The organism is Aquicoccus porphyridii, from assembly GCF_008369105.1.
Classification (GTDB): Bacteria; Pseudomonadota; Alphaproteobacteria; order Rhodobacterales; family Rhodobacteraceae; genus Aquicoccus; species Aquicoccus porphyridii.
Genome location: NZ_VINQ01000001.1, coordinates 560957 through 617188, shown reverse-complemented (window position 1 = coordinate 617188; position 56232 = coordinate 560957). Strand labels below are relative to the sequence as shown.

Annotated in this window: 53 protein-coding genes (2 of these 53 only partly in view); 34 read left to right on the top strand and 19 right to left on the bottom strand. The window is 64.8% G+C overall.

All coding sequences use genetic code 11. The annotated features are described in order from the left end of the window. The 4 genes from FLO80_RS03005 to FLO80_RS02985 form a co-directional block, all read left to right on the top strand. On the top strand, positions 1 to 970 hold the 3' portion of the coding sequence (locus tag FLO80_RS03005; RefSeq protein ID WP_111361829.1) for a TRAP transporter substrate-binding protein. The gene continues 32 nt to the left of window position 1, outside the view; only the last 970 of its 1002 coding nucleotides appear in the window; the start codon falls outside the window, past its left edge; its stop codon occupies positions 968 to 970. Between the two features lie 129 nt (positions 971 to 1099). Continuing rightward, entirely contained in the window at positions 1100 to 1834 is a 735-nt protein-coding gene (locus tag FLO80_RS03000; RefSeq protein WP_111361830.1) for a TRAP transporter small permease, read from the top strand. A 4-nt stretch (positions 1835 to 1838) separates the two neighbouring features. Continuing rightward, positions 1839 to 3233 carry a TRAP transporter large permease gene (locus FLO80_RS02995; protein ID WP_111361831.1) on the top strand — a complete coding sequence of 465 codons (1395 nt, stop codon included), beginning with the start codon at positions 1839 to 1841 and terminating at the stop codon, positions 3231 to 3233. A 344-nt stretch (positions 3234 to 3577) separates the two neighbouring features. After that, positions 3578 to 5461, top strand: a complete 1884-nt coding sequence (locus FLO80_RS02985) for an SLC13 family permease (RefSeq protein ID WP_111361832.1) — start codon at positions 3578 to 3580, stop codon at positions 5459 to 5461. Positions 5462 to 5469: 8 nt separating this feature from the next. Here the strand turns inward: FLO80_RS02985 and FLO80_RS02980 are convergent, their stop codons facing one another. From FLO80_RS02980 to FLO80_RS02970, 3 genes are read right to left on the bottom strand one after another with little or no spacing between them, the layout of a single operon-like run. After that, complete coding sequence (locus tag FLO80_RS02980) at positions 5470 to 5784, bottom strand: 2Fe-2S iron-sulfur cluster-binding protein (RefSeq protein WP_111361833.1); 315 nt, start codon at positions 5782 to 5784, stop codon at positions 5470 to 5472. A 15-nt stretch (positions 5785 to 5799) separates the two neighbouring features. After that, complete coding sequence (locus FLO80_RS02975; RefSeq protein ID WP_111361834.1) at positions 5800 to 7089, bottom strand: type I glutamate--ammonia ligase; 1290 nt, start codon at positions 7087 to 7089, stop codon at positions 5800 to 5802. 27 nt (positions 7090 to 7116) lie between these two features. Further along, positions 7117 to 8376 (bottom strand): cytochrome P450, encoded by a 1260-nt coding sequence (locus tag FLO80_RS02970; RefSeq protein ID WP_111361835.1) that lies wholly within the window; start codon positions 8374 to 8376, stop codon positions 7117 to 7119. 84 nt (positions 8377 to 8460) lie between these two features. On the opposite strand from FLO80_RS02970, the gene FLO80_RS02965 reads away from it, so the two are divergent. Beyond that, on the top strand, positions 8461 to 9156 hold the full coding sequence (locus FLO80_RS02965) for a type 1 glutamine amidotransferase (RefSeq protein WP_111361836.1): 696 nt from the start codon (positions 8461 to 8463) through the stop codon (positions 9154 to 9156). A 3-nt stretch (positions 9157 to 9159) separates the two neighbouring features. Here FLO80_RS02965 and FLO80_RS02960 read toward each other — a convergent pair whose 3' ends face one another. The 8 genes from FLO80_RS02960 to hmgA form a co-directional block, all read right to left on the bottom strand. Further along, a complete protein-coding gene (locus FLO80_RS02960) occupies positions 9160 to 9810 on the bottom strand; it encodes a GntR family transcriptional regulator (RefSeq protein WP_111361837.1) in 651 nt (216 codons plus the stop codon). Between the two features lie 203 nt (positions 9811 to 10013). Next, complete coding sequence (locus tag FLO80_RS02955) at positions 10014 to 10787, bottom strand: HpcH/HpaI aldolase family protein (protein ID WP_111361838.1); 774 nt, start codon at positions 10785 to 10787, stop codon at positions 10014 to 10016. Positions 10788 to 10790: 3 nt separating this feature from the next. Further along, on the bottom strand, positions 10791 to 12206 hold the full coding sequence (locus tag FLO80_RS02950) for a pyridoxal phosphate-dependent decarboxylase family protein (protein ID WP_111361839.1): 1416 nt from the start codon (positions 12204 to 12206) through the stop codon (positions 10791 to 10793). 142 nt (positions 12207 to 12348) lie between these two features. Continuing rightward, a complete protein-coding gene (locus FLO80_RS02945; protein ID WP_111361840.1) occupies positions 12349 to 12543 on the bottom strand; it encodes a DUF2783 domain-containing protein in 195 nt (64 codons plus the stop codon). Between the two features lie 6 nt (positions 12544 to 12549). Beyond that, a complete protein-coding gene (locus tag FLO80_RS02940) occupies positions 12550 to 14163 on the bottom strand; it encodes an FAD-dependent oxidoreductase (RefSeq protein ID WP_111361841.1) in 1614 nt (537 codons plus the stop codon). A gap of 106 nt (positions 14164 to 14269) precedes the next feature. Continuing rightward, a complete protein-coding gene (locus tag FLO80_RS02935; RefSeq protein WP_111361842.1) occupies positions 14270 to 15220 on the bottom strand; it encodes an MBL fold metallo-hydrolase in 951 nt (316 codons plus the stop codon). Positions 15221 to 15301: 81 nt separating this feature from the next. After that, positions 15302 to 16558, bottom strand: a complete 1257-nt coding sequence (fahA, locus tag FLO80_RS02930) for a fumarylacetoacetase (protein ID WP_111361843.1) — start codon at positions 16556 to 16558, stop codon at positions 15302 to 15304. Positions 16559 to 16637: 79 nt separating this feature from the next. Next, on the bottom strand, positions 16638 to 17993 hold the full coding sequence (gene hmgA / locus FLO80_RS02925; RefSeq protein ID WP_111361844.1) for a homogentisate 1,2-dioxygenase: 1356 nt from the start codon (positions 17991 to 17993) through the stop codon (positions 16638 to 16640). A gap of 70 nt (positions 17994 to 18063) precedes the next feature. On the opposite strand from hmgA, the gene FLO80_RS02920 reads away from it, so the two are divergent. Both FLO80_RS02920 and FLO80_RS02915 read left to right on the top strand, forming a co-directional pair. Further along, on the top strand, positions 18064 to 18504 hold the full coding sequence (locus FLO80_RS02920) for a MarR family winged helix-turn-helix transcriptional regulator (RefSeq protein WP_111361845.1): 441 nt from the start codon (positions 18064 to 18066) through the stop codon (positions 18502 to 18504). Beyond that, positions 18501 to 19361: a DMT family transporter gene (locus FLO80_RS02915; protein WP_111361846.1), complete on the top strand. Its 861-nt coding sequence runs from the start codon at positions 18501 to 18503 to the stop codon at positions 19359 to 19361. The genes FLO80_RS02920 and FLO80_RS02915 overlap by 4 nt, the downstream gene beginning before the upstream one ends. A gap of 75 nt (positions 19362 to 19436) precedes the next feature. On the opposite strand, the gene FLO80_RS02910 is transcribed toward FLO80_RS02915, so the two are convergent. Then, complete coding sequence (locus tag FLO80_RS02910; protein WP_111361847.1) at positions 19437 to 19925, bottom strand: DUF2938 domain-containing protein; 489 nt, start codon at positions 19923 to 19925, stop codon at positions 19437 to 19439. Positions 19926 to 20089: 164 nt separating this feature from the next. On the opposite strand from FLO80_RS02910, the gene FLO80_RS02905 reads away from it, so the two are divergent. After that, entirely contained in the window at positions 20090 to 20488 is a 399-nt protein-coding gene (locus FLO80_RS02905; RefSeq protein ID WP_111361848.1) for a helix-turn-helix domain-containing protein, read from the top strand. Positions 20489 to 20793: 305 nt separating this feature from the next. Here FLO80_RS02905 and FLO80_RS02900 read toward each other — a convergent pair whose 3' ends face one another. Continuing rightward, positions 20794 to 21603, bottom strand: a complete 810-nt coding sequence (locus tag FLO80_RS02900) for a division plane positioning ATPase MipZ (RefSeq protein WP_111361849.1) — start codon at positions 21601 to 21603, stop codon at positions 20794 to 20796. Between the two features lie 195 nt (positions 21604 to 21798). Between FLO80_RS02900 and FLO80_RS02895 the strand changes: the two genes are divergently transcribed. The 7 genes from FLO80_RS02895 (at position 21799) to FLO80_RS02865 (ending at position 28880) form a co-directional block, all read left to right on the top strand. Beyond that, positions 21799 to 22812 carry a C4-dicarboxylate TRAP transporter substrate-binding protein gene (locus FLO80_RS02895; protein ID WP_111362364.1) on the top strand — a complete coding sequence of 338 codons (1014 nt, stop codon included), beginning with the start codon at positions 21799 to 21801 and terminating at the stop codon, positions 22810 to 22812. Positions 22813 to 22889: 77 nt separating this feature from the next. Continuing rightward, positions 22890 to 23546, top strand: a complete 657-nt coding sequence (locus tag FLO80_RS02890; protein WP_111361850.1) for a TRAP transporter small permease subunit — start codon at positions 22890 to 22892, stop codon at positions 23544 to 23546. Continuing rightward, positions 23533 to 24933, top strand: coding sequence for a TRAP transporter large permease (locus FLO80_RS02885; protein ID WP_111361851.1), 1401 nt, complete (start codon positions 23533 to 23535; stop codon positions 24931 to 24933). The genes FLO80_RS02890 and FLO80_RS02885 overlap by 14 nt, the downstream gene beginning before the upstream one ends. Next, the gene (locus FLO80_RS02880) at positions 24930 to 26285 is read left to right on the top strand and encodes a flavin-containing monooxygenase (protein ID WP_246156532.1); all 1356 of its coding nucleotides are present in this window, start codon (positions 24930 to 24932) and stop codon (positions 26283 to 26285) included. Before FLO80_RS02885 ends, FLO80_RS02880 begins: the two co-directional genes overlap by 4 nt. Beyond that, the gene (locus FLO80_RS02875) at positions 26285 to 27196 is read left to right on the top strand and encodes a bile acid:sodium symporter family protein (RefSeq protein WP_111361852.1); all 912 of its coding nucleotides are present in this window, start codon (positions 26285 to 26287) and stop codon (positions 27194 to 27196) included. Before FLO80_RS02880 ends, FLO80_RS02875 begins: the two co-directional genes overlap by 1 nt. After that, positions 27193 to 28125: an SDR family oxidoreductase gene (locus tag FLO80_RS02870; RefSeq protein ID WP_111361853.1), complete on the top strand. Its 933-nt coding sequence runs from the start codon at positions 27193 to 27195 to the stop codon at positions 28123 to 28125. Before FLO80_RS02875 ends, FLO80_RS02870 begins: the two co-directional genes overlap by 4 nt. Then, positions 28122 to 28880 carry an SDR family NAD(P)-dependent oxidoreductase gene (locus FLO80_RS02865; protein ID WP_111361854.1) on the top strand — a complete coding sequence of 253 codons (759 nt, stop codon included), beginning with the start codon at positions 28122 to 28124 and terminating at the stop codon, positions 28878 to 28880. The genes FLO80_RS02870 and FLO80_RS02865 overlap by 4 nt, the downstream gene beginning before the upstream one ends. Positions 28881 to 29015: 135 nt before the next feature. Here the strand turns inward: FLO80_RS02865 and FLO80_RS02860 are convergent, their stop codons facing one another. Genes FLO80_RS02860 through FLO80_RS02840 form a run of 5 tightly spaced genes read right to left on the bottom strand, consistent with a single transcriptional unit; the run spans position 29016 to position 35160 of the window. Beyond that, positions 29016 to 29795: a FadR/GntR family transcriptional regulator gene (locus FLO80_RS02860; RefSeq protein ID WP_111361855.1), complete on the bottom strand. Its 780-nt coding sequence runs from the start codon at positions 29793 to 29795 to the stop codon at positions 29016 to 29018. Continuing rightward, the gene (locus tag FLO80_RS02855) at positions 29764 to 30714 is read right to left on the bottom strand and encodes an ABC transporter ATP-binding protein (protein WP_111361856.1); all 951 of its coding nucleotides are present in this window, start codon (positions 30712 to 30714) and stop codon (positions 29764 to 29766) included. The genes FLO80_RS02860 and FLO80_RS02855 overlap by 32 nt, the downstream gene beginning before the upstream one ends. Next, positions 30711 to 32582 carry a dipeptide/oligopeptide/nickel ABC transporter permease/ATP-binding protein gene (locus FLO80_RS02850; RefSeq protein ID WP_111361857.1) on the bottom strand — a complete coding sequence of 624 codons (1872 nt, stop codon included), beginning with the start codon at positions 32580 to 32582 and terminating at the stop codon, positions 30711 to 30713. Before FLO80_RS02850 ends, FLO80_RS02855 begins: the two co-directional genes overlap by 4 nt. Next, the gene (locus tag FLO80_RS02845; RefSeq protein ID WP_111361858.1) at positions 32579 to 33526 is read right to left on the bottom strand and encodes an ABC transporter permease; all 948 of its coding nucleotides are present in this window, start codon (positions 33524 to 33526) and stop codon (positions 32579 to 32581) included. The genes FLO80_RS02850 and FLO80_RS02845 overlap by 4 nt, the downstream gene beginning before the upstream one ends. A 56-nt stretch (positions 33527 to 33582) precedes the next feature. Continuing rightward, the gene (locus tag FLO80_RS02840) at positions 33583 to 35160 is read right to left on the bottom strand and encodes an ABC transporter substrate-binding protein (RefSeq protein WP_111361859.1); all 1578 of its coding nucleotides are present in this window, start codon (positions 35158 to 35160) and stop codon (positions 33583 to 33585) included. 109 nt (positions 35161 to 35269) lie between these two features. Between FLO80_RS02840 and FLO80_RS02835 the strand changes: the two genes are divergently transcribed. Both FLO80_RS02835 and FLO80_RS02830 read left to right on the top strand, forming a co-directional pair. Next, positions 35270 to 35932 carry a DUF1028 domain-containing protein gene (locus FLO80_RS02835; RefSeq protein ID WP_111361860.1) on the top strand — a complete coding sequence of 221 codons (663 nt, stop codon included), beginning with the start codon at positions 35270 to 35272 and terminating at the stop codon, positions 35930 to 35932. Positions 35933 to 36009: 77 nt separating this feature from the next. Beyond that, a complete protein-coding gene (locus FLO80_RS02830; RefSeq protein ID WP_149187062.1) occupies positions 36010 to 37626 on the top strand; it encodes a GMC family oxidoreductase in 1617 nt (538 codons plus the stop codon). Here FLO80_RS02830 and FLO80_RS02825 read toward each other — a convergent pair whose 3' ends face one another. Next, complete coding sequence (locus FLO80_RS02825) at positions 37627 to 38538, bottom strand: LysR substrate-binding domain-containing protein (protein WP_111361862.1); 912 nt, start codon at positions 38536 to 38538, stop codon at positions 37627 to 37629. A gap of 188 nt (positions 38539 to 38726) precedes the next feature. Between FLO80_RS02825 and ugpB the strand changes: the two genes are divergently transcribed. From ugpB to FLO80_RS02740, 17 genes are all read left to right on the top strand, one after another. Beyond that, complete coding sequence (gene ugpB, locus FLO80_RS02820) at positions 38727 to 40040, top strand: sn-glycerol-3-phosphate ABC transporter substrate-binding protein UgpB (protein WP_111361863.1); 1314 nt, start codon at positions 38727 to 38729, stop codon at positions 40038 to 40040. 77 nt (positions 40041 to 40117) lie between these two features. Further along, entirely contained in the window at positions 40118 to 40999 is an 882-nt protein-coding gene (gene ugpA, locus FLO80_RS02815; RefSeq protein ID WP_111361864.1) for a sn-glycerol-3-phosphate ABC transporter permease UgpA, read from the top strand. Positions 41000 to 41019: 20 nt separating this feature from the next. After that, a complete protein-coding gene (ugpE, locus tag FLO80_RS02810; RefSeq protein ID WP_111362366.1) occupies positions 41020 to 41856 on the top strand; it encodes a sn-glycerol-3-phosphate ABC transporter permease UgpE in 837 nt (278 codons plus the stop codon). Between the two features lie 4 nt (positions 41857 to 41860). After that, on the top strand, positions 41861 to 42910 hold the full coding sequence (locus tag FLO80_RS02805; RefSeq protein WP_111361865.1) for an ABC transporter ATP-binding protein: 1050 nt from the start codon (positions 41861 to 41863) through the stop codon (positions 42908 to 42910). A 121-nt stretch (positions 42911 to 43031) separates the two neighbouring features. Beyond that, positions 43032 to 43832 (top strand): crotonase/enoyl-CoA hydratase family protein, encoded by an 801-nt coding sequence (locus tag FLO80_RS02800; RefSeq protein WP_111361866.1) that lies wholly within the window; start codon positions 43032 to 43034, stop codon positions 43830 to 43832. A 157-nt stretch (positions 43833 to 43989) separates the two neighbouring features. Beyond that, a complete protein-coding gene (locus FLO80_RS02795; RefSeq protein WP_111361867.1) occupies positions 43990 to 45486 on the top strand; it encodes an ABC transporter substrate-binding protein in 1497 nt (498 codons plus the stop codon). A gap of 33 nt (positions 45487 to 45519) precedes the next feature. Then, positions 45520 to 46467, top strand: coding sequence for an ABC transporter permease (locus FLO80_RS02790; protein WP_111361868.1), 948 nt, complete (start codon positions 45520 to 45522; stop codon positions 46465 to 46467). Then, on the top strand, positions 46464 to 47294 hold the full coding sequence (locus FLO80_RS02785; protein ID WP_111361869.1) for an ABC transporter permease: 831 nt from the start codon (positions 46464 to 46466) through the stop codon (positions 47292 to 47294). Before FLO80_RS02790 ends, FLO80_RS02785 begins: the two co-directional genes overlap by 4 nt. Then, positions 47291 to 48256: an ABC transporter ATP-binding protein gene (locus FLO80_RS02780; protein ID WP_111361870.1), complete on the top strand. Its 966-nt coding sequence runs from the start codon at positions 47291 to 47293 to the stop codon at positions 48254 to 48256. Before FLO80_RS02785 ends, FLO80_RS02780 begins: the two co-directional genes overlap by 4 nt. Continuing rightward, complete coding sequence (locus FLO80_RS02775; protein ID WP_111361871.1) at positions 48253 to 49035, top strand: ATP-binding cassette domain-containing protein; 783 nt, start codon at positions 48253 to 48255, stop codon at positions 49033 to 49035. The genes FLO80_RS02780 and FLO80_RS02775 overlap by 4 nt, the downstream gene beginning before the upstream one ends. 2 nt (positions 49036 to 49037) lie before the next feature. Next, a complete protein-coding gene (locus tag FLO80_RS02770; protein ID WP_111361872.1) occupies positions 49038 to 49853 on the top strand; it encodes a metallophosphoesterase in 816 nt (271 codons plus the stop codon). Further along, positions 49854 to 50636, top strand: coding sequence for a tyrosine-protein phosphatase (locus FLO80_RS02765; RefSeq protein ID WP_111361873.1), 783 nt, complete (start codon positions 49854 to 49856; stop codon positions 50634 to 50636). A gap of 150 nt (positions 50637 to 50786) precedes the next feature. Next, the gene (locus tag FLO80_RS02760; RefSeq protein WP_111361874.1) at positions 50787 to 53654 is read left to right on the top strand and encodes a monovalent cation/H+ antiporter subunit A; all 2868 of its coding nucleotides are present in this window, start codon (positions 50787 to 50789) and stop codon (positions 53652 to 53654) included. Continuing rightward, positions 53655 to 54017 carry a Na+/H+ antiporter subunit C gene (locus tag FLO80_RS02755; protein ID WP_111361875.1) on the top strand — a complete coding sequence of 121 codons (363 nt, stop codon included), beginning with the start codon at positions 53655 to 53657 and terminating at the stop codon, positions 54015 to 54017. Continuing rightward, positions 54014 to 55555: a monovalent cation/H+ antiporter subunit D gene (locus FLO80_RS02750; RefSeq protein ID WP_111361876.1), complete on the top strand. Its 1542-nt coding sequence runs from the start codon at positions 54014 to 54016 to the stop codon at positions 55553 to 55555. The genes FLO80_RS02755 and FLO80_RS02750 overlap by 4 nt, the downstream gene beginning before the upstream one ends. A 3-nt stretch (positions 55556 to 55558) precedes the next feature. Next, positions 55559 to 56050 carry a Na+/H+ antiporter subunit E gene (locus FLO80_RS02745; protein ID WP_111361877.1) on the top strand — a complete coding sequence of 164 codons (492 nt, stop codon included), beginning with the start codon at positions 55559 to 55561 and terminating at the stop codon, positions 56048 to 56050. Next, on the top strand, positions 56047 to 56232 hold the 5' portion of the coding sequence (locus FLO80_RS02740; RefSeq protein WP_111361878.1) for a K+/H+ antiporter subunit F. The gene runs 84 nt beyond the window's last position; only the first 186 of its 270 coding nucleotides appear in the window; it begins with the start codon at positions 56047 to 56049; its stop codon lies off the right edge, out of view. Before FLO80_RS02745 ends, FLO80_RS02740 begins: the two co-directional genes overlap by 4 nt.

Sequence of the window (56232 nt, the reverse complement as noted above, 5' to 3'; positions counted from 1 at the left end):
GGCGCTGAGCGTGACCGGGGGGGCCGCGATGGCCGCCTGTGACGATGGCGAGATCGTCATCAAGTTCGCCCATGTGACCAACACCGACAAGCACCCCAAGGGCATCGCCGCGTCGCTCTTGCAAGAGCGCGTGAACGAGGAGATGGACGGCAAGGCCTGTATGGAGGTTTTCCCCAACTCGACGCTCTACAATGACGACCAGGTGCTCGAGGCGATACTTCAGGGCGATGTGCAGATGGCCGCGCCGTCGCTGTCGAAATTCGAGAAGTTCACCAAGAAATACCGCATCTTCGATTTGCCCTTCATGTTCAAGAACATCGACGCGGTGGATGCGTTCCAGACGTCGGAAACCGGCCAGGCGATGAAGGAATCGATGACCCGCCGCGGGCTTCTGGGGCTGGAGTTCTGGCACAACGGCATGAAGCAGATCTCGGCCAACAAGCCGCTGATGACGCCCGACGACGCCAAGGGGCTGAAATTCCGGGTGCAGACCTCGGACGTGCTGGTGGCGCAGATGCGTGCCTTGGGCGCGAGCCCGCAGCCGATGGCCTTTTCCGAGGTCTATGGCGCGCTTCAGACCGGCGTTGTCGACGGCCAGGAGAACACGTGGTCGAACATCTATGGCCAGAAATTCTTCGAGGTGCAGGATGGCATCACCGAAACCAACCATGGCATCATCGACTACATGGTGGTGACGGGTGTCGACTGGTGGGACAGCCTGCCCGACGATGTGCGCGATCAACTGTCCACGATCCTGCGCGAGGTGACCGAGACGCGCAACGCCGAATCCGCCAAGGTCAACCAGGAGGCCAAGCAGGCGATCATCGACGCAGGCGGCGAGGTGCGGCAACTGACCGACGAGCAACGCCAGGCCTGGGTTGACGTGATGAAGCCGGTCTGGGCCGAGTTCGAGGCCGATGTGGGCGCCGAGAACATCGCCGCGGCGCAAGAGTTCAACGAGATGAACTGAGCCTTCGGCTCGAAACGGGGCCGGGGCCCGGCGCGGAAACGTGACCGGACCCCGGCAAACCGCCAACGCGCGCGCGCGGAGCGCGGCGCATCGGTGCCGGGAAACCGGATTTCAGGGAGAGAGAAAGCCATGTCAGGATCGGTGCATCCGAACCCGCAGGGGCGGGTCGGCCAGGTGATCGACAGGATCGAGGAAAACCTGATCGCGTTTCTGCTGGGGGTCATGGCGCTTTTGACATTTGCCAATGTCGTCGTGCGCTATGTGTTCAACTCCTTCATCGGGGATTGGGTCGAGGCGGCCACGGGCATGCGCCTGCCGACCGAGATCCTGTGGGGGCTTGAGGTCACGCTGGTGCTGTTCGCGTGGCTGGTCCTGTTCGGGATTTCCTATGGTGTGAAGATCTCGTCCCATCTCGGGGTCGATGCGATCCTCAATATCGTGTCCACGGGCAAGCGGCGGGTCCTGGTGGTCATCGCGGCGCTGGTCTGCGTGGTCTATGCCGCGCTTCTGATGAAGGGGGCATGGGATTACTGGGCGCCCTTTGCCGGGTTCGACGGGACCACGGGGCGCTGGTTCCCGACCGGTTTCGCCGACAGCCGCGATCAGGCCTGGTACGAGACCGAGCAGATCCCGATACCGTCATGGCTCGGCTGGATGGACGATGTGTTCAACGAGGGCGAAGCCTATGAGAAGATGCCGCGCTTCATCCCCTATGCGATCCTGCCGATCGGCATCGCGCTGCTGTTGTTCCGCTTTGTGCAGGCAACGGTCGAGATCCTGCGCGGCACGCGCGCTTCGCTCATCGTGAGTCACGAGGCGGAAGAGGCGGTGGACGACGCCGCCACACAACACAAAGAAGGCTGAACCCATGGACGTGGTCATTCTTTTCGCAATGGTGATCGGCCTCTTGCTGATCGGGGTGCCGATCGCGGTATCGCTCGGACTCAGCTCGATCATCTTCCTGCTGGCCTTTTCCGAAACCTCGCTCGCCTCGGTGGCGCAATCGCTCTACCAGGCGATGGCGGGGCATTACACGCTTCTGGCGATCCCGTTCTTCATCCTGGCATCGAGCTTCATGTCGACGGGCGGTGTGGCACAGCGGATCATCCGGTTCTCGATTGCCTGTGTCGGGCATCTGCGCGGCGGTCTTGCCATTGCGGGGGTGTTCGCCTGCATGATGTTCGCCGCGCTGTCGGGGTCGTCGCCCGCGACGGTGGTGGCGATCGGGACGATCGTGATCGCCGCGATGCGGCAGGCGGGCTATACCCGCGATTTCGCCGCCGGTGTCATCTGTAACGCGGGCACGCTGGGCATCCTGATCCCGCCCTCGATCGTGATGGTGGTCTATGCCAGCGCCACCGATGTTTCGGTCGGGCGGATGTTCCTGGCCGGTGTCATCCCGGGGCTGATGGCGGGGTTGATGCTGATGATCGCGATCTATGTGATCGCGCGCATCCGCAACATGCCCAAGGGCGAATGGGCCGGTTGGCGCGAGATTTTCGCCTCTTTCGCCGATGCCTTTTGGGGACTCATGCTGATCGTGATCATCATGGTGGGGATCTATGGTATTCCCGGTCTCACATCGGCGATCTTCACGCCCACCGAGGCGGCGGCCGTGGCCTCGGTCTATGCCTTCCTGATCGCGGTCTTCGTCTATCGCGACATGGGGCCGCTGGCCGCGCGCGACGGGCAGCCGCGCAAGAGCCTTTGGCAAAGGCCGCAGGCGCTGGTCACCGTGTTCTGGCATGAAGACACGCGCCGCACGCTTCTCGATGCGGGCAAGCTCACCATCATGCTGATGTTCATCATCGCCAACGCGCTGATCCTCAAGCATGTGCTGACTGACGAGCAGATCCCGCAGAAGATCGCGAGCGTGATGCTGGAGGCGGGCTTTGGCAAGATCATGTTCCTGATCGCGGTCAACGTGATCCTGCTGATCGGCGGGCAGTTCATGGAGCCTTCGGGCCTCATTGTGATCGTGGCGCCGCTGGTCTTTCCGATCGCGATCGAGCTGGGGATCGACCCGATCCACCTCGGGATCATCATGGTGGTCAACATGGAAATCGGGATGATCACGCCGCCGGTCGGGCTCAACCTCTTTGTCACGTCGGGCGTGGCGGGGATGCCGATGATGGCGGTGGTTCGCGCGGCGCTGCCGTTTCTCGCGGTGCTTTTCGTCTTCCTGATCCTGGTGACATACATACCGTGGATATCGACCTTCCTGCCCAATTCGCTGATGGGGCCGGAGATTATCGTGGATTAGCGGGGGGCGGTGATCATCTTGCGCGTCTGAGCGAGCGTTTCGAAAATGAGCGCCTTTCAGGCGCGCAGTATCTCTCGCCGGCCGCCTCCGGCCGGAGTATTTGGGGCAAGATGAAGCGTGTGGGTCTCGGCTTTCATTTGGCCGCGAATATAGCGGGGGCCTTGCCTCTGGCTGTCCAATTTCTTGCCTGCGCGATACTGGGCGCACCATCATCTGTCGCAAGTGGCGCGTTCCGGACCTGCCTTTCCTTTTTGTGTCGCGGTTCCGACAAAACGGGAAGAAATTGTTTTGCGGTCAGGCCTCAAGACCATATTCTGATCCGTGAATGAGAGGGAGGGCGCCTGATGGATCCGATCGTGCTGACCGTTGAGATGATGGTCGTGCTCGGGGTTCTGGCGCTGACGGTGACGTTATTCGTGACCGAGGTTTTCCGCATCGACGTGACCGCGATCCTGATGATGGTGCTGCTGGGGGTGCTGAGCCAGTTTCCCGGGCTGGGCGGGCTGGCCGATGAGCGGCATCTTTTCGCGGGGTTTTCGTCGAACGCGGTGATCTCGATCATCGCGGTGATGATCATCGGGGCGGGGCTCGACCGGACCGGGCTGATGAGCAAGGTGGCGGCGGTCATCCTGCGCTATGGCGGGCGGACCGAGGCGCGGATCATCCCGATCATATCGGGCACGGTGGGGCTGATTTCCTCCTTCATGCAGAACGTGGGCGCGGCGGCGCTGTTCCTGCCGGTGGTCAGCCGGATTTCGGTGCGCACCGGGCTGCCGCTGTCGCGGTTGCTGATGCCGATGGGGTTTTGCGCGATTCTGGGCGGGACGATGACGCTTGTCGGCTCGTCGCCGCTGATCCTTCTGAACGACCTGATCCTCAGTGCCAACGAGACCCTGCCCGCATCCCAGCAGATGGAGCGGTTCGGCCTGTTTTCGGTGACGCCCGTGGGGCTTGCCCTCGTGGCGACCGGGGTTCTCTATTTCATGGTTTTCGGGCGCTGGGTGTTGCCCAGCCGCGGCACCAGCGATGATCGCACGTCGGGGCAGGCGATGGGCGAGTATCTCAAGTCGACCTATGGCCTCAAATCCGACATCATCGAGGTGGTCGTGCCGGCCGGAAACCTGCTTGAGGGGCAGGAGTTTCGCGACATCATGCTCGCGCATAACCTTTATATCATCGGCTCCTATCATGGCGGGCGGCGCTGGATGACGCCGCCGGTGGCGACAAAGATCCAGACGCCCTGTCGGCTGGCAATCCTGGGACGCCGCCGGGTGATCGAGGAGGTGGCGGGCTGGTATGGGCTTGAGGTTCTGACCGATCTCGACGTCTTTGCCGATGATTTCGCCCCTACCGTCACCGGGGTCGGCGAGGTCGTCGTGCCGCCGGGCAGCGCGGTGATCGGCAAGACGCCGCTGGAACTGGCGCTGCGGCGGACCTATGGCCTGTCGCTTCTGGCGGTGCATCGGCAGGGCGAGACGCTGTCGCTTGTTGAAACGCATGAGCACAAGGCCGACGATATCCTGAACGTGCGCCTGCAGGAGGGTGACACGCTGGCCGTGTTCACCGCCTGGGACGCTCTGGCACGGCTGGCCCGGGGGCGCGATTTCGTGGTGGTGACATCGGATTTCCCGCGCGAGGAGCTGCGCCCGCAAAAGGTCGGGTGGGCGCTGTTCTTTTTCCTCGTGGCGTTGTTCCTGGTGATTTTCACCGATGTGCGGCTGTCGCTTGCGCTTCTGGTGGGGGCGGCGGGGATGATCGCCTCGCGTGTGCTGCGCATCGACGAGGCCTATGAGGCGGTCAGTTGGCAGACAGTGTTCCTGTTGGCGAGCCTCATTCCGCTCGGCCACGCGGTGCAGGCCACCGGCACCGCCGACTGGATCGCGCATCAGGTGCTGCGGCTGCTGGATGGCTGGCCGGTCTGGGCGCTTCAGGTCGGCGTGGCCGTTCTGGCGACGGTGTTCACACTGGTGATGTCGAACGTGGGGGCCACGGTGCTGCTGGTGCCGCTTGCGGTGTCGATTGCCGTTGCCGCGGGCGGCGATCCGGCGATTTTCGCGCTCACCGTGGCGATTTCGACCTCGAATTCCTTCCTGATCCCCACGCATCAGGTCAATGCGCTGATCATGGGGCCTGCGGGCTACAAGGTGGCCGATTTCGTGCGCTCGGGCGGGGTGATGACGGCGCTGTTTCTCGTCGTGTCGATGTTGGTGCTGAACCTGCTTTACTGACCCGCGCCTCAGGGCTGTGGCACGATCAGGACCAGCCCGTCGAGGGCGTCGTCGGCCTCGATCTGGCAACTGAGGCGCGACGTGGCGCGGCGCTCGGCCTCGGCCACGTCGAGCATCGCATCCTCGAAATCATCCGCACCGCCCGTTTGGTCGGCCCACGCATCATCGACATAGACATGGCAGGTCGCACAGGAAAGCGTGCCGCCGCATTCGCCGATGATGCCGGGCACGTTGTTGTCGACGGCGGCCTGCATCATCGAGGTGCCGTTTTCCACTTGGGCGGTCTTCTCGCCGCCATCGGGGAGTTTCCAGGTGACTTTCATGAACCTTCCTTCTGGTCAGACGAAATAGACATAGAAATCGCGCAGCGCGTCGCCTTCGAGATCCTTGGTCTTCTTCACCTCTTTCTCCTTCATGTAGATGTGGTTGTCGCACAAAAGCGGCCCCACCGCCGCGCAGAGCGCGCCGTCGGCCTTGAGATCGGCAATGGCGCCGCGCAGGTCGATGGCGGTGCTTTCCTTGGCGTCGGTGTTGTCGAACCCGTCGCCGGTCTCGATCGGGGGCAGGTCATAGCCGTTCTCGACGCCGAGGCGCGCGGCCTGAAGCACGGCCGCCGTGGCCGTATAGGGGTTGGCGCTGGCATCGGCCATGCGATGTTCAAGCCGCGCCTTGGCCCCCCCTTCGGAGGAAATGCGCGTGGTGACGTTGCGGTGATCGCCGCCCCAGTTCTGCCAGAACCCCGAGAGCGATCCGGGCTGAAGCCGCTGATAGGAATTCGCGGTGGGCGCGATGAGGCCGGCAAGACCCTTGTGATGATGCAGAAGACCGGCAAGACAGCCGCGCGCCAGGTCGTTCATATGCTCGGGCCCGCCACGCGGACCGGACGAGAGCGCGTTGCCACCATCCTCTTCGGTGAAGGAAAAGTTGACATGCATGCCCGATCCGCCGGCCTCGGCAATGGGCTTTGGCATGAAGCTGAGGATTATCCCGTGTTCAAGCGCGATCTCGCGCGCCATCAGGCGGAAAAGCACGATATCATCCACCGCCTTCACCGCATCGTCAAAGGTCAGCACGTATTCGAATTGCGGGCTGTCGAACTCGGCGGTGATCATTTCGAGGTTGAAACCGAGCTGCTCGGCCATGTCCCAGATCGCATCGTTGAAGCGCAGCGGATCGGTCATCGGCCCGGTGCCATAGACCACGCCGCCGGGCGCGTCATAGGGGGCAAGGCGGCCCTCGTCATCGGCTTGCAGGGCAAAGCATTCCAGTTCGATCCCGACCTTGGGATTGAGACCGCGTTTGCGCCAGTCGCCCACCGCCCGCTTCAACGCCCCGCGCGGGCACAGGCCCAGCGGCGCGCCCGCGTCATCGTAAAGATCGCCGATCACGATCTGGGTGCGTTCGTCCCAGCTTGCGCGGATCTCGTCATGGCGCCAACGCAGCTCCATGTCGGGCAGGCCCTGCATCATCATCGCGCCCGGCGCGTCGAGCAGATCCTTGTCGTAATGCACGCCAAAGGTCGAGCGGCAGAACCGCGTGCCGGAGTCGGCGATCTTGGAATGGGGCAGGTATTTGCCCCGGACGATCGAAAGATGGTCGCAGAATATCGCGCGCAGGCGGTCTTGCATGGTGGTCTCCCCGTATGGTCTGCCCTTTTACGCGCGTGTGATCCGCACCGGCAGTTTCTTGATCCCGCCCACGAAATTCGAGCGCAGGAATTCGTGATCGCCGTCAGCCTGAACCGATTTGATGCGTTTGGCCAGTTCCTGGAACAGCACCCGCACTTCGAGCCGCGCCAGCCACATGCCAAGACAGACATGCGGGCCCCCCTGGCCGAAGCTCAGGTGCTTGTTGGGGCTGCGAAACAGATCGACGCGGAACGGGTCGTCGAACGTGGCCTCGTCGCGATTGGCCGAGGCCCACCAGAACAGCACCTTGTCGCCTTCGCGGATCGTCTTGCCGTGCAACTCGTAATCCTGCATCGCGGTGCGGCGGAAATATATCGCGGGCGTGGCCCAGCGGATGATCTCGTCGGGCGCGGTGTCCCAGATGTCGCCGCCCGCCTGCATCTGTTCGATGAGTTCGGGCTGATGGCACATGGCCTGGATGCCCGCGGCGATGGAATAGCGTGTGGTGTCGTTGCCCGCGGCAACGAGCAGGCAGAAGAAGTTGCGAAACTCCTCTTCGGTGATCACGCTGCCATCCCTGGCGGGCTGGCGGATCATGTGCAGCACACCCGAAGTGTCGCCCGAGGCGTCCTTGTCGGCCATGAGTTTCTTTGCATATTGAAAGAGTTCCGCCCCGGCGGGCGAGTTGAACGGCATCATGCGAAACTCGTCCGTCATCATCTGGTCGAGGACATGATCGGTGAAATCCGGGTCGGTGTTGGCGATCAGCGCGTCACCCTTTTCCACCAGCCATGGCAGGTCTTCGTCGGGCAGGCCGAGAATGCGGCCCAGCATCCGCATCGGCAGTTGTCGGGCGATCTCTTTCGTTGCGTCAAAGCTGTCCTGGGCGAGCGCTTCGTCAAGGATTTCGTCACAAAGTTTGCGGATATCCTCTTCGAATTGTGCGATCACGGGTTTGGAAAACGCCTTGGCCACCTTGATGCGGGTCATCATGTGTTCGGGCGGATCGGTCTCCTGGAACGTGCGCCGGGCGAGGTATTCCTCGTAGCTCTGATCCTCCATCCGGATGCCACGGGCCGAGGAAAACACGGCCGTGTTGCGGTTCATCTCGGTGATGTCGGCATTGCGGGTGATCGACCAGAAATCCTCGCCCTGGTCATAGGTGGTCCAGTGCGCGGGATCGTCGCGGCGTAGGCGGGCAAAGGTGTTGTGCGGCGCGCCCTTGGCAAAGCTGTCGTGGCTGGTGAGGTCGGCATGGCCGTCATCGGTCGGGGTCCAGATGGTCACGTTCGGCACCTCCCGCAATGGATTCGTGTTGTTGACCTGTTAAGTATATTGTAAAATGCAGTAAATATGCAAAGGAAATCCGCCATGCGCATCGCGATCCTGATGACCAACACCGACGAGAGCGATTTTGCCCATCGCTGGCCCATGGATGGCGAGAAATTTCCGGCGATGATGCGGCGTGTGCGGCCCGGATGGGAGTTTGTGGTCTACCCGGTCAAGGACGGGGTGTTCCCCGAAACCCTCGCCAGGGTCGACGGGGTGATGATCACCGGCTCGCCCGCCTCGGTCAATTCCGGCGCCGATTGGGTGGCGCGGCTCGAGGCATTGGTGCGCGAGATCATCGCGGCGGGCATCCCGCTTTTCGGGGCTTGTTTCGGGCACCAGGTGATCGCCACCGCACTTGGCGGCACGGTGGGGGCGAACCCGGGCGGCTGGGTCTTCGGACAGGTCGAGGTGACATTCACCGACGGGCGGACAATGCCGATCTATGCCAGCCATTCCGAACAGGTCTTGCAACTGCCCGAAGGGGCGGAGGTGATCGCCACCGGCCCGGGCTGTCCAATAGCGGGATTCGTGGTCGGCGATGGCGTGATGACGACACAGTACCACCCCGAGATGGAACCGGAATTCGTGGCCGCCCTGATCGAGGAGCTGGCCGACGAGCTTGGCCCCGAGATCACGGCCCGGGCGCATGCGTCACTGGGTACATCGCCCGACATGGCCGAAACGGCGGAGTGGATCGCGCGATTTCTAGAGCATAAGCAATCGGATATCGCGTAATCTTCATGCAAGCGCGGCAAGCAGGTCCATGGCTGTCACATGATCGAAACTGACATGGCGGGCCATGGCCGCTTCGGCCTCGGCGGCGCGGCGATCGGCGATCAGGGTGGCAATCTCGCGATGTTCGCGCGCCGACGTGCCGATCACCCCCGCGTAATGATAGCGCGCCCGGTAATAGGCCATCAGCTTGCGCGCGTTGGTCTTGATCATGTCGAGCAGGAACGGGTTTCCCGCCGCCTCTGCCACGCTGCGGTGAAAGTCGAGATTGAGTTGATAATAGAGATCGGGCTCTGCATCGCCATGGGTGGCGGCGTGGGCTTCGCAGGCGGCGGTGGCGGCTTCGAGCGCGCGTGCATGGGATTTCGACAGCCGCCGCGCCGCGAGCCCCGCGGCCTGTCCCTCGAGCTTGGCATGGACCTCGAGAATGGCGAGGAATTCCTCGAGCGTGGGGCGAAAGACGGTAGCGCCCTTGCGCGGGTGGCGGGTGATCAACCCCGCGGTTTCAAGCTGGATCATCGCCTCGCGGACGGGGGTGCGCGAGACGCCGTGGGCGTCGATCAGCATCTGTTCGTCGATCGAATCGCCGGGGTTGAGACGGCCTGCGTCGATATCCGCGAGAACGGCGGCGATGATGGTCTCGGTCTGGCCTGCCATGGAAAATCTGACCCTTTGCGCGCAAAATTTTCCCCAGTCTAGGGTTTTGCGTATATTTAGGGAAGGGGTGCGCACGGTGGGGTTAACGCGATTTTTCGGCGCAAGACCGGCGGGGTGATATGCGTACACCGCCCGGCTGCCACGCGGCTGCCGGGTAATGCTTGCCAAAAGGTTAACGCAAGTGGTTAACGCAGCGTGCGCCCTCAGTCCCTTTCGCGCCAGCGGGCGATGGTCTTGCGCGCGCGGCTCACCAGCATCAGCACGTCGATGCCCACGGCGAGGAACTGTGCCCCCCATTCGGCATATTGCTGCGCCACCGTGTCATCGACGGCCAGGATTCCCGCCGCCTTGTCAGAGGCGTTGATGCGGCCGAGGGCGTCGCGGATCGCTTCCTTCACTTCGGGGGCACCGGAATCGCCCGGGTGGCCCATGTCAGCCGAAAGATCGGCCGGGCCGATGAAAACGCCATCGACTCCCTCGACCTGGAGAATCGAGTCGAGGTTTTCGAGTCCCTTCACGGTTTCGACCTGCACCAGCAGGCAGACCTGATCGTTGGCGGTGGAAACGTAATCGCGGATTGCCCCGAAACGGGTGGCCCGGGCACCGGCGCCGCCCATGCCGCGATTGCCCTGCGGCGGGTAGCGCATGGCGCGGGCCAGCTCCGCGGCCTGTTCACCGGTTTCCACGAGCGGCACGAGGATCGTCTGGCATCCGGTGTCGAGCACCTGCTTGATGATCCAGTCGCGCCCGATGGGGATGCGCACGACCGCCTCGGAATGTTCGTGTTGCAGCACCTGGACCTGTTGCGAAATGGTTTGCAGATCGTTGGGTGCGTGTTCACCGTCGATCACCAGCCAGTCGAATTCGGCGCTGGCCAGCATTTCCGTGGCATAAGGGTCGGCGAAGCTGGCCCAGCAGCCATATTGCATCTTGCCCTCTTTCAGGGCGGCCTTGAAACGGTTGAGGGGGGCGGGCATGGCTTACTCCTTGAGGGTGGCGGCGATCTCGGTGATCACGTCAAAGGCGGTGGCGACATCCGCTTCGGTGGCGTCGAACTGTCCGGCCTGAAAGCGGATGACAAGCGCGCCGTTCACGCGGGTCTGGGTCAGGTAGATGCGGCCATCGTCGTTGATCGCATTGACCAGCGCAAGGTTGTGCGCGTCCGTATCGCGCGTGCCCTCGGGGGCGTGGCGAAAGGTGAAGAGCGACAGCACCGGCTCGGTCACGATCTCGAAGCCGGGCGTGGCGCGCAGCCGTTCACAGAGTGCCGCAGACCATGCGACATGGTTGCGGATACGCGTCCGCAGGCCGGTCAGGCCATAGGCGCGGATCAGGAACCAGAGTTTCAACGCACGAAAGCGGCGGCCCAGAGGCACCGACCATTCGGAATAGTTGATGACCCCGTCGGCGCCGTGGGTCTTGAGGTATTCCGGCTGGATCGCCAGCGTGCGGGTCAGGTCCTCGGGCGATTTCACGAAATGCGCCGACAGGTCGAACTGCGTACCAAGCCATTTATGCGGGTTCAGAACCACGCTGTCGGCGCGTTCCACCGCGGCCCAGAGGCTGCGGAACTCGGGCACGATCATCGCCGCCCCGGCCCAGGCCGCGTCGACATGGGTGAAAAGCCCGTGTTTCTCGGCCACGTCACAGGTCGCGGCGATGTCGTCGCAAGCGCCCGTGCCGGTGCCGCCGGTGCAGGCGATGATGCCCGCGGGGCGGTATCCGGCGGCGAGATCGGCGCGGATCGCGGCGTCAAGCGCCTCGGTGTCCATTGCGCGCAACGGGCCGGTCGTGGGGATGCGCACGAGGTTCTCCTGCCCGATGCCGGAGACCCAGATCGCGCGGTCGATCGAGGTATGCACCTCGGCGCTGGCATAGACGCGCAGCCGGGGCTGGCCCGAGAGGCCCGCCTCGTTGCCCTGCCAGCCGAGCGCGCGTTCGCGCAAGGTGAGCATCGCGGCCAGCGTGGCCGAGGAGGCGGAATCCTGGATGACGCCCTGAAACGCCTCGGGCAGGGCGATGGCCTGTCGCAGCCAGTCCATCATGCGGGTTTCCATCTCGGTCGCCGCCGGAGAGGTCTGCCACAGCATGCATTGCGGGGCCATGACGGTGACGATCTGGTCGGCGAGAACGGCAGCGGGCGCGGCGTTCGACGGGAAATAGGCGAAGAAGCGCGGGTGCTGCCAATGAGTCATGCCGGGCATGACGATGCGTTCGAAATCGGCGATCACGTCGTCGAGGGGTTGCGGCTCTTCCGGCGGGCTTTGCGGCAGTTGGGCGGCAATCTCGCCGGGTTTCGTGCGGGCGCGCACCGGCCGGTCGCGCAGCCCCGCGTGATACCGCGCCGCCCAATCCCCGAGCCATGTGCCCCATTTCGGAAAATCGCTCCAGCGCATCTGGTCCCCCACATATACGTTAATGTGTTAACAATATCATCGAGGCACAATCCCGGCAAGTCATTGCAAAGGAGTATGCGGGGGAATTGTCAAGCGGGCAGGGTGGGGGCGATGACGCCCCCGACCATGTGCCTTGTCGCGATCAGTCCTTGGCCTTGGCCGCCGTGATCGCCTGGGCCAGCGCTTTGCGGTCGCCGATATGGTTGGCCAGCACGAGGATCAGCCGCGCGTTGAGCGCGTCGCTTTCCTCTTTGGAGAGGCCCTCATGCGCGGCCAGGAGATCGGCATAGAAATCGTCGGGCCCGTCGATATTGGGGGTCAGGATCAGGTCGGCCATGGTCACTCACTCCTGTCCGGTGGCGCGGCGGACCGCGGTGCGGAATATGTTCTCGTTCCAGCTTTCGCGCCGCGCGGCGACGTGCTGATCAGGGCGGATGAGATAGACCGCCGACGGTGCCACACCAAGATAGCGCTGCTTGAGCGCGAGGCTCTTGTCGTCCTTGACCGAGAGGGCAAGGCGCGTAACCTCGATGCCGCTTTCCTCGAAATGATCGGGCGCGTCGGCGTCGATGGTCAGGAGCGTGAACTTGCCCGCCAGTTTCGGCAACAGGAACCCGTCGACCAGCGGCGCGTCGGGGCAGGGCGCACCGGGGCGGGTGCGCGCGGGCCCGTCCTCGAGCGCGTCGGCGGTGTTGAGCGGCGAGCCGTCATAGGTGCAGGGCACCGAAAGCCGCCCCGAGTTCACCAGCGGGCGGGCGAAGTCATGCTCTTCGGCGAGATCCAGAACCGCGTCGCGCAGGATGCGGCTCATCTCGGATTTGGGGGTGATGAAATCGGTCGAGCGGGTCGAGTTGAGGATGTTCTCGTCCGCGCCGTGGATACGCTCGGTGTCATAGCTCTCAAGCAGCGTCTCGGGCGCCTTGCCCTCGATCACCAGCTTGAGTTTCCAGACCAGGTTGTCGGTGTCCTGAACCCCCGAATTGGCGCCGCGCGCGCCGAAGGGTGAAACCTGGTGCGCGGCGTCACCGGCAAAGATCACCCGGCCGTGGCGGAACTTTTCCATCCGGCGGCACTGGAACGTGTAGATGCTCACCCATTCCAGCTCGAATTCCACATCCTCGCCCAGCATCGCCTTGAGCCGGGGGATGACGTTCTCGGGTTTCTTCTCTTCTTCCTTGTCGATGTCCCAGCCCAGTTGCAGGTCGATCCGCCACACGCCGTCGGGCTGCTTGTGCAAGAGGGCCGACTGGCCGCGGTTGAAGGGCGGGTCGAACCAGAACCAGCGTTCGGTGGGAAAATCGGCCTCCATTACCACGTCGGCGATAAGGAAATTGTCCTCGAAGACGCGGCCGACGAAATCGAGGCCCAGCATCCGGCGGGTCGGCGAGCCCGCACCGTCGCAGGCAATGAGCCAATCGGCCTCGAGCGTGTAGGAATCCTCGGGCGTGGCCACCTCAAGCTTGACGTGATCGTCATGGGTGCCGATCGCCTCGACCCGGTTCTGGCCGCGGATCTCGATCGGCTTGCCCGCGTCCTGCAATTGGCGGACGCGGTTCACGAGGTATTCCTCGAAATAATATTGTTGCAGGTTGATGAAGGCGGGAAATTCGTGGCCGTCTTCGGGCAGAAGGTTGAATTCAAAGACCTTGCGGGTGTCGAAAAAGACCTTCCCCACATCCCATTTCACGCCTTTTTCCACCATCTCGTGACCACAGCCCAACCGGTCGAGGATCTCGAGCGGGCGCTTGGCGAAACAGATGGCGCGGCTGCCGAATGAAACCTTGTCATTATCGTCGAGCACCACGACGGGCACGTCATCCTGTGCGAGGTCGATGGCGGCGGCCAGCCCGATCGGCCCGGCCCCGATCACCACGACGGGGTGGCGCACCGGCGCGGGCGCGTCCTGATCGGGCGATCGCTCATAGGCATAAAGCGGGATTTCGAAGATCTTGTTCATGGTGTCTCCTCCGGGGTGGGGCGTGGCCATCATGCCATGAAAGCCACGCGCACCATTTGATCTGGGTCAGACCGGGCCCATGCGATTTTTCGGCGAAAAATCGGGATCAGCCCTGCAACGCGTCCCACATTTCGAGATCGCGCGCGGCGGTCCAGATGCGCGGGGTGTCAAGGCCGCGGGCCTCGTCATAGGCGCGCGCCACGTTGAAGGGCAGGCAATGTTCATAGATCGCGTATTCGCTGAACTTCGGGTCGCATTCCGCGCGCACCGCGTCCCATGCCTCCTTGAGCGTGCCACCCCGGGCCGCGACGCGGGCAGCGGGGCGGTAGGTGCTTTCGACGAAATCGCGGGTGTTCTCGATCGCGGCATTGACCATTTCGCGCCCGACAAGCGCATCGCCACGCCCCGGCGCGATGGCATCGACATCGAACCACTTGATCGCGTCGAGCGTGTCGCCCCAATCCGAGAAATGCCCGTCGCCGCAATAGCAGGCCGAATGGTATTCGACGATATCGCCGGTGAACATCACGTTCTGATCCGGCACATGGATCACGATGTCACCCGCCGTGTGCGCGCGACCCAAGTGCATGAGGTCCACCCGGCGGTTGCCGAGATAGACGGTCATCGAATCGTTGAACGTCGTGGTGGGCCAGGTCAGGCCGGGGATGCTCTCATGCCCCTCGAACAGACGCGGAAAGCGCTGAAATTCGCTGTCCCAGTCTTCCTGTCCGCGTTCGACCACCATGGCGCGGGCGGTGTCGGACATGATGATCTGCCCCGCACCGTAAGCGCTGGCGCCCAGCACGCGCACGGCGTGGTAATGGGTCATCACGAGATGCGAAATCGGCTTGTCGGTGACTTCGCGAACCTTCTCGATCACCTTGTGGGCAAGGCGCGGGGTGGCCTGTGCCTCGACGATCATCACGCTCTCGTCGCCGATGATGACGCCGGAATTGGGATCGCCCTCGGCGGTGAAGGCATAAAGCCCCTCGCCGATCTGGTCGAAGGTGATGTTCTTTTCGGTCATGTCGCCTTGCGATGCGAATTTCTTGGCCATGTCGTGCGTTTCCTTTCGAGTGGTCCGCCGGTGGATGTGTCGGATGCCTCCGGCGGGAGTATTTGGGGCAAGATGAAGGGCTTAGCGTTCGTAAGGATTGTCGAGCGCGGGCAGGATCGTGCCGGTGCATTCGCCAAAGCCGATGGTATAGCCATCGCCATGGGCCGCGCCCCACAGCGTGAGCGTGTCGCCATCTTCGAGGAAGGTGCGGCTTTCGCCGCTCTCAAGCGTGAGCGGCTCCTTCCCGCCCCAACTGAGTTCGAGCAGCGAGCCGCGCTCGGGCTTCGTCGGCCCCGAGATCGTGCCCGAGCCGAGAAGATCACCGGGCGTCATCGGGCAGCCGGAGGTGCTGTGATGGGCCAGTTGCTGGGCCGAGGAATAATAGATCTCGCGGTAATTGGTGCGCGCGATCTCGGTGGCCGGTTTGCCCTCGGGCGCGAGGCTCACGGCAAGGTCGATGTCATAGAGCATCGGCCCGGTGTCCTTGAGGTGGTCGAGCAGGTCGACCTCGCGTTCGGGGGTGTCACAGCGGAACGGTTCGAGCGCGGCGGCGGTCACGATCCACGGGCTGATGCTGGTCGCCGTGGCCTTGGCCTGAAACGGGCCCAGCGGCTGGTATTCCCAGGCCTGGATGTCGCGCGCCGACCAGTCGTTCAAAAGCACGTAGCCAAAGATCATCTCGAACGCTTCATCCACCGTCACGGGGCCGTCCGAGGCGGTGCCCACGATGGCGCCCATTTCCAGTTCGAGATCGAAGCGGCGCGAGGGCAGGAAGGCGGGCTTGTCATGCTCGGGCGATTTCAACTGGCCCCAGGGGCGGCGCACATCGCTGCCCGACACCACCACCGAAGAAGCGCGCCCGTTATAACCGATGGGAATATGCAGCCAGTTGGGCGGCAGCGCATTTTCCGCGCCCCGGAACATGGTGCCCACGTTCACGGCGTGATGCTTGCCGGCGTAGAAATCGGTGAATTCTGCCACGAGGAAGGGCAGGTGCATCTCGGCCTCGGCTTGTGGCACCAGAAGCGGCTCGGCGCGCTCGCGGTCGGGGCTGCCCTCGGCGACGATCTGGGTGATCCGTTTGCGCAGCGCGGACCAGAGCTCGGGGCCTTCCTCCATCACCTCGTTCCAGAACGGCACGTCGAAAAGCGCATCGTCGGTGAGCGAGACGAGCCCGGCCTCTTCGGCGCGGCGCATGTCGAGGATCATGTCGCCGATGGCCACGCCACAGCGCGGATCGAACGTGTCGGTCGAAAACACGCCGTAAGGCAGGTTGTTGAGCGGAAAGGGGTGTTTCGGGCCATTGGCCGAGGCCACCCAGGATTTGAGAAGGGTCATGTTTCGTCCTTTTTCGGGCATGGTGGGTTTGCCCCCATCCTACGGTCTGGCGCAGGGCGGGCGAAACCCACGATCCGCATCATTTCTTGCCGGGCGTGCCGTCGAATTTCTTTTCGAGATCGGTCCAGCAGTCGATGTAATCGTCCTGCAGCGGCGCCTCGTTCGCGGCGAAGCCGGTCAGGTGCTGGGGAAAGCGCGTCTCGAACATGAACGACATTGTATTGTCGAGCTTGTCCGGCCCGAGATTGGCGTTCGACGCGCCTTCGAAGGCCTGTCTGTCCGGCCCGTGTGGCAGCATCATGTTGTGCAGGCTCATCCCGCCCGGAACAAAGCCCTGCGGCTTGGCGTCATACTGGCCATAGATGTTGCCCATCAGCTCGGACATGATGTTCTTGTGATACCACGGCGGGCGGAACGTGTCCTCGGCCACCATCCAGCGTTCGCGGAACAGCACGAAGTCGATATTGGCCGTCCCCGGCATGCCCGAGGGGGCGGTGAGCACGGTAAAGATCGACGGGTCGGGATGATCGAACAGGATCGCGCCGACCGGGCAATAGGTGGAGAGGTCGTATTTCAGGGGCGCGTAATTGCCATGCCACGCCACCACGTCGAGCGGGCTTTGCCCGATCTGCGTCTCGTGAAACAGGCCGCACCACTTGATGGTGAGACTCGAGGGCGTCTCGCGATCCTCGAACGCCGCCACCGGGGCCTTGAAATCGCGCGGGTTGGCGAGCGCGTTGGCGCCGATCGGGCCACGGCCCGGAAGCTCGAATTTCTGGCCGTAATTCTCGCAGACGAAACCGCGCGCCGGACCTTCCAGAACCTCGACCCGGTAGACGAGGCCACGCGGGATGATGGCGATTTCCTGTGGCGCGAGGTCGATGATCCCGAGTTCGGTGGCAAAGCGCAGGCGGCCCTCCTGCGGGACGACCAGAAGCTCGGAATCGGCCGAGTAGAAATAGGCGTCCTTCATCGATTCGGTGACCAGATAGATATGGCTGGCCATGCCGATCTGGGTGTTCACGTCGCCCGCCGTGGTCATCGTGCGCATCCCGGTGAGCCAGGTCAGGCTCTCGCCCGAATGCGGCACCGGATCCCAGCGATATTGCCCGAGGCTGGCCACGTCCGGATCGACATGCGGCGCGGATTTCCAATAGGGCAGATCAATTCGCGTGTAGCGATGCGAATGCTTGACGCTGGGCCGGATGCGATAGGTCCATGTCCGCTCCGGCGGGTGGGCGGTAAAGGCCGTGCCCGAAAGCTGCTCGCCGTAAAGACCGTAGTTGCATTTCTGCGGGCTGTTCATACCCTGTGGCAACGCGCCCGGAAGCGCCTCGGTTTCGAAGTCGTTGCCGAATCCGGGCATGTAGCCCTCATGCGGGCCGGGCACCGAGGGTGCCTGGGTCATGTGATGGGGAAAGGATTGTTTGTTCATCGCGCGTCTCCTTTGTGGTTGCGCTGTTAACAGTTGGTTTTGTAACTAACAACGGCAGGAGGGGTTCGACATGAGCATAGCAGATGATTTCGATTTACAGAATTTCCTGCCTTATCTCTTGAACCAGGCAGCGGAAGTAAGCTCACTGCGGTTCCAGCAGGTCTACAAGGATCGCTACGGCATGTTGCGCACCGAGTGGCGGGTGCTGTTTCACCTTGGAATCTATGGAAAAATGACCGCCAAGGAGATCGGGAAACGCTCGAAGATGCACAAGACCAAGATCAGCCGCGCCGTGGCGAAACTGGCCGAACGGCGGTTCCTCACGCGCCATCGCGACGGGGCGGACCGGCGGCTGGAATATCTCGAACTGACCGAGGCGGGGCAGCGTGCCTACCGCGATCTGCGGCAGGTGGCGATGGAGTATGATTCGGCGCTCGCCGCGCGATTCTCCGATGCGGACATGGCCACGCTCAAGCGCATGCTGCGCACACTTGCGAGTGATGCGGCATGAGCGACCAGGTCAAGGGGCTTTTGATCACCACGCTGGCGGTGCTGATGGTGGTGCCGGATTCGATCTTCGTGCGGCTCATCGACGCCGATGCGCTGGTCATCGCCTTCTGGCGCGGGCTGGGGGCAGGGGGGCTGATCCTGCTGGGCGTGCTGGCATGGCAGGGCACCGCGCCCTATCGCCTGCTGCCCGGCACCGGGATCTACGGCGCGATCTATATCGTGGCCGTGGGCGGGGCCGGGGTGCTGTTTCCGCTCGCGGTCAGCCTCACCTCGGTGGCCAACGTGGTGTTCATCATCGCCGCCTTGCCGGTCTTTGCCGCGGTGTTTTCCTGGATCTTCATGGGTGAAAGGGTCTCGCGGCGCATGGTGCTGACAATGATCGCGGTGGCGGTGGGTCTGGGCGTGCTGGCCTATGGCTCGGGCGAGACGAAAGGCGCGCACTGGACCGGCGATCTGACCGCTCTGGGCGTGGCGGCGCTTTTTGGCGCGGGCCTCACGGCGGCGCGCAAGGTGCGGCGCGTGTCGATGGTGGCGGCGGTGCCGATCGGCTATATCGGCGCCTCGGTGCTCCTGTGGCCCTTCATCGCCCCGATGAGCATCCCCGATGGACAATGGCATCTCGTGGCCTTCCACGGCGTCTTCATCGCGGGCAGTTCCATGGGCCTCGCCCTTGGCCCGCGCTATATCCCCTCGGCCGAGGTGGGCCTGCTGATCCTGCTCGAATCGGTTCTCGCACCGCTGCTCGCGTGGTGGATTCTGGGCGAAGACCCGGGCACTTATGCGCTCATCGGCGGGGCGGTGGTGATCGGCGCGCTGGCGTTGTCGAACGCGGTGGCGCTGGCGCGGCGAAAGGGGTGATCCGAACCCTTCAAGACATGATCGGCTGCCGGACACGCGCCAATCCCGCGATGCCCGGCAGCACTCATGATCCCCTCAGGTCGCGGCGGGCCAGAGGATGGCAGCGACCCATAGCCCCATGCCGAAACTCAGATGTGCCAACAGGCTTTTCAGGCGCGCAATGCCCGGGCGCGGGGTGCGCCTTGCGGCCAGTCCCGCGCCCATTGCGGGTTGCAGGACAAGGAACGGCGCCAACACGGTCACCGCCCCGAACGCCAGCGCAATGTCGAGTCGGGGCGTTGCAAGCCACCCCTCGCCAACCCCGGTCAGGAAGACCACGGCAAACACCACCCCGATCAGGTAGTGCATGACCCATCCGATCCATCTCTCGCCCGTGATGACCGGGCTGGCGGTGATCGGGCGATGACGCACCTGCCCACGCAAAAGGTGGCCGAACCAGCGCCCGACAAGGGCATAATCGAGCGGCTGAACGCCGACCCCGTATCTCAGGGCAAGCGCGACAAGATCCATGAACAGGGTGGCCCCGACGCCAAGGATCAGGCTTTCGAGAAGTAACTCACCCATGCTCGCGCTCCGTGTCGTTGAAAGCTGCGAAAGGCGCGGTCACCGGTGCGGTTCCTGCCATTGGTGGATTGCTGGTATTCAAGATTGTCATGGACCTCGGGCTCCGTTGAAATTCTGCACGAGGCAGTGCATGTACAACTTCAAGCCAACTTGAGGTCAAGCCCATGCTCGACATTTCCGAACTTTCCCGCCGCACCGGGTTTCCCGCGTCAAGGTTGCGCTATTACGAAGAGATCGGGCTCATCCGGTCATCGGGACGCAAGGGGTTGAAGCGGCTGTTCGAAGAAGACGTGACAACGCGCCTGGCACTGATCGCGCTCGGGCAGACGGCAGGCTTTTCCCTGGCCGAGATACGCGCCTTGATCGGCGTCGAAGGCAAGCCCCGTCTCGATCGTGCAAGGCTTGGCCAGCAAGCCGACAGGCTCAACGCGCAGATCGACGAGTTGACCGTTCTGCGGGACGGCATTCGGCACATCGTCAACTGTTCCGCCGAGAACCACCTCGATTGCCCAAGGTTTCGCCGCATCATGCGGGTGGCGATGAAGAGAAGGGGGGCAAGGTAGCGCATCCTGACGACGACCGGCATGATGACCGCAACGAACACCCGCAAAACCGGAAGAGCGGCCCCCGGCCCGGAACAGCGGCAAAGCCGCCCGGGCAGCACACCATTGCCCGGCAGGCGATTTTTCGCAGAAAAATCTGCCGGGAGGGGGCCACCCCCCGGCCGGGTGCTTTTGAGAGGGTGCGCACCGCTTCGGGTGAGGGATGACGTTGCAAGATAAACTGTTCGGCGCTGACGTTGCGAGCACCCGACCGCGGCCGTGCGTTGCCCGCCGTGCGCTATGTCATCCGGCGCATCCCGCCCCGCTCAGAAATCCACCTCGACCCCCGGCAGGTTCAGCGACTTCATCATGTCGCGCAATTCCTGCCGCGCGGCCACGTTCGAGATATTGAGCTGCTTGACCCCGATATCCTTGAGATCGAGCAGGGTCAGCCCGCGCGGGAACAGCTCGCGAAAGATCACCCGCTCGTTGAACCCCGGTGCGATGCGAAACCCGATGCGTTTCGACAGCCGCTCCAGCGCCTTTTCCATCTTTTCCTTGTTGACCATCCGCTGCGCGCCCAGCCGGTTGCGCATCACCACCCAGTCGATCGGCTTCAACCCCGCCTGCGCGCGCAACTGCCGCGCCGACCAGACCATCTCGGAATAGACCGAAGGTCCGAGAATCTTGACCCCGTCACCGTCGATATGGGCCAGCAGGTCATAGTCGATGAAACTGTCATTGAGCGGCGTGATCAGCGTATCGGCGAGGCTGTGGGCGACCTGGCTCAGGCGGGTATGCGAGCCGGGACAGTCGATCAGGATGAAATCGCTGTCAGGTTCGAGCGTGGCCACGGCGGCCGAAAGCCGGTGGTCATAGATGTTCTCGCCGGGTTTGAGGCTGTCCTTGTCGATTTCGGGCAGGTCGTGATACTCGGGCCCCGGCAGGTCGAGGCCGGATTTCTCGGTGAAGCGGCGGCGGTTGTCGATATAGCGGCCCAGCGTGCGCTGGCGCAGGTCGAGATCGAGCGCCGAGACCTTGTGCCCGAGCCGCGCCAGCGCGGAGGCGACATGCATCGACACGGTCGATTTGCCCGCGCCGCCCTTTTCGTTTCCGACAACGATGATATGTGCCATTGCCCGTTTTGCCCCTTACCCCGCACACGGCTTGCCGCCGCGTTTCGTCTTGTTGCGCACACTATATGTTGTAGGAGGCGATTTGGAAAGCGGAAGACGCATTGCGCCATTGCGGGCTTGGCATGTCCCGGCGCGGCGTTTAGTGTATGTCACGCAAACGACCCCGGAGGAGGGTCGAGAACAGGGAGTATGCAGATGAAATCCATGAAAACGGCCGTTGTGGCGGCCTTGACCCTCGGTTTTGCCGGTGAAGCGATTGCGACCGAATGGAACGTCTCGGTCTGGGGCAAGCGTCGCGCCTTTACCGAACATGTCGAGAAACTGGCCGAGCTGGTCGCCGAGAAGACCGACGGCGAATTCACCATGAACATCAGCTATGGCGGCCTGTCCCAGCCCAAGGAAAACCTCGACGGCATCTCCATCGGCGCCTTCGAGATGGCGCAGTTCTGCGCCGGCTATCACCGCGACAAGAACCGCGCGATCACCGTTCTGGAACTGCCCTTCATCGGCGTCAACACGCTCGAAGAGGAAGTCGCGGTGAGCCATGCGCTCTATGAACACCCGGCGGTCAAGGAAGAGATGGCGCAATGGAATGCGCGCATCCTCATGACAAGCCCGATGCCGCAATACAATCTCGTCGGCGTGGGCGAGCCGCGCGACACGCTCGATTCGATGAACGGCATGCGGGTGCGTGCCACCGGCGGGCTTGGCGAGGCGTTCAAGGCCGTGGGCGGCGTGCCGACCTCGGTCTCGGCCCCCGAGGCTTACCAGGCGATGGAATCGGGCGTTGTCGACACCGTGGCCTTTGCCCAGCACGCGCATCTCAGCTTCGGCACGATCAACCAGGCAACGTGGTGGACGGCCAATCTCAACCCCGGCACGGTGAACTGCCCGATCGTGGTCAATACCGACGCCTACGAGATGCTCAGCGATGACGAGCGCGAGGTGCTCGACAGCTCGATCGACGAATCGATCCAGCATTACCTCGACAATTACGCCGAGCTTCTGGCCCGCTGGGACGACGTGCTCGAAGAGAAGGGCGTCGAGAAGGTCATGATCTCCGACGAGGAGCTGGCCAAGTTCCGCGAAGTCGCCGCCGGTCCGATCCGCGATCAGTGGATCGCCGACATGAGCGCGCAGGGCCTGCCCGCGCAGGAGCTTTACGACCTGGTCATCGCCACGCTCGAAGAGACCCGGGCCAGCAACTGATCCAGACGCGATATCGCGGGGGCCCCGGCATGTCCGGGGCCTTCGCGTCCTTGATCCAATGAAAACGGGGGGCAGGCATGGCAGGTGCATCGCCTGTATTGGAAGACGACTCGGTCCTCAGTCGGCTTGACCGGGGGCTGTTGCGCGTCGAGCGGTTGATGGGGCTCGTGGCGGGGCTGGCGATCTTTTCGCTGATGCTTCTGGCGGTGCGCTCGGTCGGCGGGCGGGTGACGCTCAATGCGCCGCTGATGGGCTATGTCGATTTCATCGAACAATTGATGCCGCTGATCGCCATCCTGGCGGTCTCGTTTGCACAGCGCGACGGCACGCATATCCGCATGGACCTGCTGGTCGAGAACCTGCGCGGGCGGGCGCTGTGGCTCTTCGAGCTGATCAGCGTCCTGTTGATCCTGATGCTGATGCTGTTCCTGATCTGGGGCAGTTGGGCGCATTTCCAGCGCTCGTTCGATCTCGGCGCCCCGTGGTGGAGCCGCGACAGCACCACCGATATCGCGATGCCGATCTGGCCTGCCAAGCTCCTGGTGCCGGTGGCCTTCTCGGTTCTCGCGCTGCGGCTCCTGATCCAGATCTACGGGTTCGCGCGGGCGTTGGTGCTCGGGCTCGAAAAACCGGTGGCGGTGCCGATGGTGCTTGATGCCGCCGCCCAGGCCGCGGCCGAAGCCAAGGCGCTTGAAGAAGAAGAAGAACAGGAGCGCGCCAATGGACCCGATTGAAATTGGCCTGTGGGTGACCGGCGGGCTGCTGGTCATGGTGCTCATGGGCATGCGCGTGGCCTTTGCCGCGGCGCTGGCCGGGCTGGTCGGGCTGTTGCTCATCTTCTGGTCGCGGCGCGGCTTTGATCCCGAGCATTTCGGCTGGGCGATCACGGTGGCGGCCAAGACGGCGGGGCAGGTGCCCCATTCCAAGGTGGCCTCGCAATCGCTCAGCCTCATTCCGACCTTCATCCTGATCGGGTATCTCGCCTATTACGCGGGGCTCACGAAGGCGCTGTTCGAGGCGGCCAAACGCTGGCTGGCATGGTTGCCGGGCGGGTTGGCGGTTTCGACCGTCTTTGCCACCGCGGGCTTTGCCGCGGTGAGCGGGGCAAGCGTCGCGACCGCGGCCGTCTTTGCCCGTATCGCCATCCCCGAGATGCTCAAGATCGGCTATGACAAGCGCTTCGCGGCGGGCGTCGTCGCCGCGGGCGGCACGCTGGCAAGCCTCATCCCGCCCTCCGCGATCCTCGTGATCTACGCGATCATCGTCGAACAGGACGTGGGCAAGCTGCTGCTGGCGGGGTTCATCCCCGGCGCGTTCTCGGCGCTGGTCTATGGCTCGCTGATCGTGGGCATTGCGATGATCTTCAAGAATGTCGGCCCGCCGGTGACCGGCTTCACATGGGGCCAGCGCTTCGCCGCGCTGCCGCCCGCGCTGCCGATCCTTGCGGTCGTCGTGATCATCATCTTCTTCGTCTACAACCCGTTCGGCGAGAAATCATGGGGCACCCCGACCGAGGGTGGCGCGATCGGCGCCTTCATCGTGTTCTGCATGGCGCTCTACAAGGGCATGCGCTGGAGCCAGCTCAAGGCGGCGCTGCTGGAAACGGCCAAGCTTACCGTGATGATCTTTACCATCATCTGGGGCGTGCTGATCTATGTGCGCTTCCTTGGCTTTGCCGACCTGCCGGGGGCGTTCTCCGACTGGATCACCTCGCTTTCGATGTCGCCGATGCTGATCCTGATCATGATCCTGCTGGCCTATGCGGTGCTGGGCATGTTCATGGACGCGATCGGCATGCTGCTCCTGACGCTGCCGGTGGTCTATCCGGCGGTGATGGCGCTCAACGGTGGCGAAACGGTAAGCGCGGCGGACAGCGCCTTTGGCATGTCGGGGACGATGTGCGCGATCTGGTTCGGGATTCTGGTCGTCAAGATGGCCGAGTTCTGCCTGATCACGCCACCGATCGGGCTCAACTGCTTTGTCGTGGCCGGGGTGCGCGATGATCTGAGCGTGCAGGATGTGTTCAAGGGGGTCATGCCGTTCTTCGTGGCCGACGCCTTCACGATTGCCGGGCTGATTGCCTTTCCGCAGATCGTCTTGTGGTTGCCGTCGCTGGCATGAAGACATTCGGCGAGGTGCAGGAAAGGAACCGGATCGTGACCGAAACACGTGACAGCTTCGCCCTGATCGGGGCGGGGCCGATGGGCCTTGCCACGGCCAAGGTGATGGTCGAGCAGGGCATCGCCTTTCAGGGCTTCGAATTGTCGGATGGTGTGGGCGGCCTTTGGGACATCGACGCGCCGCGCTCGACCATGTATGAAAGCGCGCATCTGATCTCCTCGAAGACGATGACCGAATTCGCCGATTTCCCGATGCGCGAGGAGGTCGCGGACTACCCCTCGCATCGCGAGATGAAGCGCTATTTCGACGAGTTCGCCGACCATTTCGGGCTGCGCGAGCATTATCATTTCGGCGCCGAGGTCACCCGGGTCGAGCCCCTGGGCGGCACTGGCGACGGCTGGCGCGTGGTCTGGCGGCAGGACGGAGCCGAGCACGAGGCGGTGTTCGCCGGGGTGATGATCGCCAACGGCACCCTGAGCGAGCCCAACCTGCCGCCCTTCGAGGGCGCGTTCACGGGCGAGTTTCTGCATTCGTCGGAGTATCGCTCTGCCCGCCAGTTCACCGACAAGCGCGTGCTGGTGATCGGCGCGGGCAATTCGGGCTGCGACATCGCGGTCGACGCGGTGCACCACGCCGACACGGTCGATCTCTCGATGCGGCGCGGCTATCATTTCGTGCCGAAATACATCTTCGGCAAACCCGCCGACACGCTGGGCGGGGCGATCCGCCTGCCGATGTGGCTCAAGCGCCCGATCGACGGCATGATCCTGCGCTGGTTCGCGGGCGACGCGCGGAAATACGGCCTGCCCGAGCCGGATTACAAGCTCTATGAAAGCCACCCGGTGGTCAATTCGCTGATCCTCTTTCACCTCGGCCATGGCGACATCACCATCCGCCCCGACATCGAGCGGTTCGAGGGGAGCGAGGTGCTCTTCAACGACGGCAGCCGCGCCGAATATGACCTCGTGCTGGCCGCCACAGGTTACCGGCTGCATTATCCCTTCATCGACAGCGACCTCCTTAACTGGCAGGGCCACGCGCCGCATCTCTACCTCAACGCCATGCACCCCGAGCGTGATGACCTCTTCGTGCTGGGCATGGTCGAGGCGACGGGCCTCGGCTGGCAGGGCCGTCACGAACAGGCCGAGATGGTGGTGCGCTACGTCAAGGGGCTGCGCGAGGGCGCGGCGGCGGCAAAGGCGCTCAAGGCCGAGAAGGCCGCGGGCTTCGCGCGCGCCACCGGCGGGATGAATTACCTCGATCTTGCGCGCATGGCCTATTACGTGGACAAATCGACCTATCGCAAGGCGGTGACGCGCTGGATCGGGCGGTTGCGGAAAGAGGCGGCGTGATGGGTGCGAATGGCATCGACGAGGTGATGCTGAATTTCAGCCCCGGCTCGCTGATGCTCCTCAACGCGATCCTGGCGATCGTGATGTTCTCCATCGCCATCGACCTCAAACCCGCCGATTTCACCCGCCTGTTGCGCGCGCCACGCCCCCTTCTGGCCGGGCTCTTCTCGCAATTCGTGGCGCTGCCGGTGGTCACCTTCGCGATGATCCTCGCCACCGCGCCGCGCGCCTCGGTGGCGCTGGGGCTGATGCTGGTGGCGGCCTGTCCGGGCGGCAATATCTCGAACTTCATCACTCACCGGGCCGGCGGCAACGCGGCGCTTTCGGTGTCGATGACCGGTGTGGCCACGGTGGGGGCGATCTTTCTCACCCCCGTCAATATCGCGCTCTGGGGCAATCTCTATGCCCCCACCCGCGAGATCCTGCGCGCCGTCGCCATCGACCCGGTGCAGGTGGCGATCACCGTGGGGCTGATGCTCGTCCTGCCGCTGGTGCTGGGGGTCACGCTCAACACGCGGCGCCCCTCCGATGCGGCCCGGCTCAGGCGACCGATGCAGATGCTGTCGATGGTCATCTTCATCGGCTTCATCGCGGTGGCACTGGCGGCGAACTGGCAGTTCTTCCTCGCCTTCGCGGGCTCCATCGCGGGGCTCGTGATCCTGCACAACGCGCTGGCGCTGGCCACCGGCTACACGGTGGCGCGGCTGGCGCGGCTGGCACCGCTTGACCGCCGCTCGGTCACGATCGAGACCGGCATCCAGAATTCCGGCCTCGGCCTCGTGCTGATCTTCGGCTTTTTCGGGGGCCTTGGCGGCATGGCGGTGGTCGCGGGGCTCTGGGGCATCTGGCATGCGCTCTCGGGGATCGTGCTGGCCATGCTCTGGGCGCGCCGCCCGGTGGCGGCGGCATGAGCGGTATCCTGGTCACCGGGGCGGCGGGCATGATCGGCCGCGCGCTGCTGGCCGAGCTGGGCGGCGGCGATGTCGTGGCCAGCGACCTGCACCGGCCCGAAACCCTGCCAAGCGATGCGCGCTTCGAAACCATGGACGTGACCGGCGACGACCCCGACCGGGTGATCGGCGCGCTCAAACCCGACGTGGTGGTGCATCTCGCCTCGATCGTGACACCCGCGCCGGGGCAGGGCGAGGCGATGGCCCACCGCGTCGATGTCGAGGGCAGCCGCCATGTCCTCGACGCGTGCATCAAACACGGGGTGCGGCGGCTGGTGGTCACGTCGAGCGGCGCGGCCTATGGCTATCACCCCGACAACCCGGTGCCGCTGCGCGAACATCACGCGCTGCGTGGCAACGACGCCTTCGCCTATGCCCGCCACAAGCGGCTGGTCGAGGACATGCTGGCCAAGGCGCGTGAGGATCATCCCGCGCTCGAACAGGTCGTGCTGCGCGTCGGCACGGTTCTGGGCGCGGGCACCGACAACCAGATCACCGCGCTCTTTCACAAGCCCCGGCTGCTGGCGGTGCGCGGCAGCGACAGCCCCTTCGTCTTTATCTGGACGCGCGATCTCGCCCGCATATTGAAACGCGCGGCCACCGACGGCCCGCCGGGTATCTACAACGTGGCCGGTGACGGCGCCATGGGCATCGGCGAAATCGCCCGCGCCCTAGGCAAGCCCGTGCTGCGCCTGCCCGCATGGGGCCTCAAGGCCGCGCTGGCGCTGGCGAAACCGCTGGGGCTGACCCGCTATGGCCCCGAACAGGTGCGCTTCCTGCAATATCGCCCGGTGCTGGCCAACGACTCGCTGAAACGCGATTTCGGCTATGTGCCGGACAAGACCAGCCGCGAGGTGTTCGACCTCTGGCGGCAGGAGGCAGGTCTGTGAAAACCGCCGTGATCTCGGGCGGTGCCGGGGGGCTGGGCCGCGCACTTGGCGACGCCCTTCGGGCCGAGGACTGGCGCGTGGTGGCGATCGACCGGGACATCTCGGCGCTTGTCCCCGATGAGACGCTGATCGCGGTGCAATGCGACCTCACCGACCACGCGGCGCGCGATGCGGTGCTGGCGCAACTGGCGCAGGATTACCCCCGCGTCGACCTGGCGATCTACAATGCGGGCATCACCCAGATCGGCGAATTCTGCGCGCTGGCCGAGGCGACGCATCGGCGCGTGTTCGAGGTCAATTATTTCGCCGCCGTCGAAATGGCGCGGGTGCTCCTGCCCAATGTGCGGGCGGCGAAGGGCACGCATCTGGCGATTTCCTCGGTCGCGGGCTTTGCGCCGCTCTATCGCCGGGTCGCCTATGCCGCCTCGAAACACGCGCTCGAAGGGGCGTTCAAATCGCTGGCCAGCGAAGAGGCCGCGCATGGCGTGCGGGTGCAGATCGCCGCGCCCTCGTTCGTCGCCACCAATACCGGCAATCCCGAAAGCGGCGCGGACGGCACGGCGCGGCCCGGATCGGCCCCCGACGGCATCGACTACATGGAGCCCGATGCCGCCGCGCGGATCATCCTGCGCGGACTTGCACGGGGCGCGCCCTTCATCCCGGTGGGGCGGGTGGCGCGGGCATCGTGGTGGATCAACGGGGTTGCGCCGCGACTTTTCCGCCGGCTGATGGAGCGCCGGATCAGGGGTGGTTAGGCCCGTCACCGCGCGCCGGGTTAACCTTTGACGGCCCGCGAATCCGTGGTTTTGCCCGGCAGCCGGGGGACAGCCGCGCGGCAGCCGGATGTCACCCCCCCGATTCGTGGCGGAACGGCAAAGGTTAATGCCACTTCAGATGATCGTGGTTTCCGACAGGAAGCGGCGGGTCAGCGCCGCCTCCTGCGCTTTCATCAGGCGGTGCGCGGTCTGCATATGCTCGCGCAGGATGCGCCGCGCCGCGTCGCAATCACCCGCCCGCAAGGCGCTCAGAAGTCGCGATTGATACCCCATCCCCGAGGCCCAGAGCTCGCGGTTGGGCGGGTCGTAAAGCTGCCTCGTGACGGTGATCTCGCTCAGCATGTTGGCGGTAAAACGGATCAGGAAACGCATCAGCGGATTGCCCGCCATCTCGGCCAGAACCGCGTGAAATCGCAGCGAGGCGATATGCTGTTCGCGCTCTTCCTCGGCGGTTTCGGCGGGCTCCGCATAGCGCGCCATCACCGATTGAAGCCGCGCGATCTGCGCCTCCGAAAGCCCTTCGGAGGCCAGCGACGCGGCCAGTTCCGGCTCCAGCGCTTCGCGGATCTGGTAGATGTCGCTGATCGAAAGTTGCTGGAAATAGAAGTAGTTACCAAGCAAGGCCGCCGCGCGCTCCTCGGATACCTGGTGCACGAAGGTGCCGCCGCCCGGGCCGGTGCGCGACTTGACCAAGCCTTGCGCTTCGAGAATGCGCAGCGCCTCGCGGATCGTGCCCTTGGCCATTGAAAACCGCTCGATCAACTCGGGTTCCGAAGGCAGCCGGTCGCCCGGTTGCAGGCCCCGGTCCATGACCCAATCCTTGATCGCATCGGCCACCTGTTGCGGGCGCGACGGGCGCGGCTCAGGGGTCGAGCGGGTGGTGGCAGGCGGCACGCTGGTCTCCTTCGATGGGGCGCAATTCGGGCCGGTCGGTCCGGCAGATATCGGTGGCGCGCGGGCAGCGCGAGGCAAAGGCACAGCCCGGCGGCGGGTTCATCGGATCGGGCAATTCGCCCTGCGCCTGCCCGCCGATCGGTCGACCCACCACCGGCGCGCTCTCGGCCAGAAGCCTCGTATAGGGATGGCGCGGCGATGCAAAGATGTTTTCCGCCCGCCCCTCTTCAACCACCGCCCCGAAATAGAGCACGGCCACCCGGTCCGAGACCGCCTCGACCACCGCCAAGTCATGGGAAATAAAGAGATAAGTGAGCCCCAGCTCATCCTTGAGATCGGCCAGAAGGTTGAGCACCTGCGCCTGCACCGAGACATCGAGCGCCGAAACCGGCTCGTCCAGAACGAGGATTCGCGCATTCGCCGCCAGCGCCCGCGCGATGCCGATCCGCTGCGCCTGACCACCGGAAAATTCGTGCGGATAGCGGTCGAGGAACTCGGGGCGCAGGCTGACCGAGTCGAAGATCTCGTCGATGCGCGCGGAGCGTTCGGTCCGGCCCATTCCGTGCAGGTGGATGAGCGGCGCCTCGAGGATCTGGCGGATGGTCTTGCGCGGGTTGAGCGAGCTGACCGGGTCCTGGAACACATACTGGATGACACGCCCGAAATCCGCCGGGCTGCTGCCGCCCGAAAGCCCCTCGATTTCGATCGTGCCGGAAGTGGGCGGCAACAACCCCACGAGCATCCGCGCGAGGGTGGATTTGCCGCAACCGGATTCACCCACGATTCCAAGGGTTTCACCGTTCTCGACATTGAGCGACGTGGGATGTACCGCATGCACCTGCGCCTTGGGCGGGCGCATGAGGCGCTTGCCCACGTCGAAGGTCTTGGTCAGGTCGCGGGTTTCGAGGGCGAGGCTCATGCGACATCCTCCTCGGGCAGAATGCAGCGGACCTTGCGCCCGGTGCCGGTCAATTCGATCTCGCTCGTGGCGCACAGCCCTGTGGCCTTGTGACAGCGCGGCGCAAAAGCGCAGCCATGCGGCAATTGATCGACGGCTGGCGGCAATCCGGGGATGGCATGCAACTCGCGTCGCCCAGCCCCCAATTCGGGCACGCAGGCGATAAGGCGCTTGGTATAGGGATGGGCCGGGGCATCCAGCACCTCGGCGGTGGTGCCCTCTTCGACGATGCGCCCCGCATACATCACCGCGACGCGGTCGCAAAGCTGGCCCACCACGCCGAAATCATGGGTGATGAACAGGATCGACACGCCCCGATCCCGGCGCAGATCGTCGAGCAGCTTGAGAATTTGCGCCTGCACGGTCACGTCAAGCGCGGTGGTCGGCTCGTCGGCGATGATCACCTCCGGCTCGTTGGCCAGCGCCATCGCGATGGCGACCCGTTGGCGCATGCCACCCGAGAGTTCATGGGGATAGGAGCGGATGCGGGCGCGGGCATTGGGGATGCGCACGTCTTCAAGCAGCTTGACCGCGCGCTCATGGGCGGCGTCCCTGGAAATGCGGTGATGCACGCGGATCGCCTCTGTGAGTTGATCGCCCACGCGATAAAGCGGGTGCAGCGTCGAAAGCGGGTCCTGGAAGATATAGGCCACGCGGTCGCCCCGCAGGGCGCGCAGCCGACGGTAGGGCGCGCCGATCAGGTCCTGCCCGTTGAGGCGCACCGCGCCACCGGTGATGATGCCGGGGGGCGAGGCGACAAGCCCCATCACAGAAAGCGCGGTCACCGACTTGCCCGAGCCCGACTCGCCGATGAGCCCGACGCATTCCCCGGGATTGATCGCCAGAGAAACGCCCCCCACCGCGCGATAGATGCGGCTGCCCACCTCGAACCGGGTCTGAAGGTTTTCGAGCGAAAGCACCGCCTCGGTCTCGGCCTCTTCGGGCGGGGTCTCGTCGCGGCGCACGAGGGTGGCCGCCATGGGCCGCGAGAGCGCACCCGAACGCAGGCGCGGGTCGAGCGCATCGCGCACCCCGTCGCCCAGAAGATTGACCGACATCACGATCAGGAGGATCATCATGCCCGGCACGATAGAGGTATGCGGCGCGGTGATGAGTGCCGCGCGCGCCTCGCCCAGCATCGACCCCAGATCGGCCTGTGGCGGTTGGCTACCCAGCCCGAGAAAGCTGAGTCCTGCGGTTTCAAGGATCATCCAGCCGATGGTGGTCGACATGGCGATGATCACCACGGGCAACACGTTGGGCAGGATCTCGGTCGTGAGGATGCGGATATGCCCCATACCCGAAAGCCGGGCGGCATCGACGAATTCCTTGTGCGCGATCGACACCGTCACGCCGCGCACGTTACGCGCAAAGAAGGGAATGTTGACGGCGGCCACGGCATAGAGCGCGTTGAGCAACCCGGGGCCAAGGGCGGCAACGATGGCCAGCGCCAGAAGGATGTAGGGAAAGGCCATGAGCATGTCGATGGCGCGCATGATCACGTTGTCGATGCGCCCGCCGAAATAGCCCGCGACGATGCCGATGGCGGCCCCGACGGTCCCGGCGATGAGCGCCGCGGCGAGCCCCACGGCAAGGCTGAGCTGCGTGCCCCAAAGCAGGCGCGAGAGAAGATCGCGGCCAAGGTGATCGGTGCCGAGGATGAACCCGTCGCTGAACGGGCGCTTGAACCGGTCGGCGGTGGCGGTGGCGTCGGGATCGGGCAGGGGCAGAAGCGGCGTGACCACGATCAGCAGGATGATCACGCCCAGAACGGCGGCGCCGAAGATCGCAAGCCGATTGCGCGCCAGAAGCTTGATAAACGTGCTCATGTGCGAATCCTCGGGTCGAGCAGGCTTTGCGCCACGTCCACCACGATGTTGAAAAAGACGTAACAGGCGGCGACGAACACCACGCCACCCTGCACCAGCAGGAGATCGCGTTTCAGGATCGCATCGACCAGCATCCGCCCGACGCCGGGCCACTGGAACACGATCTCGATATAGACCGCGCCCGACAGAACGAACCCCGCCTGGATGCCCAGCACCGGGATGATCGAGACCATGGCGGCGCGCAGCGCGTGGCCCCAGATGACCCGGCCCTCGCCCACGCCCTTGGCGCGCGCGGTGCGGATGAAATCCTGCCTGAGCACTTCGAGCATCGCCGCCCGGCTGAGCCGCGCCACCACCCCCGTGGCGACCAGCGACAGGGCGATGGCGGGCATGGCGAGATGGCGCAGAAGGTCGGGCAGGTCACCGCCGCCATAGATTGCGTACATGCCCGAAACCGGCAGCCATTTCAGGCGCACGGCAAAGAACAGGATCATCATCATGCCGAGGAAAAAGGACGGGATCGAGATGCCCAGGATCACCGCCACCGTGATCGCCCGGTCGGCCCAGCCATATTGCCGCGCCGCCGAGATCACGCCCGCGATGATGCCAAGCACCGCACACAGGATGAACGCCGCCCCGGCGAGGACCAGCGTCGCCGAGAACCGGTCAAGCACCTCGTCCAGCACCGGGCGGTTGAGCGCAAAGGAGCGACCGAAATCGCCCTGCAGCATGTTGCCGATCCAGATGAAATATTGCTGCACCAGCGGCTTGTCGAGGCCGAGATCGCGGTTGAGCTTCTCGACATTCTCGGGCGTGGCATAACTCCCGAGGATGGCCGTCGCCGGATCGCCGGGAATGAGCGACATGATGGCAAAGACGATCACCGTGATGCCCAGGAGCACCGGCACCGCCGAGACCAGACGTTTGAGGATATATCCGCCCATATCGCCCCCCGCAAAAGCTGTGCCCCGGGCGGATCATGCCGCCCGGGGGTGTGGCGTCATTCCTTGCCCACGTCCTTCAGCAGCAGGAAGAAGGACGGCTCAAGCTGGAAATTCTGCACATTGGCCGCGGTCACGGCGTTCTGCTTCCAGTTGGCGACAAAGACCCAGGGCGCATCCTCCTGAACGATGGTCTGCATCTCCTGGTAGAGTTTCGCGCGCTCGGCCTGATCGGTCGAGGCGCGGGCGGCTTCAAGCAACTCGTCAACCTTGGGGTTGGAATAGTAACCTGAGTTGAAGCCGCCCTTGTCCGGCCATGCGTCGGTGCGCAGGGCAAGGAAGGGGAGCGTGTCGGGATCGTTGGTCATCCATGCCATTTCGGCCATGTCCGCCTTGCCTTCGAGACCCGGGTTCACGCGACCGAGGAAGGTGTTCCATTCATAGGTCTCGATCTCGACATCAAAGCCCACGGCGGCGAGATCGGCCTGGATTGCGGTGCCCATGGAAATGGGTTCGAGCATGCCCGACCCGCCCTCGGTGACATAGAAGGTGAGTTCCGCCCCTTCGGCCCCGGCCTCGGCGATCAACTCTCGCGCCTTGTCGGGGTCATAGGGATAGGGTTCGAGTTCCTCGTTATAGGCCCAGGCAAAGGCGGGCGGGGTGGGGCCCGCGGCGATCTCGGCGGTGCCTTCGAGCACGTCGTTCACCAGTGCCGATTTGTTGATCGCGTAATTGGCCGCCTGACGCACGCGCTTGTCGGCAAAGGGGCCTTCCTTGGCGTTGAGGATCAGGAACCAGACATGCGGCCCGGCCTGTTCGGCCACCTTGAAGTCATCCGTGCGGAATTGCGACAGCGCAGTGGGCGGCACCTCGACCATCATGTCGATCCCGCCCGCCAGCATCTCGGCCACGCGGGTATTGGCATCGGTGATCGGCCGGAAGATCAGCGCCTCGGACGCCGCCGTGCCATCCCAGTAATCGGGGTTGCGGGTGACCACGACCGCCTCGTTCGAGCGCCATTCGGCGAATTTGAACGGGCCGGTGCCCGACGGGTTGCGGCCGACATCGGCGCCATGGGTCTCGACCGCCGCGGGCGACACGATCAGGCCGGTAGGATAGGCGAGGTTCGACAGGAACGGCGCATAGGGCGCATTGAGCGTGAAACGCACGGTTTGCGCGTCCAGCGCCTCGACCTCTTCGACCGCCGAGAAGAAGAACGACAGCGGGAACGGGCCGGTGTCGTGATGAGGATGATCCTCGTTCAGCATCCGCTCGAAATTGAAGACGACGGCCTCGGCGTTGAACGGGGTGCCGTCATGGAACTGCACGCCCTCGCGCAGGGTGAAGGTATAGACAGTGCCATCCTCGGAAATCTCCCAACCGCTGGCCAGCGATGGTTCGACTTCGAGCGTGCCCGGCTTGTAGCGCACCAGCCCGTCATAGATATTCATCAGGATGCGGAAATCGTTGACCGCCGTCACCGCGTGCGGATCGAGCGATTTCGGCTCCGCGATCTGCCCGATGACCAGCGCCTCGGGCGGAGTCTGGGCCACTGCGGGTAGGACAAGCGCGGATGTGGCGAGAAGGGCGGCGGACAGCGCGCCGAATCCCCGTCGCGTGACGTTGGAAAGTGACATGTGGAATACCCCCTGGATTTGCGATTGTTGCTGTTATTGGGGTTTATTTATCATGATAATTTGCACAGGTCAAAATTTTCATGATAAATGGGAGGGAGAGGAGAAAACCATGACATTTTCGATACTGGCGCGGGATCGGGCGACCGGAACGCTGGGCGGGGCGGCGACGACCGGCTCGCTTTGCGTCGGCGGCTGGGTGCTCAGGGGCGATTCGCGCTGGGGCCTCTCGGCAAGCCAGGGGGCGGCGCCCTCGCCGATGTGGGGCGAGGACGTGATCGAGGCGATGCGGATGGGGCGCGATGCCGCCGCCGCGGTGGACGAGGTCACGCAAGCCGATAGCGGCCGGGCCTGGCGTCAGCTTGCCGCGCTCGATCCCGGCGGCGGCACCGGCGTGTTCACCGGTGCGCACAATACCGGCTGGCATGGTCACGCCGCGGGCGCAGACGTGATCGTGGCGGGCAACATGCTCAGCGGGCCCGAGGTTGTCACGGCGACCCTTGCCGCGTTTCAGGAGGCCCGGGGCACGATGGCCGAGCGGCTGATCGCCGCGCTTGCCGCCGGAGAGGCGGCGGGTGGCGACAGCCGCGGGCTGCAATCGGCGGCGCTTCTGGTTCTGGCCAGTGATGCGCCGCCCCTGACCCTGCGCATCGACTGGGCCGAGGCGCCGATCGCGGCGCTGGCGGCCCTTTATGCACGCACGCAACAGGGCGAATATGCCGACTGGCTGCCCTGCGTGCCCACGCGCGACGACCCCGAACGGCACCCGGGCTGAGACCGGCAACAGGTGCTTGACCGCTGCACGAAGCCGGATCAGCATGATACCAGCGCAAGGCGGAGGAGGCCGGGGCCATGGAATTCGATTATGTCATCGTGGGCGGCGGCTCGGCCGGGTCGGTCCTCGCCCGTCGGCTGAGCGAGGACGCGGATGTCAGCGTCTGCCTGATCGAGGCGGGCGGGCAGGGCAAGAGCATTCTCGTGCGCGCGCCCGCGGCGGTGGTGGCGATGCTGCCGGGCCATGGCAAGATCAACAACTGGGCCTATGAAACGGTGCCGCAAGCCGGGCTGAACGGGCGGCGCGGGTATCAGCCGCGTGGCCGGGCACTGGGCGGTTCGTCCGCGATCAACGCGATGCTCTACGTGCGCGGGCATAGCGACGATTATGACCAATGGGCCGAACTGGGCAATCCGGGCTGGGACTGGGAGTCCGTCCTGCCCTATTTCAAGCGCGCCGAAAACAACGCATGGGGCGGGGATGACCTGCATGGCGGCGACGGCCCGTTGCAGGTCAGCGACCAGGCCGATCCACGCCCGATCACCCGCGCCTTTGTCGAGGCGGCCAAGCAGGTCCAGCATCGCGAATGCGTTGATTTCAACACCGGCGACAACGAAGGCGTGGGCCTCTTCCAGGTCACGCAGTTTCACGACGCCGCCCGCCGGGGCGAGCGGTGCTCGGCGGCGGCGGGCTATCTGCATCCGGTGATGGGCGCGCGTGCAAACCTGACGGTGATGACGAAATGCCGGGCCACGCGGGTGCTCTTCGAGGGGCGGCGCGCGGTGGGCGTGGCGTATCGGCAGGGGCGCCAGGACGGGCAAGTGAGCGCCCGGCGCGAGGTGATCCTCTGCGGGGGTGCCTTCAACTCGCCGCACCTTCTGCAACTGTCGGGCGTCGGCCGCCCCGAGGACATCCGCCCGCATGGCATCGACATGGTGCATGAACTGCCCGGGGTGGGGCAGAACCTTCAGGATCATCTCGATTTCATCCTGTCGTGGAAGACCCGCGACACCGACAATTTCGGCATCGGCCTGCGGGCGAGTTTCAACCTCGTGCGCCACGCGCTGCGCTGGCGCAAATCCGGGCGCGGCATGATCGCCACGCCGTTTGCCGAAGGCGCGGCGTTCCTCAAGACCGACCCGGGCGAGGCGCGGCCCGATATCCAGCTTCATTTCGTGATCTCGGTGGTCGMCGATCACGCCCGCAAACTGCATCTGGGCCACGGCTTTTCCTGCCATGTCTGCGTGCTGCGCCCCGGGTCGCGCGGCCGCGTCTTCCTGCAATCGGGCGATCCGCTGGCCGATCCGGGGATCGACCCCAATTACCTCGCCGATGCAGACGATCTGCAGCGACTGATCAAGGGGGCAAGGATGACCCGCGAGATCCTCATGCAGGACCCGATGGCGAAATACCGCCACAAGGAGATGTATGGCATCCGCGACGGGATGAGCGATGCGCAATGGGAGGATCACATCCGCGCCCGCGCCGACACGATCTATCACCCTGTGGGCACCTGCCGGATGGGCAGCGACGAAACGGCGGTCGTCGATCCCGAGTTGCGGGTGCGCGGGCTTGACGGGCTGCGCGTGGTCGATGCCTCGATCATGCCCACGCTGATCGGCGGCAACACCAATGCGCCCACGATCATGATCGCCGAGAAGGCCGCCGACATGATCCGCGCCGCGCGCGGCTGATCATCCTTTATCGGTCACGGCAAAGGGCGCAAGGCTGGCGGTGAACTGTTCGATGAACTCCAGCGCGATCATCGAGGGTTTGCGCAGGATCGGACGCACCAGCGAGAGATGGTGCGGCACGGCGGGCGCGAAGGGCCGGAAATCGAGCCCCCGCCCGACATAGCGCACCGCGTCCAGCTCGCTCACCACCGAGGCGCCGATGCCATGACAGGCCAACTCGCAGGCGGCGGTGAATTGCCGCGTCTCGACGATGCCGCGTATTTCCACCTCCTGCGACAGGAACGCCTCGCTCAGATCGCGAAAAAAGCTGCTGTCGCGGCGGGTGTGAATCAACGGCTGCCCGGCAAGGTCGCGCGGCGTGATGATGTCGCACGCGGCCAGCGGGCTGCCTTCGGGAAAGATACAGACGCTGCGAATGGCGACCTGCTCGCGCTCCACTGCCGGGTGCCCCTCGAACCCGTCGGTGATGCCGAAATCATATTGCTCGCCGATCATCCATTCGAGGATGCGTTCGGGCCGGTCGGGCTCGATCGTGATCGACACGCCGGGCCGGTCGGCGAGGAACCCCGCCACCACCTCGGGCAGGTGCGAGGTGGCAAAGCCGGGCAGGCAGGCAATGCGCAGGTGCCCGGCCTTCTTCTCGGTGATGTTGCGGCTGACCTCCGTCAACTGGTCCACCATTTCCAGAAGCCGGCGGATGTCGGGCATCAGCATCCGGGTCTCCTGGGTCGCAACCAGCCGCCCGTCGCGCCGGTCAAGCAGTTGGAAGCCGAGCGAGTCGCCCAGATCGGACAACAGCCGCGACACCGCGGGCTGGCTCACCCCGAGCGCTTGGGCGCCACGGGTCATCGAGCCGTATTCGACCACGGCGGCAAGGGCTTCGAGCTGGCGCAGGCGCACGGTCGACGACATGGATTGTGCAAGCCTCCGCTCTGGTTTCGCACAAGTTATAATGATCTGTTATAAATCTGACATATGAAACTTTTATTGAATTATGAAGTTGGGGATGCAAGATTTTTGCCACAACGAAAGCCGGACGGGCCATCTGGCCCGAAAACCTTTCAAATCAGCGCGTTTGACACGCGAAGGGAGTGAGAGAGATGAAACAACTGATTCTTGGGGCCGTTGCGGCCGGAACCACCGCCTTGACGCCACTGGTCGCTTCGGCGCAGACCGAAGTGCAATTCTGGCACGCCTTTACCGGCCGGCTGGGCGAGCTGGTCGCGGCGCAGGTCGAGGAATTCAACGCGAGCCAAAGCGACTACAATGTCGTCGCCTCGCACAAGGGCAATTACTCAGAAACGCTCAACGCCGGGATCGCCGCGTTTCGCGCCGGTGAGCAGCCCCATATCCTGATGGTGTTCGAGGTCGGCACCGCCACGATGATGGGCGCCAAGGGCGCGATCAAGCCGGTTTACGAGGTCATGGCCGAAAGCGGCGCCGAATTCGACCCCGACGCCTATATCGGTGCGGTCAAGGGCTATTACACCACGACCGAGGGCGAGATGCTGTCGCTGCCCTTCAACTCGTCGACCCCCGTTTTGTGGGTCAACCGCGATGCGCTCGAAGGGGCGGGGATCGATCCCGACACCGATCTGAGCACATGGCAGAATGTCGAGGGCGTGCTTGACGATCTCAAGGAGGCGGGTCATTCCTGCCCGCTGGTCACCGCGTGGCAAAGCTGGATTCACCTCGAAAACTTCTCGGCCTACCATGATGTGCCGTTTGCCACCCGTGACAACGGCTTTGCCGGGCTCGACACCGAACTGGCCTTCAACAGCGAGGCACAGGTGGCCCATATCTCGAAAATGGGCGAATGGGCACAGGACGGCAAATTCGTCTATACCGGCCGCCGCAACGAAGGCGGCGCCAATTTCCGGGCCGGCGATTGCGCGCTCTTCACCGAAAGCTCGGCGGGTTATGCCGGGATCAAGTCCGAGGCCGAGTTCGATTTCGACGTGCGCCCGCTGCCCTATTGGGAAGGCGTCGGCAACGCGCCGCAGAACACCATCATCGGCGGTGCGTCGCTCTGGGTGATGGAAGGTCACGAGGCCGAGGAATACAAGGGCGTTGGCGAATTCCTCGCCTTCCTCTCGTCGACCCCGATCCAGGCCCAGTGGCACCAGGACACCGGCTACCTGCCGATCACCGCGGCGGCGGGCGAGGCGACCCGCGAGGCCGGTTTCTATGACGAGAACCCGGGCACCGACGTGGCCGTGAAGCAGATGACGGCGAACGAACCCACCGCGAATTCCAAGGGTCTGCGCCTTGGCTCGTTCGACCAGATCCGCGGCATCATCGACGAAGAGCTCGAAGCGGTCTGGGCCGGTGACAAGTCGGCGCAAGAGGCAATGGACAGCGCGGTCGAACGCGGCAACCAGCTTCTGCGGCGCTTCGAGCAAGCCAACCGCTAAGCGCAACGTGACGGATGGCGGGCCCTTTCGCGGGGCCCGCCATTTTTCGCCGCCAAGGGGGCCAAGGGGGCAGGGGCATGGAAAAACGCGTGACCTTTCGCGGCTGGATGCTGCCGCTTTTGCTGATCGCGCCGCAGGTTTTCATCTCGGCGGTTTTCTTTTTCTATCCGGCCGGGCAGGCGGTCTGGCAATCGCTCTTCATCCCCGATCCGTTCGGATTGTCGACACAGTTCGTGGGCATGGGAAATTTCGAATATCTCTTCGGCGACCGGCATTACCGGGCGTCGTTCTATACCACCGCGCTGTTTTCCATCCTCGTCACGCTGGCCTCGATGATCCCGGCGCTGTTCCTCGCGGTGCTGGCGGATCGGCTGATCAAGGGCTCGGGCGTCTATCGCACGCTGCTGATCTGGCCCTATGCGGTGGCCCCGGCGGTGGCGGGGGTGCTGTGGCTGTTCATGTTCAACACCCGGGTGGGCGTGGTGTCATGGTATCTCGGGCAACTGGGCTATGACTGGAACCACGTCCTCAACGGGAGCGAGGCGATGGGCCTTGTCGTGGTGGCCTCGGCCTGGGGGCGGATCAGCTATAATTTCCTCTTCTTCTTCGCCGCGTTGCAGGCGGTGCCGCGCTCGGTGATCGAGGCGGCGGCGATTGACGGTGCACGGTTCTGGCGGCGGTTCTTCACCATCGTGCTGCCGCTTCTGTCGCCGACCACGTTCTTTCTTCTGGTGGTGAACGTGGTCTATTCCTTTTTCGAGACCTTCGGCGTCATTCACACGATCACCTCGGGCGGGCCGCAACAGGCCACCACCATCCTCGTCTACAAGGTCTATTCCGACGGGTTCGTCGGACAGGATCTGGGGTCTTCCTCGGCGCAATCCGTGGTTCTCCTGCTGGTGGTCGGCCTGCTGACCGTGTTGCAGTTCAAGTTCATCGAGAAGAGGGTGCATTACTGATGGCGAGCCACCCAAGCGGCATGGTCGAAAAGCGCGGCGCGGGGCTGTGGTTGACCCATGTCCTGATGATCCTCGGCGTTCTGGTGATCTTCTTCCCGATCTGGCTGGCTTTCGTCGCCTCGACCGTGACCCAGCCCGAGATCGTGCGCCCGCCGATGCCGATCTGGCCCGGTGACCAGTTCTGGGAAAACTACAAGGCCGCGCTCTTTTCGGGGGTGAACGTGCCGGTGGCCACAATGCTGCTCAATTCGCTGATCATGGCGATGGGCATCGCGGTGGGCAAGATCGTCATCTCGCTGCTGTCGGCCTTTGCCATCGTCTATTTCCGCTTTCCGGGGCGGATTTTCTTTTTCTGGATGATCTTCATCACGTTGATGCTGCCGGTCGAGGTGCGGATCGTTCCGACCTACGAGGTGATCGCGGGGTTTGGCATGCTCAACAGCTATTCGGGCCTCATCTTCCCGCTGATCGCCTCGGCCACGGCGACCTTCCTCTTCCGGCAGTTCTTCCTCACCATCCCGGACGAGCTGGCCGAAGCGGCGCGCGTCGACGGGGCCGGGCCGATGCGGTTCTTCATCGACATCGTGGTGCCGATGAGCCGGACCAACGTGGCCGCCCTTTTCGTGATCCTGTTCATCTATGGCTGGAACCAGTATCTGTGGCCGCTGCTGATCACCACCGACCCCGAGATGAACACCATCGTGATGGGCATCAAGCAGATGTTCCCCTCCGGCGATGATGTGGCCGAATGGCCGGTCATCATGGCCACCTCGATCCTCGCGATGATCCCGCCGGTGATCGTGGTGGTGTCGATGCAGAAACTGTTCATCCGTGGCCTTGTAGATAGCGAGAAATGACAAGATGGCGACTGTAACGCTCAAAGACCTGCGCAAGAGCTTTGGCCCCGACGAGGTGATCCACGGGATCGACATGGAGATCGCGGATGGCGAATTCATCGTCATCGTCGGCCCCTCGGGCTGTGGCAAGTCCACGCTCCTGCGGATGGTCGCCGGGCTTGAAACCGTGACCGGGGGCGAGGTTCTGATCGGGGGCGAGCGGGCCAACGACAAGGAACCGATGGACCGCGACATCGCCATGGTGTTCCAGAACTACGCGCTTTATCCGCACATGACCGTGGCGCAGAACATGGGCTATGGCCTCAAGATCGCGGGCCTCTCCAAACCCGAGATCGCCACCAAGGTCGAAGCGGCGGCAGAGCTTCTCCAGCTCGATGGCCTGCTCGACCGGCGCCCCAAGCAGCTTTCGGGCGGGCAGCGCCAGCGCGTCGCCATGGGCCGTGCGATCGTGCGCGAACCGTCGGTGTTCCTCTTTGACGAGCCGCTTTCCAATCTCGATGCCAAGCTGCGGGTGCAGATGCGGCTCGAAATCAAGGAATTGCAGTCGAAACTCGGGGTCACGGCGCTTTACGTGACCCATGATCAGGTCGAGGCGATGACCATGGCCGACCGGATGATCGTGATGAATGCCGGCGTGGCCGAACAGATCGGCACCCCGATGGAGGTCTACGAGACACCGCAATCGCTGTTCGCGGCACAGTTCATCGGCAGCCCGGCGATGAACGTGCTCGATGCGCGCATCGAAGGTGGGCGGGTGATGCTGGGCGACGTGGCGGTGGCCGAGACCGGCAAGCGCGCGGGCCCGGTCAAGCTCGGCCTGCGCCCCGAGCACGTGGCGCCCGACGCCGAGGGGCCGCTGGCGATGGAGGTTCTCCTGGCCGAGCCGCTGGGCGCCAACACGCTCCTGCACGGGCGCCTTGCGGGCACCGAGATCGCCTTCACCGCCAGCCTTCAGGGCGTGCATCTCGCCAGCCACGGCGGCGAGGCGATGCGCTTTGGCGTCGATCCGGTCGATTGTCACCTGTTCGATCCCGAAACCGGCCACCGGTTGTAAGCCGCACCCCAGTTTCGGCTTTTCCCCGGCGAGGCAAGACAGTATCCGCATGTCATCAGGATCATGGGGCGCGGCGGGCCGTCGCCCGCAGTGATGCAAGAGACAACCGGAGGAACCGAAGATGAGTGTTGAGCGACTGAAGCAAGAGGTGCAGAACCTGCGCATCGAAACCGAGGAAAACGGGGTCTGGACAATCACCCTCGCCCGTCCGGCCAAGCGCAACGCGCTCGATTCCCACACGGTAGAAGAAATGGTCGAGGTGTTTTCCAAGGCCGGGCGCCTCGGTGCCAAGGCGATCGTGCTGGCCGCCGAGGGCGATCATTTCTGCGCCGGGCTCGACCTCATCGAACATCACGACGCGGATCGCCGCCCCGAGGATTTCATGCATCTGTGCCTGCGCTGGCACGAGGCGTTCAACAAGATGGAATATGGCGGCGTGCCGATCATCGCGGCGCTCAAGGGCGCGGTCGTGGGCGGCGGGCTCGAACTGGCCAGCGCCGCGCATATCCGCGTGGCCGATCACGGCACCTATTTCGCCCTGCCCGAGGGCCAGCGCGGCCTCTTCACCGGCGGTGGCGCCACGATCCGCGTGGCCGACCTCGTGGGCAAGGCACGGATGGTCGACATGATGCTCACCGGCCGCGTCTATAAAGGGCTGGAGGCCGTGGACGTGGGTCTCGCGCAATATCTCGTCGAGGACAGCATGGTCACGGCGCGCGAACTCGCCGCGCGCTCGGCCGACAACCTGCCGCTCACGAATTTCGCGATCTGCTCGGCGATCAGCCACATGCAGAACATGTCGGCACTCGATGCCGCCTATGCGGAATCGGTGGTCGCGGGCATCGTCAACACGCAGGAACCCGCGCGCGCCCGGCTCAAGGCCTTTGCCGACAAGACCGCCGCGCGCGTCCGCCCCGAGTGACGTGCCGTGCCTCTTTGACAGGCTGACGCGAGGTAAATTTTGCTGGCGTCACATGACTGTCAAACGCTAGGCTTAACCCCGGGCTTGGCGACAATGGCGGCCTTGGGGGTCATCCCGACTCCCCAAAGCCCCTGCGCATCGTAAGAAGGGGACAAGCATGGCTTTCACACGAATCTCAGGCACAGGCCTGGCAGGCGCATTCGCGCTCGCCATCGCCTTTGGTGCAACGGCGGCATCGGCCGAAACATCGGTATCCATCGGCTTTCAACAGGAGCCGACGACGCTCGATCCGACCAGTGACGCGACCGCGGCCATCGACGGGATCATCACCCATAACGTGCTGGAGTCGCTGACCGTCGCGAACGAATCGGGCGAGGTTCTTCCCGCACTGGCCGAAAGCTGGACCATCTCCGACGACGGGCTGACCTATCGCTTCAACCTGCGCCAGGGGGTCACCTATCACGACGGCACCGCCTTTGACGCCGAGGATGTGAAATTCTCGTTCGACCGCGCCATGGCCGACGACAGCGAGAACCCGACCAAGGGCATTTTCAGCCCGGTGGAAAGCGTCACGGTCATCGACTCGCACACGGTCGAGATGGTGCTGAAGAACCCGGATGCATTCTTCCTGTTCAACATCGCGCGGGGCGATGCCTCGATCGTCGCACCCGAGAGCGTGGACCAGCTCAAGACCGCGCCCATCGGCACCGGCGCCTACCGCTTCGATAGCTGGACGCGGGGCGACCGGCTCACCCTCGCGAAGAACCCCGATTACCGCGATGCCGCCGATGTGGCCTTGGACAAGGTGGTGATCCGCTTCATCTCCGATCCCGCCGCGGCCAGCGCCGCGCTCCTGTCGGGCGAGCTTGACGCCTTCCCGGGCTTTCCCGCCCCCGAGATGCTGCCGCAATTCGAGGCCGATCCGCGCTTCACCGTCACCATGGGCAGCACCGAGGGCGAGGTGATCCTTGCCATGAACAACGCCAAGCCACCCTTCGACAATGTCGAGGTGCGCCGCGCAGTGAGCCACGCCATCGACCGTGCCGCGATCATCGACGGGGCGATGTATGGCCGCGCCACCCCGATCGGCAGCTTCTATCCGCCGCACGGCCCCGCCTATGTTGATCTGCTGGACACCTATCCGCATGACCCCGACACGGCCCGCGCCATGTTCGAGGAAGCCGGCGTCGCGGGCAGCACGATGACCATCCGCGTGCCGCCCTTCCCCTATGCCATGCGCTCGGGCGAGATCATCCAGGCCCAGCTGACCGCCGCCGGGATCGACGCCAAGGTCGAGAATGTCGAATGGGGCTTCTGGCTCGACGAGATCTACAAGAAGCAGAATTACGACATGACCATCATCGCGCATACAAGCCCCAACGACATGGGCAATTTCGCGCGTGGCAAGTCCTATTTCTATGGATTTGAAGACCCGGATTTCACCGATCTCTGGAACCGGATCAGCACCGAGGCCGACCCCGACACGCGCAACGACCTGTTGCGGCAGGGGCAGGAATACCTGACCGAGAACGCCATTCACGGCTTCCTCTTCCAACTGCCACGGCTCGGGGTCTATGACGCGCGCCTGCGCGGCTACTGGACCGCCTCGCCGGTGCTCTACGAGCCGCGCGCCAGCATGTCCTGGGCCGAGTGACACGCTGAACGCAACCCGGATCGGTATGAAGGCATGAGCTATTTCATCGCCCGGCGGCTCGCCGGATTCCTCCTGACGCTCTGGGCGGTGTCGGTCGTGGTCTTCGCGGTGATGAACGTGCTGCCCGGCGATCCGGCGCTCACCATCCTCGGGATCGACTCAACAGAAGAGGCGCGCGCCGCCCTGCGCGCGCGCCTCGGTCTCGATCAACCGGTGATCCTGCGCTATCTCGACTGGGTCGCGGGCGCGTTACGCGGCGATTTCGGCGAAAGCTATTCCTTCGGCGTGCCGGTCTCGGGCCTCATCGCCGAACGCCTGCCGCTCACCTTTTCACTGGCGCTGTCCGGCATGGTCGTGACCGTGCTGCTGGCGCTGGTGCTGGGCATCACGGCGGCGGCGCGTCATGGCCGCCCGGGCGATTGGGGCATCATGCTTCTGAGCCAGATGGGCATCGCGATCCCGGCCTTCTGGCTGTCGATGCTTCTGGTTCTCTTGTTCGCGGTCAAGTTGCGTTGGCTGCCGCCGGGCGGCTTTCCCGGTTGGGGCGATCCGGTCGCGGCGCTGCGCTCGCTGGTGTTGCCCACGGCGGCACTTGCCTTGGTGCAGTCGGCGGTGCTGGCCCGGGTCACGCGCTCCGCCGCGCTCGAGGTGATGCGGCTCGATTTCGTGCGCACCGCGCGGGCCACCGGCTTCGGGTCGCGCCATGTGCTCTGGCGCCATGTGCTGCCCAACGCGCTGGTGCCGATCGTGACCATCGTGGGGCTGCAATTCGCCGGGCTCGTCACCGGCACGATCGTCATCGAGAACGTGTTCTACCTGCCCGGGCTGGGGCGGCTCCTGTTCCAATCCATCGCCAATCGCGACCTGATCACGGTACAGGCGCTGGTGATGCTCTTTGCCGCGCTGGTGGTGACGGCGAATTTCCTTGTCGATATCGCCTATGTGGTCATCGACCCCCGCCTGCGCGAGGCTAGGGGATGAGTGAACGCCGGCTTTCCCCGAACCTGGTCATCGGTGCCGCACTGGTGACGCTGGTCTGTGGCGTGGCACTCCTGTCGGTGATCTGGACACCGCACCCCCACGCGGTGATCAACGTGGCGCAGAAATTCGCCCCCGCCAGCGCCGAACACTGGCTGGGCACCGATCAGCTTGGCCGCGATCTCGTGTCGCAACTGATGGTGGCGGCGGGCAATTCGATGATGGTGGCGATGCTGGCGGTGGGGGTGGGCTGTGTTCTGGGGACATCGCTTGGCCTCTTGGCGGCGGCGCGCGGCGGCTGGACCGAAGAGGCGATCATGCGCGTCTCGGACCTCGGTTTTGCCTTCCCGGCGCTGCTCTTCGCGATCATGCTGGCGGCGGCCTATGGCCCCTCGCTGAGCGTGGTGGTGGTCGCCATCGCCTTCATCAACATCCCGATCTTCGCGCGGGTGTCGCGCGCGGCCGCCAACCAGGTCTGGCACCGCGAATATGTCTATGCGGCGCGCGCGGCGGGGATGGGCCGTTTCGCCATCTCGCGCGATCACATCCTGCCCAACATCGCCGCACCCGTCATCGTTCAGGCCACGATCGAATTCGCGGTCGCGATCCTGACCGAGGCGGCGCTCTCCTACCTCGGGCTTGGCGCGCAACCGCCCGCGCCCTCGTGGGGGCGGATGCTGTCCGAGGCGCAGACGCTCATGTATCTCGCCCCGCAACTGGCGATCTGGCCGGGCTTGTGCATCTTTGTCGCGGTTCTGGGCTTTGGCCTTCTGGGCGACGGGTTGCGCGACATGACCGACCCGCGCCTCGTTCGGGAGCGACGCGCATGATCGAGGTCGAGGGGCTTTCCATCACCAGCGCCGCGGGCCCGATCCTGCGCGATGTGGGCCTGCACGTCGCCCCCGGCGAACGGCTGGGCGTGGTCGGCGAAAGCGGCTCGGGCAAGACGCTTCTGGCAATGTCGCTGATGGGCATGGTCCCCGACGGGCTGAGCGTCACCGGCTCGATCCGCATCGACGGGGCCGAGATGTGCGGCGCGGATGAATCCGCGTGGCGGCGGCTGCGGGCGCGGCGCATGGCGATGATCTTTCAGGAACCGATGAGCGCGCTCAACCCGCTGCGCCGGGTGGGTGATACCGTGGCCGAACCGCTGATCCGGCATCTCGGCCTCGCCCCGCGTGCCGCGCGCGACAAGGCGCTGGCGCTGTTCGACGAGACCGGCATTCTCGACCCCGAACGGCGGCTCTCGCAATATCCGCACCAGCTCTCCGGCGGTCAGCGTCAGCGGGTGCTGATCGCGCTGGCGCTGGCTTGTGACCCCGAACTCCTGATCGCGGACGAGCCCACCACCGCACTTGACGCCAACGTGGCGCTGCGCATCACGCGGCTTCTCGTCCGGCTGGCCGAAGAGCGCCGGATGGGCCTGCTCTTCATCAGCCACGATCTCGCCGCCGTGAGCCGCACGACAGAGCGCCTCATGGTGATGTATGGCGGCGACGTGGTCGAAACCGGCGCCACGGCCGAGGTGCTGCGCGCCCCCGCGCATCCCTACACCGCCGGGCTTCTCTCCGCGCGCCCGTCGCTCGCGGCGCATGGCAAGCGGCGCCTGCCCACCATCCCGGGCAGCGTGCCACCGCCACAGGAATTGCCGCGCGGCTGCCGCTTCTCGGGGCGTTGCGGGCAGGAAATCGCGCGCTGCGCCGCCGAGATGCCGCAGCCGGTGACCACGGCCCCCGACAGCTGGGCCGCCTGCCACCTGTTGCAGGCCCGCGCAAAAGGGGCAGGGGCATGAGTGCGCTTCTCTCGGTCGAGGCGGTGACGCGCCAATACCGCTTGCCGCGCCTGTCGCTGTTCCGGCCCGCGCCGATGCTGACGGCGGTGCGCGACATCTCGTTCACGCTTGAAACCGGGCAGACGCTCGGCATCGTCGGCGAAAGCGGGTCGGGCAAATCGACGCTGGCGCGGCTGGTGATGGGGTTCGAGACGCCCGACACGGGCCGCGTTGTGTTTGACGGCCAGGATCTCGCGCAGCTCTCCCCGGCGGCGATGCGTGCGGCGCGGCGCGGCTTCCAGATGGTGTTCCAGGACCCGTTCGGCTCGCTCGATCAACGGCGCCGCATCGGCTGGTCCATCGCCGAGCCACTGCGCGCGCAGGGCGCGGGCGGCGATCACGCGCGCGCGGTGGCGCAGGCGCTCGAACAGGTCGGGCTGCGCGCCGACCATGCCGACCGCTTTCCGCATGAATTCTCCGGCGGGCAGCGCCAGCGCATCGCCATCGCCCGCGCCATCATCACCCGCCCCCGGCTTCTCGTCGCCGACGAGGCCGTGTCGGCGCTGGACGTCAGCGTTCAGGCCCAGATCCTCAACCTTCTCATGGACTTGCAAGACGATCTTGGCCTTGCAATCCTGTTCATCAGCCATGACCTTGCCGTCGTCTCAAGCATCTGTGACGATGTGCTGGTGATGCGCGAGGGACAGGTGGTCGAGCGCGGCCCCGTGGGCGATGTGCTGACCCGTCCTGCACAAGATTACACCCGCACCCTTCTGGCGGCGGCCGCACTCGAGGATTGACCATGACCCGCTTCGTTCACCTGACCGACCTGCACGTCACCGATCCGGGCCGCGACGATCCGCAACTCCTCTCCGACACGCCCGCGATGCTGGCCCACGCGCTGGCCGAGATCGGGCGCATGGATCCAGCCCCCGATTTCGTGGCGATCTCGGGCGACCTGACCAATCACGGCGATGTCGAAAGCTACCGGCATGTCAGGGCCGCGCTCGATGACCTGCCGATGCCGGTGGTGATGTCGCTGGGCAACCATGACGGGCGTGAAGGCTTTCGCGCGGTCTTTGACCCCGATGCACCGCGCGACGCGACGCCCGTCTTTCATGACCGCGTGCTGGCGGGGCTGCATGTGATCGCGCTCGACAGTTCGGTGCCCGGCCGGGTCGGCGGCGCCATCGACGGCGATCAATTCGCCTTGCTCGACGCGGCGCTGGCCGCGCATCCCGACCTGCCCAAGCTGATCCTGTGCCACCACCCGCCCGCCATGCCACAAGGCGCCGGGCTGGCATGGGAAAGCCTCACCCCCGAGGACAGCGCGGCACTGGCCGCGCGGCTCTCCGGGCATGACGTGGCCGCGATCCTGAGCGGGCATGTGCATTGCAACCGCGTGCTGCACTGGCACGGCATCCCGGTGGTGATCTCGACCGGGTTGCACAACAGTATCGACCTGCTCGAGCCGAGCGACCTCGTGATGTACGAGGGCGCGGGCTTTGCCATTGGGCAGGTCTTGCCCGATGCGCTCGACATCCGCTTCGTGCCGCTGGCGCCCCGGGGCGCCGTGCTGGGCCGGATCGCCGCCGAGCGGTTGCGGGGGTTTGCCTGAATGACCGCGCCCATCTCCGAAGATGACAACGACGATCGCCACCTCGCGCTGAGCGGGGCCTATAACGTCCGCGATCTGGGCGGATACCGCACCCGCTCGGGCGGCCTCACCCGGCGGCGCAGGCTCTTGCGCGCGGATTCCCCGCATCGCCTGACATCGGGCGATCTCGATCTTCTGCTCGGCACCGGGCTGCGCACCGTGATCGACCTGCGCGCCCCGCACGAGCTTGCCAATGCGCCCAACCCGCTGGGCGAGATTGCCTCGCTCGACTACCTGCACCTGCCGCTCTTTGATGCACTGGCGCCCGCGAACGTGCACGAAGGCGCGACCGGGCCCGACCCGCTGCCGGAATTCTATGCGCGCACCCTGTCGACGCGCGCGCCCGCGCTGCGCGACGTGATGCAGGCCATCACCGAGGCCCCGCCCGGCGCGGTGATGTTCCACTGCACCGCCGGAAAGGACCGCACCGGGCTGATCGCGGCCCTGTTGCTGGGCAATGCCGATGTGCGCGACGCGGACATCGTGGCCGATTACGCCAGCACCGAACGCCATATCGCGCCGCTGGTGGCCGAGTTCCTCGACTTGGCGCGGATCAAGGGGTCGGATACCGACGCCTATGGCCGGGCGCTCAGGTCACGCCCCGAAACGATGCAGCGGGTTCTGGCGGATATCGCCCGCGATTACGGATCGGTGCCGGAGTATCTGGCCGGGATCGGTCTTGATTCGGCGGCGCGCGCGCGACTGGCGGCGCGGCTGCTTGCCGCACAGGCGCCGCCACGCTGAGCCTGCGCGGCGCAACGGGCTTGCCCGTGGACATCTAAACGCGCGACGCCCGAAAAAACCCGTAAACATCTTGCCTTGGCCGGGTTTGCGCCGGTATTTCTTTTCGGGTAACAGGACAAGAACCGGGGCGGAGAGGGCAGAGCGCGCGACATGTTTATCGAACACGGTTTCCTGCTGGTCATCGCGGCGCTTCCCTTTGTCGGTGCCCTGATCCCGGGGCTGATGATCCGGGCCGGGCGCACGGCCTGCGCGTCGTTCACCGCCCTTCCCACCGCGTTTGCGCTGCTCCTTCTGGCGATGCTCGCGCCCGATGTGATGCAGGGCAACGTGATCCGGTTTGAGGTCGAATGGCTGCCGCAGCTCGGCCTGTCGGCGGCGTTCTTTCTTGACGGGCTGGGGCTCTTGTTTGCCGGGATGATCCTCGGCGTCGGGCTCTTGATTACGCTCTATGCGCGTTTCTACCTCTCGAGCGAAGACCCGATGGGGCAGTTCTATACCTACCTCCTGCTCTTCCAGGGCGCGATGCTGGGCATCGTGATTTCCGACAACATCCTGCTTTTGCTGATCTTCTGGGAATTGACCAGCCTTTCCTCGTTCCTGCTGATCGGCTACTGGAAACACCTGCCCGAGGGCCGACAGGGCGCGCGCATGGCGCTGGCCGTGACCGGGGCGGGGGGGCTTGCGATGATCGGGGGGATGCTGATCCTCGGCAATATCGTCGGCAGCTACAACCTCACCGACATCCTCGTCGCAGGCGATCTGATCCGCGCCTCCGATTGGTATCTGCCCGCGCTCATCCTGATCCTGCTCGGCGCGTTCACCAAGTCGGCGCAGTTTCCGTTCCATTTCTGGCTGCCGCACGCCATGGCCGCGCCCACGCCCGTTTCGGCCTATCTGCACTCGGCCACGATGGTCAAGGCGGGGGTGTTCCTCATGGCGCGGATGTGGCCCGCGCTCGCCGGAACCGATGCGTGGTTCTACCTCGTGGCGACGACCGGGCTCATCACCATGGTGCTGGGCGCGCTCATCGCGCTCTTCAAGGATGATTTGAAGGCGCTCCTCGCGTTCTCCACGGTCAGTCACCTTGGCCTTTTGACCATGCTTCTGGGGTTCGGCACGAAACTGGCCGCCGTGGTGGCGGTGTTTCACATCATCAACCACCTCACCTTCAAGGCCGCGCTCTTCATGACCGCCGGGATCGTCGATCACGAGACCCACACCCGCGACATCAAGCGGCTTGGGGGCTTGCGCCACCTGATGCCCGTGACCTTCCTCATCGGCACGGTCGGGGCGCTGTCGATGGCGGGCATACCGCTCTTCAACGGCTTCCTGTCGAAAGAGATGATGCTCGAAGAGGCCGCCCATACCAGCTGGGGCAACAGCCCCTATGCGGTGGGGGTGCTGGCCACGCTGGGCGCGCTCCTGTCGGTCGCCTATTCGTTCCGGTTCATCGCGCATGTGTTCCTCGGCCCGGTGCGCGACGACTACCCGGCCAAGCCGCATGACCCGCCCTTCGGCATGTGGGCCGCGCCGGGGCTCCTGGTGCTTGGCGTGGTGATCATCGGCATCATGCCCGCGGCGGTGGTCGGCCCGCTGGTGGCCGTCGCCGGAGGCGCGGTGATCGGCGGTGGCGAGATGCCCTATTACTCGCTCAAGATCTGGCATGGCGTGACGCCCGCGCTCTTCATGTCGGTGATCGCGGTGGCCGGCGGGCTTGTCCTCCTGGCGCTGCATCGCCCGCTCGACTGGCTCTGGAACGCGCTGCCGCGCCCCGAGGCGAAAATCATCTTCGACGCGCTGATCGCGCGGGTGGCGGCGCTGTCGCGCGGCATCACCGAAACCATGCATAACGGCGCGATCAGCCGCTACCTGGCGATCTTTTTCGTCACCACGCTGATCGTGGGCTACGCGGCATGGACGGGTGGTGGATTGACCATGGAAACCCGCCCGGTCCTGCCGGTGCCGCCCGCCGTGGCGATCGGCTGGGTGCTCCTGATCGTGGCGGTGATCACCGTCACCCTCACCCATCGCCGCCGGTTCCTGTCGCTTGTCATTCTCGGCGTGGTCGGGCTCATGCTGTCGGCCGGTTTCGTCTATCTCTCGGCGCCGGACCTCGCGCTCACGCAGATCTCGGTCGAGACGGTCACGATCATGCTGCTCCTGCTGGCGCTGCATTTCCTGCCCAAGGAAACCCCGGTGGAAAGCGGCGCGGCGCTGCGCATCCGTGACGGCGTGATCGCGGGCGCGTCGGGGCTTGCCCTGGCGGCGCTGTCCTATGCCTTCATGCTGCGCGATGTCGACACGATCTCGGACTATCACCTCGCCAATTCCTACGAAGGCGGTGGCGGCACCAACGTGGTCAACGTGATCCTCGTCGATTTCCGTGGCTATGACACCTATGGCGAAATCATCGTTCTGGGCATTGCCGGCCTGGTGATCTTTGCCCTGATGGAGACGCTGCTCAACGGCCCCGTCTCGCGCCGCCTGCGCGAGACGGTCTATGCCCCCGACCGCTCCCGCGACCGCCACCCGCTGATGATGGTGGTGGCGACCCGGGTGATGATGCCGATCGCCTTCATGGTCGGCATCTACATCTTCCTGCGCGGCCATAACGAGCCGGGCGGCGGGTTCGTCGCCGGGCTGGTCATCTCGATCGCGCTCTTGATGCAATACATGGCGTCGGGCTTTGCCTGGACACAGGCGCGCCAGCGGTTCGAATATCACGGGCTGATCGGCTTTGGCGTGGTGATCGCGGGGCTGACCGGGGCAGGGGCCATGCTGGCGGGCAAGCCCTTCCTGACCAGCGCCTACGATTATTTCCACTTCCCCCCGATCGAGGAGTTCGAGCTGGCCACCGCGATGGCCTTTGATCTCGGCGTGTTCCTCGTCGTCTTCGGGGCGGTCATGCTGATGCTCTACAGCCTGTCGCGGCTTGCGCGGATCGCTGGCGAGACGGTGAACCGCGAGCCGATGGATTATGACCCGACCGACACGGTCGAAAAGCGCAAGGAGGCGTGAATGGAAGTGGTGGTGGCAAGTTCCATCGGCGTGCTGACCGCGAGCGGGATCTATCTCATCCTGCGTCTGAGGGCCTTTCCGGTCATTCTCGGGCTGGCGATGCTGTCCTACGCCGCGAATGCCCTTCTGTTCGCGTCGGGGCGGCTGGCGATCAACATGCCGCCGGTCCTGTCGAAATACGGCGAGGCGAGCTATACCGACCCGCTGCCGCAGGCCCTCGTGCTGACCGCGATCGTGATTTCCTTTGGCATGACGGCGGTTCTCGTCATGGTGGCGCTGGCCTCCTATCTCGAAGCCGGCAATGACGAGGTGAACATGGACGCGCCCGGAACCGGCGCCGCGGATGAAAAGGCGGGCTCATGATGCACTGGATCATTGCACCGGTCCTGCTTCCGGCGCTCCTCGCGCCCGTGATCGGTTACGTGATGCGCCACGACATCACGCTGGCGCGGGTCGCCTCGATGGCCGGGGCGGTGGGTCTTCTGGGCATCGCCGTGCATCTCGTGGTCATGGCCTCGGGGGGCGAGACGCTGGTCTACCGGCTCGGCGACTGGCCCGCGCCGTTCGGGATCGTTCTGGTGCTTGACCGTCTCTCGGCGGTGATGGTCCTGCTGACCGCGATCCTTGCCGTGATCGTGCTGTGGCACGCCTGCGCCTCGGGCTGGGACCGGCAGGGGCGGCATTTTCACGCCATTTTCCAGTTTCAGTTGATGGGCGTCTGCGGCGCTTTCCTGACCGGTGACATCTTCAACCTCTTCGTCTTTTTCGAGATCCTGCTGATCGCCTCCTACGGCCTCATGATCCACGGCGGCGGGCGCGAGCGGATGCGCGCGGGGCTGCAATACGTGGTGATCAACCTTGCCGGTTCGACCCTGTTTCTCTTCGCGCTGGCGGTGCTCTATGCCAGCACCGGCACGCTCAATATCGCAGACCTTGCGCTGCGCCTGCGCGAAATCCCGGCCGACGAGGCAGCACTTGTGCGCGTGGCGGCGATCCTGCTGATGGTGGTTTTCGCGGTCAAGGCGGCGCTCTTTCCGGTGCATTTCTGGCTGCCGGGCACCTATTCCAACGCGCCCGCACCGGTGGCCGCATTCTTCGCGATCATGACCAAGGTGGGGGCCTATTCCATCATCCGCATTCACAACCTCGTCTTCGGCCCGGGGGTCGAGGCGACCGACGGGCTGATGGCAGGCTGGCTCTTTCCCGGTGCCGTCGTCACCATCGCCATCGGTGCGCTCGGGGTGATGGGCGCGCGCCAGATCCTGCCGCTCGTCTCCTTTGCCGTGGTCGGTTCCATGGGTGTGCTGCTGATCGCGGTGGCCAGTTTCACGCCCGCCGCCTTTGCCGCGGGGCTTTACTATCTCGTGCACTCGACCTTTGCCGCGGCGGCGCTCTTCCTGCTGGCCGACCTGGTCCTGCACCGGCGCGGCAGCGGCGCGCTGGCCACGTTGCCCGCCACCGCGCAGAACGGGCTTTTCGCCGCGCTCTTCTTTGGCGCGGCCATCGGCATCGCCGGGATGCCCCCGCTCAGCGGCTTCCTGGGCAAGCTCCTGGTGCTCGACGCGCTGCGCGCCCCCGAGGTGATCGTCTGGGCCTGGGTCAGCGTGCTGGCCGGTTCGCTCCTCACCATCGTCGGCTTCGCCCGGGCGGGCAGCGTGCTGTTCTGGAAATCCACCGTCGTCACCGCGCCCGCATCCGCCTCGACGGGCAGCTCCGCCCAGGACACACCCGCCCCGGTCACCACCGCCGAACTGGTTCCGGTCTTTGCCGCGCTGGCGATGCTGGGGGCCCTCGCCGCCCTCGCCGGGCCCGTGGCCGGGTATTTCGAAGCGACCGCACTACAGCTTTTCGACCATGCGGGCTATATCGAGTCCGTTCTCGGAACCGGCAGGGGAGAGTAAACCGTGACTGCACGACTTTTCCCCCACCCGCTCCTCAGCCTCGTGCTGGTCGTGGTCTGGCTTGGCCTCGTGAACAAGGTGACGCCGGGCAATGTGCTGCTCGGTGCGATCCTCGGCGTGGCGGTCCCCATTCTGACCTCGCCCTACTGGCCCAACCGCCCGCGGATCAGCAGCCCGCTGCGCGCGGTGGAATACGCGCTGGTGGTGTTGTGGGACATCATCGTCGCCAACGTGCAGGTGGCGCTGATCATCCTCTTCAAACCGAACGCGCGCATCCACTCGCACTGGATCACCGTGCCGCTCGAACTCACCTCGGCCGAGGCGATCACGGTGCTGGCGGGCACGATCACCATGACACCGGGCACCGTGTCGGTGACGTTCAGCGCCGACATCCACAGCATCCTTGTCCACTGCCTGCACACCGATGACCCCGACACGGTCAGGGCAAACATCAAGGGCCGCTACGAAGGACGTCTCAAGGAGATATTCGAATGATCGAGACCGCGCTTGTCTTTGCCATGGGCTGTTTCGGGCTGGGCCTGCTGTTCTGCCTCTGGCGCATGCTGCGCGGCCCCGGCCTCGCCGACCGCATCCTCGCGCTCGACACGATGGTCATCAACGTCATCTCGCTCCTCGTCCTTTACGGCATCAAGGAGGGCACGGCGGTCTATTACGAG

What these genes read in the sequence shown, in the direction of transcription:
- FLO80_RS02840 (WP_111361859.1), bottom strand. Translation starts at nt 35,160, where the DNA reads ATGTCACTTTCCAACGTCACGCGACGGGGATTCGGCGCGCTGTCCGCC.
- FLO80_RS02790 (WP_111361868.1), top strand. Translation starts at nt 45,520, where the DNA reads ATGAGCTATTTCATCGCCCGGCGGCTCGCCGGATTCCTCCTGACGCTC.
- FLO80_RS02770 (WP_111361872.1), top strand. Translation starts at nt 49,038, where the DNA reads ATGACCCGCTTCGTTCACCTGACCGACCTGCACGTCACCGATCCGGGC.
- ugpB (WP_111361863.1), top strand. Translation starts at nt 38,727, where the DNA reads ATGAAACAACTGATTCTTGGGGCCGTTGCGGCCGGAACCACCGCCTTG.
- FLO80_RS02965 (WP_111361836.1), top strand. Translation starts at nt 8,461, where the DNA reads ATGCGCATCGCGATCCTGATGACCAACACCGACGAGAGCGATTTTGCC.
- FLO80_RS02835 (WP_111361860.1), top strand. Translation starts at nt 35,270, where the DNA reads ATGACATTTTCGATACTGGCGCGGGATCGGGCGACCGGAACGCTGGGC.
- FLO80_RS02755 (WP_111361875.1), top strand. Translation starts at nt 53,655, where the DNA reads ATGGAAGTGGTGGTGGCAAGTTCCATCGGCGTGCTGACCGCGAGCGGG.
- FLO80_RS02785 (WP_111361869.1), top strand. Translation starts at nt 46,464, where the DNA reads ATGAGTGAACGCCGGCTTTCCCCGAACCTGGTCATCGGTGCCGCACTG.
- FLO80_RS02950 (WP_111361839.1), bottom strand. Translation starts at nt 12,206, where the DNA reads ATGCGCTGGAGCGATTTTCCGAAATGGGGCACATGGCTCGGGGATTGG.
- ugpE (WP_111362366.1), top strand. Translation starts at nt 41,020, where the DNA reads ATGGTCGAAAAGCGCGGCGCGGGGCTGTGGTTGACCCATGTCCTGATG.
- FLO80_RS02960 (WP_111361837.1), bottom strand. Translation starts at nt 9,810, where the DNA reads ATGGCAGGCCAGACCGAGACCATCATCGCCGCCGTTCTCGCGGATATC.
- FLO80_RS02900 (WP_111361849.1), bottom strand. Translation starts at nt 21,603, where the DNA reads ATGGCACATATCATCGTTGTCGGAAACGAAAAGGGCGGCGCGGGCAAA.
- FLO80_RS02885 (WP_111361851.1), top strand. Translation starts at nt 23,533, where the DNA reads ATGGACCCGATTGAAATTGGCCTGTGGGTGACCGGCGGGCTGCTGGTC.
- FLO80_RS02750 (WP_111361876.1), top strand. Translation starts at nt 54,014, where the DNA reads ATGATGCACTGGATCATTGCACCGGTCCTGCTTCCGGCGCTCCTCGCG.
- FLO80_RS02945 (WP_111361840.1), bottom strand. Translation starts at nt 12,543, where the DNA reads ATGGCCGACCTGATCCTGACCCCCAATATCGACGGGCCCGACGATTTC.
- FLO80_RS02855 (WP_111361856.1), bottom strand. Translation starts at nt 30,714, where the DNA reads ATGAGCCTCGCCCTCGAAACCCGCGACCTGACCAAGACCTTCGACGTG.
- FLO80_RS02975 (WP_111361834.1), bottom strand. Translation starts at nt 7,089, where the DNA reads ATGCAAGACCGCCTGCGCGCGATATTCTGCGACCATCTTTCGATCGTC.
- FLO80_RS02920 (WP_111361845.1), top strand. Translation starts at nt 18,064, where the DNA reads ATGAGCATAGCAGATGATTTCGATTTACAGAATTTCCTGCCTTATCTC.
- FLO80_RS02800 (WP_111361866.1), top strand. Translation starts at nt 43,032, where the DNA reads ATGAGTGTTGAGCGACTGAAGCAAGAGGTGCAGAACCTGCGCATCGAA.
- FLO80_RS02890 (WP_111361850.1), top strand. Translation starts at nt 22,890, where the DNA reads ATGGCAGGTGCATCGCCTGTATTGGAAGACGACTCGGTCCTCAGTCGG.
- FLO80_RS02850 (WP_111361857.1), bottom strand. Translation starts at nt 32,582, where the DNA reads ATGAGCACGTTTATCAAGCTTCTGGCGCGCAATCGGCTTGCGATCTTC.
- FLO80_RS02765 (WP_111361873.1), top strand. Translation starts at nt 49,854, where the DNA reads ATGACCGCGCCCATCTCCGAAGATGACAACGACGATCGCCACCTCGCG.
- FLO80_RS02985 (WP_111361832.1), top strand. Translation starts at nt 3,578, where the DNA reads ATGGATCCGATCGTGCTGACCGTTGAGATGATGGTCGTGCTCGGGGTT.
- FLO80_RS02905 (WP_111361848.1), top strand. Translation starts at nt 20,090, where the DNA reads ATGCTCGACATTTCCGAACTTTCCCGCCGCACCGGGTTTCCCGCGTCA.
- FLO80_RS02935 (WP_111361842.1), bottom strand. Translation starts at nt 15,220, where the DNA reads ATGGCCAAGAAATTCGCATCGCAAGGCGACATGACCGAAAAGAACATC.
- FLO80_RS02915 (WP_111361846.1), top strand. Translation starts at nt 18,501, where the DNA reads ATGAGCGACCAGGTCAAGGGGCTTTTGATCACCACGCTGGCGGTGCTG.
- FLO80_RS02870 (WP_111361853.1), top strand. Translation starts at nt 27,193, where the DNA reads ATGAGCGGTATCCTGGTCACCGGGGCGGCGGGCATGATCGGCCGCGCG.
- FLO80_RS02825 (WP_111361862.1), bottom strand. Translation starts at nt 38,538, where the DNA reads ATGTCGTCGACCGTGCGCCTGCGCCAGCTCGAAGCCCTTGCCGCCGTG.
- FLO80_RS02805 (WP_111361865.1), top strand. Translation starts at nt 41,861, where the DNA reads ATGGCGACTGTAACGCTCAAAGACCTGCGCAAGAGCTTTGGCCCCGAC.
- FLO80_RS02940 (WP_111361841.1), bottom strand. Translation starts at nt 14,163, where the DNA reads ATGAACAAGATCTTCGAAATCCCGCTTTATGCCTATGAGCGATCGCCC.
- FLO80_RS02955 (WP_111361838.1), bottom strand. Translation starts at nt 10,787, where the DNA reads ATGCCCGCCCCCCTCAACCGTTTCAAGGCCGCCCTGAAAGAGGGCAAG.
- FLO80_RS02760 (WP_111361874.1), top strand. Translation starts at nt 50,787, where the DNA reads ATGTTTATCGAACACGGTTTCCTGCTGGTCATCGCGGCGCTTCCCTTT.
- FLO80_RS02875 (WP_111361852.1), top strand. Translation starts at nt 26,285, where the DNA reads ATGGGTGCGAATGGCATCGACGAGGTGATGCTGAATTTCAGCCCCGGC.
- ugpA (WP_111361864.1), top strand. Translation starts at nt 40,118, where the DNA reads ATGGAAAAACGCGTGACCTTTCGCGGCTGGATGCTGCCGCTTTTGCTG.
- FLO80_RS02895 (WP_111362364.1), top strand. Translation starts at nt 21,799, where the DNA reads ATGAAATCCATGAAAACGGCCGTTGTGGCGGCCTTGACCCTCGGTTTT.
- FLO80_RS02775 (WP_111361871.1), top strand. Translation starts at nt 48,253, where the DNA reads ATGAGTGCGCTTCTCTCGGTCGAGGCGGTGACGCGCCAATACCGCTTG.
- FLO80_RS02995 (WP_111361831.1), top strand. Translation starts at nt 1,839, where the DNA reads ATGGACGTGGTCATTCTTTTCGCAATGGTGATCGGCCTCTTGCTGATC.
- FLO80_RS02845 (WP_111361858.1), bottom strand. Translation starts at nt 33,526, where the DNA reads ATGGGCGGATATATCCTCAAACGTCTGGTCTCGGCGGTGCCGGTGCTC.
- FLO80_RS02910 (WP_111361847.1), bottom strand. Translation starts at nt 19,925, where the DNA reads ATGGGTGAGTTACTTCTCGAAAGCCTGATCCTTGGCGTCGGGGCCACC.
- hmgA (WP_111361844.1), bottom strand. Translation starts at nt 17,993, where the DNA reads ATGAACAAACAATCCTTTCCCCATCACATGACCCAGGCACCCTCGGTG.
- FLO80_RS02780 (WP_111361870.1), top strand. Translation starts at nt 47,291, where the DNA reads ATGATCGAGGTCGAGGGGCTTTCCATCACCAGCGCCGCGGGCCCGATC.
- FLO80_RS02880 (WP_246156532.1), top strand. Translation starts at nt 24,930, where the DNA reads ATGAAGACATTCGGCGAGGTGCAGGAAAGGAACCGGATCGTGACCGAA.
- FLO80_RS02980 (WP_111361833.1), bottom strand. Translation starts at nt 5,784, where the DNA reads ATGAAAGTCACCTGGAAACTCCCCGATGGCGGCGAGAAGACCGCCCAA.
- FLO80_RS02795 (WP_111361867.1), top strand. Translation starts at nt 43,990, where the DNA reads ATGGCTTTCACACGAATCTCAGGCACAGGCCTGGCAGGCGCATTCGCG.
- fahA (WP_111361843.1), bottom strand. Translation starts at nt 16,558, where the DNA reads ATGACCCTTCTCAAATCCTGGGTGGCCTCGGCCAATGGCCCGAAACAC.
- FLO80_RS03000 (WP_111361830.1), top strand. Translation starts at nt 1,100, where the DNA reads ATGTCAGGATCGGTGCATCCGAACCCGCAGGGGCGGGTCGGCCAGGTG.